The following is a 57,671-nucleotide window of genomic DNA, read 5'->3' on the forward strand; positions in this document are numbered from 1 at the left end:
AGCTGCGCGGCCGGGTGTGACGTGCGCCTGCGCAGCCTGCGCGGCTTGGGTGGGAGCGTCCGCGTCGGGTAGCATCTTCCCTTGCGTGTCCGCCCAGGTCGGCGGGCACTCGCCCAGCTCCTCTCCGCGGGTGTCCCCACGCCCCAGTCCCGGAGCTGCGCGCGCCCTCTACGACCTGTCAGATCGCTTCGGCGAACGCACAAGAGAGTCCACCAGTGGCGAACATCAAGTCCCAGATCAAGCGCATCCGCACCAACGAGAAGGCGCGCCTGCGCAACAAGTCGGTGAAGTCCGAGCTCAAGACGCACATCCGTCGCGTCCGCGAGGCCGTCGCCGGCGGTGACAAGGACGCGGCCACCTCCGCGCTGCAGACCGCGTCGAAGAAGCTCGACAAGGCGGTCAGCAAGGGCGTCATCCACGCCAACCAGGCGGCCAACAAGAAGTCGGCGCTCGCGAAGTCGGTCAACTCGCTCTGAGTTCCCGCCCGCGGGCAGCACACGCCGCACGTCGTGCGTGAGCCACGAGGCGTCATCCCCTCCGGGATGGCGCCTCGTTCCGTCTTCGCCTCCTGACCAGCGGCGTCACCCGCGGGGTGGACCAGGGCCTGGATGAAACGTTTGGGGCGAGCGATTTCCACCCGTGCGTTCGCGCAACCGCGCGTCTCAGGTGTGATGTCATGGTGAGCGTGAAGGACGACCTCGACGACGCGGCACTCCGGCGCCTCGCGGCGGCTGTGGACGACGCGATCCCGGGGGCCCTCCGCACGCAGTGGGAGGCACATGTCTCCTGCTCGCCCGTGCTCGTCGGACGCCAGGGGATCTTCACCGCGTCGGGTCAGCCCGTCGCCTACGAGCTCTCCTACCGCGGGGACGGTGCCCTGTCCGGCGCGCGCGCCGGCTCGTGGAGCGCGCAGCAGCACGAGCGCGCGACCGCCCACGTGCTGTCCGCGACGTTCGGCCGTGCCGACCTCGAGAGCGTCGCGAACGGTCGCCTGCTGTTCGTGCGCTGCACGCGTGCGTACCTCGTCGGTGACCTCGCCGTCCCGCGCCGGCCGGACCGCCTCGTGCTCGTCGTCCCGGACACCGTGCCGATCGACGCGGACGTCCTCGCCGGCGTGCGGCGCCTGCGCGCCGAGGGCTACCGGTTCGCGCTCCCGGCGTTCGTGAGCAGCGCGGCGCAGCGCCGGCTCCTACCGCACGCGGACTACGTGAAGGTCGACGTCCGCGACCTCGACGTCGAGGGACGCCCCGTCGTCGCGCTCGCCCGCTCCTACGGTGCGAGCCTCGTCGCCGAGTACGTCGAGACGCCGGAGGCGATGGCGCACGCCCGTGACCTGGGGTTCACGCTGTTCCAGGGCAACCTTCTCGAGCGCGCGGGCGTCCTCGACCGCGCGAGCGCGCAGATCGTCGACTGACGCGGTAGACGGACGCCAGCGACGTGTCTCACGAAACGGCGTCATGGATCGCGCGTCAGCGCCTCTCATCCAGCGTGAGTCCCCACACGCACGCACCGCGGCCGTCCACGCCGCCGCAGGTCGCGCGCCAGCCGATCTGGTCGCCCGGCGGTGAGCTGCACGGTTACGAGCTGCTCTACCGCATGCCGGACGGCACCCCGGCGGGCGTGGACCACTGGGACGAAGGCCGACAGGAGGACGCCACCGAAGCCGTCCTCGGCCGGATCCCCACCATGGACCTGCGCGACACGCTCGCGTTCGTGAACGTCACGCGCGGCTACCTCGTCGACACCCGGACGCTGCCGCCGCACCGCGATCGGCTCGTCCTGGAGGTCGTCGAGACGGTCCCCGCCGACGACGCGGCGCTCGCCGGGCTGACGCGGCTGCGCGCCGCCGGCTACCGGCTCGCGATCGACGACTTCACCGCGACCGCCGCGCAGCTCGCGATGCTGCCGTGGGCGGACTACGTCAAGATCGACTGCCGCGACCTGGTCCAGCACGGCAGCGCGCTCGTCGAGCTCGCACGCAGCACGGGAGCGCAGGTCGTCGCCGAACGCGTCAGCGACACCGCGCTCGTCGACCACTGCGTCGCGTGGGGGTTCGACCTCCTGCAGGGCGACGTGCTCGGCCCGGCGGCGACGCTCGCGCTCTGACCTCTCGCTCGCCGTCCCGCCGCCGCGAGGACGTCAGGACCCGGCGGCGGCCGCGACGCGGAGCACGGCCCGCTCGACCGCGAACCGCGGGTCCCGGCTCTCGCCCTTGACCTCCGCGTCCGCCTGCGCGACCGCGCTGATCGCCTCCGCGAGGGCCTCCGGCGTCCACGAGCGCAGCTCACGCAGCGCACGGTCGACCTGCCACGGCGCGAGCCCCAGGTCCCGCAGCGCACCCTGACCGCGGCTGCGCACGGCACCCACCTTCGCGATGGTGCGGAGCTTGGCGGCCAGCGCGGCGACCACGGGCACGGGGTCGAGACCCGTCGCGAGCGCGTGCCGCAGCAGCGCGACGGCCTGGCCCGCGTCGCCCGCGACGGCGGCGTCGGCGACCCGGAACCCGGTCGCCTCGATGCGGCCCCCGTAGTACCTCTCGACGACGTCGACGCCGATCATCCCGGTGGTGTCGGCGACGAGCTGCGAGCACGACGCGGCCAGCTCGCGCAGGTCGCTGCCCACGGCGTCGACGAGCGCACGCACCGCGGCGCCGTCCGCGCGCCGACCGGCCCGCCGCAGCTCGGCGGTCACGAACGACGTCTTGTCGGCGTCCGACGTCACGGCGTCGCACGCGATCTCCGGCACCTTCGCCGCGCGGAGCGCGTCGAGCGTCTTCTTGCCCCGCACTCCTCCGCTGTGCCGCAGGACCAGCACGACGCCGGGAGCCGGGGCGGCCAGGTACGCCTGGACGTCGGCGAACACGTCGTCCGGGCCGGTCTCGAGCGCCTCGACCACGACGACCTTGTCCTCGGCGAACAGCGACGGGCTGGTGGTCACGCCGAGCATCCCGGCGGTGTACTGGGCGGCGTCGATGCGCGTGACCTCGACGTCCGGGTCGGCCTCGCGTGCCAGGGCGACGATCCGGTCGGTCGCCCGGTCGACGAGCAGGCCCTCCGAGCCGCGCACCAGCACGACGGGCGCCGGTGCGGCCTCCTCCCACGTCAGCCCGGGGGGTGCCGACGAGCGGCGCTGGCCGCCGGAGCGACCACCGGAGGAGCGGCTGGATCGGGTGGGCGCGGGCACGGGTCCAGCCTGCCAGACGTCACCGACACCTCACGCCGCCGCGTCACACCGGGGGCTCACGCCGCCGCCTCACGCCGACACCCCACCCCGACGGCTCTCCCCGGTCCCGGCCGGTCCCGCCGGCGCGTCGCGTCTCGGCCCGAGCAGGAGCCGCGCGAGCGTCGCACCGACCACGGCTAGCAGCACCACGCCGGCGGGTCCCGGCAGCCACGCGAGGCGCGCACCGGGCAGGTGCGCGGCGTGGCGGGCGACCGCGCCGATCCACCAGCACGCCGCGCCGGCCACCGCCGCGACCGCCTCGGCCGCGCCCGGCCACCACGGAGCCAGCACGGCGGCGAGCAGGCCCAGCAGCGTGGCCGGCGCGACCGCGGGTGCCGCCACGACGTTGGCCAGGACGCCCCACGGCGTGAGCACGCCGCTCACGACGAGCACGAGCGGGCCGCACACGAGCTGCGCCGCGACCGGCACCGCGATCCCGGACGCCGGACCGTGCCCGAGCCGAGCCGCCCAGCGCCGCGTGAGCGCGGTCCCGAGCAGGACGATCCCGGCGGTCGCCGCGACCGACAGCGCGAAGCCGAGCTCGCCCGCGAGCCACGGGTCCGCCACGAGCAGCACGACGACGGCCGCCCCGAGCGCGGCGGGCGAGCGCGCCGGCCGTCCTGCGGCGAGACCGAGCACGCCGACCGCGCCCATCGCGGCGGCCCGCACGACACTCGGCTCAGGGTGCACCAGCACGAGCATCCCGGCCGCGACGGCGACGGTCGCACCGGCCTGCACGCGCGGCGGCGCGCCGACCGCCGCGGTACCGGCGAGCACGAGCGACGCGACGAGCGCGAAGTGCGCACCCGAGACCGCCACGAGGTGCGTCAGCCCGGACGCGCGCATGGCGTCGGCCAGGTCGTCGGGCACGCGCGAGGTGTCCCCGACCGTCACACCGGGCAGCAGGGCGGCGGCGTCGCCCGGGATCCCGTCCGCGAGCGCTCGCACGTGCGCGCGGGCGCGGCCGGCGGCGGCGTCCCACGCGCGCGGGGGCTCGAGCGTCACCGGGTCGGCGCCCGCGACGAGCACCGCGACCTCGCGGGCGCCGGGATCGGCCGCGCGCAGCCTGCCCGTGACCTGCACCCGCGCACCGTAGGCGGGCCCGCCGCCCCCGAGCGCGCCGCACAGCACGACGACCCGCCCGACGGCGGCCGACGTCCGACGACCCGCCTCCACGCGCGTCACGTCGAGCACCCACCGCGTGCGCGGCGGCGCACCGGGCCACGTCGCGCGCACGGGCACCGGGTCGGCGCCCACGCGGCCGACGAGCGTGGCGACCGCCGCCCGCGCCGAGAGCTCGGGCAGCAGACCCCGTTCCCGGGCCGCGACCTGCGTGGCCCCCGCGGCACCGACGGCCGCGGCTGCGACCAGCGCGAGCACGACCGACGCCTGCCAGGAGGGCTGCACGAACCCGTCCCACCGGCGCCGGACCGGCCCGAGCGCACAACCGGACGCGAGCAGCACGGCGCCGACCGCCACGACGAGCGCCCGGCCGGGCGGCGCCCGCACGACGAGCAGCGCCGCGACCCAGGACGCGAGCGCGGCCGGCACGAGGCGCAGGTCGAGCGTCACACGCGCACCCGGTCCCGCAGCCGCTCGAGCAGCGCCGTGCCGATCCCGGGCACGTCCACGAGCTCGTCGACGCTCGAGAACGGGCGGTCCGCGCGGTGCTCCACGATGCGCTCGGCGAGCACCGGTCCGATGCCGGGCAGCGTCTCGAGCGCAGCGGCGTCGGCGGCGTTGAGGTCCACGAGGTCGTCGCCCGCTCCCGCCCCGGTCGCGGCCCCGGAGCCCGGGGAAGGGCCGACCGGGAGCGGGTCGCCCGGCCGTGGGACGAGCACCTGCTCCGCGTCGACGAGCACGCGCGCGAGGTTGAGCCGTGCGAGGTCCGCGTCGGCCGTCGCTCCCCCGGCGGCGTCGATCGCGTCGACGACGCGTGCCCCCACCGGCAGCCGCACGACGCCCGGGTGGGTGACCGCGCCGGCGACGTCCACGACGACCTCCTGCGGCGCCTGGGACGCCGAGCCGTCCGCCTCGACACCCGCCGAGCCCGCCGCACCGGACGGCGTCGCCGGCGCGGCGGTGAGCGGCGCGGGCACCGGCAGGTCGACCGGCTCCCCCGGCTGCGTCACGACGGTGCGCAGCGCGACCGCCCCGGCGACGAGCACGATCGCCACCGAGCCCGCGAGCGCGGTCCGCACGCTCGGACGCCACCGCACGCGGGTCGGGGCCCGCTCGGGTCCCGGGAGCACCCCGTGCGCGTCGGCGTAGCGCTGCGCCGCGATCGCGAGCGCGTCCCCGAAAGGAGGCCCCGCTCGTGACGGGTCCGGCCCCGAGCCGTCCACCCGCGAGCCGTCCGACCACGAGCCGTCCGACCACGAGCAGTCCGGCCACGAGAGAACCGACCGCGAGGGACCTGGCGCCGGGAGGCTCGACCGCGCCTGGTCGGCGACCGCGTCGTCGTGCACCAGGGAGCGCAGCCGCGCGCGCACCTCGCGGCCGCGGGACCGGGTCGGGTCGAGCGGGATCACCGCACGGACGCTAGGGAGCCCACCCGCGGCGACGAGGCCGACGGTGGCCCGCCTGTGGATGCGGGAGGCATCCGCCGGGGCTGGGGTCGGGTGGTCCGTCAGGCGTCGACGACGACGACCGCGAGCAGCCCCGGGCCGACGTGCGCCGCGATCACCGCGCTCGTCTCGCACGCGACCGCCTCGACCACGTGCGGCCACCGCCGCGCCTGCGTGACGAGCTCCGCGGCGACGTCGGGCTGCCCGAGGTGGTGCACGGCGACCCGCACGGGGCCGCGCGTCTCGGCGTGGGCACGCGCGACGGCCTCGAGCCGCTCACGCGCGGCGCGCCGGGTGCGCACCTTCTCGGCGACGACGACGCGCCCGTCGTCGAGCGTGAGCAGCGGCCGCAGACCCAGCACGGTGCCGAGCGCCGCCGCCGGGGCGGACAGGCGGCCACCACGCCGCAGGTGGTCGAGCGAGTCGACCAGGAACCACGCGCGGGCGTCCGCGCTGCGCTCCCGCGCGACCCGTGCGACGTCCGCACCGTCGGGCAGGGCGGCGGCGTCCGGCCGCGCGACCCACTGCGCGACCCGGTCGGCGAGGCGCGTGGGCGCCGCGTCGGGCGCCGGCGGCCCGTCGAGCAGCCCGCCCGAGACCTCGTCGAGACCCCGCGCGTGCCGGGCCGCGGCGAGCACCGCGAAGCCGAGCGCCATCACGGTGACCGCGGAGTCCACCACGTGCACCGGCACGGGGGCGTCGGCCGCGGCGACCTGTGCCGCGCCCACCGTCCCGGACAGCTCGCCCGACAGGTGCACCGAGACGACCTCGCGCGCCCCGGCCTCGGCGGCCGCGCGGTACGCCGCGGCGAACGCGGCGGGCGGCGGCTGGGAGGTGCTGACGCGCTCGCCGCGCTGCAGCGCGGTGAGCAGGTCCGCCGGGCTGAGGTCGTGGCCCTCGACGTGCCGCTGCGTCCCGACGAGCACGTCGAGCGGTACGACACGCACGCCCCACCGCTCCGCGAGCCCGTCGGGCAGCGACGCGGTGGAGTCCGTGACGACGGCGACCGGCCCGGCGGCCGGCCGCCCGCGACGCCCGATCAGGCCGGCACCACGTTGACGAGCTTGGGGGCGCGCACGATCACGGTGCGCACGTCACGGCCGGCGAGCGCCCGCTGCACGCCCGCGTCCTGCAGCGCGAGCGCGCGCAGGTCGTCGTCGGACGCCTGCGGCGACACCTCGGCGCGCCCGCGGACCTTGCCCTGCACCTGGAACACGCACGTGACGGTGTCCTCGACCAGGTACGCGGGGTCGGCCACAGGGTACGGCGCCAGCGCGAGCGAGCGCTCGTGACCCAGGCGGGCCCACAGCTCCTCGGCGATGTGCGGCGCGATCGGCGCGGTCATCAGCACGAGCGGCTCGACGGCCGCGCGCGGCGCCGCGTCCAGCGTCGTGAGGTGGTTGTTCAGGACGATGAGCTTGGCGATCGCGGTGTTGATCCGCATGTGCGCCATGTCCTCGGTGACGTCCGCGATCGTGCGGTGCAGCACGCGCAGCGTCTCGTCGGACGGCGCGTCGTCGGTCACGACGAGCGAGCCGTCCGTCTCGGAGACGACGTTGCGCCACAGCCGCTGCAGGAACCGCTGCGAGCCGACGACCGCGCGGGTCTCCCACGGGCGCGACAGGTCGAGCGGACCCATCGACATCTCGTACACGCGCAGCGTGTCCGCGCCGTACTCGGCGTACATCTCGTCGGGCGTCACCATGTTCTTCAGCGACTTGCCCATCTTCCCGTACTCACGGTTGACGGGCTCGCCGTTCCAGGTGAAGCCGGTGGGCGACGACGCGTCCTCGACGACCTCCGCGGCGGGGACGTGCACGCCGCGCTCGTCGGTGTAGGCGTACGCCTGGATGTAGCCCTGGTTGAAGAGCTTGTGGAACGGCTCGGCGCCGCTGACGTGGCCCAGGTCGAACAGCACCTTGTGCCAGAACCGCGCGTACAGCAGGTGCAGCACGGCGTGCTCGACGCCGCCGACGTACAGGTCGACGCCGCCGACGGAGTCCGCCGCGTCGCCGCTGTGTCCCGGCGCCAGCCAGAACTTCTCCAGCACCGGGTCGACGAGCACGTCGTCGGACGCCGGGTCGAGGTAGCGCAGGTAGTACCAGCACGACCCTGCCCAGTTCGGCATCGTGTTCGTGTCGCGGCGGTACGTGCGCGGGCCGTCGCCCAGGTCGAGCGTGACGTTCACCCAGTCCTCGTTGCGGCCCAGGGGCGGCTCGGGCGAGGAGTCCGCGTCGTCCGGGTCGAACGTGCGCGGCGAGTAGTCCGGCACGTCGGGCAGCGCGACGGGCAGCGCGTCGGACGGCAGCGCGATCGGCAGGTCGTTCTCGTCGTAGACGATCGGGAACGGCTCGCCCCAGTAGCGCTGGCGGGAGAACAGCCAGTCGCGCAGGCGGTACGTCACGGTGCCCGCGCCCACGCCCTTGGCCTCGAGCCACGCGGTGATCCGCTCCTTGGCGGTCGCGACGTCCAGGCCGTCGAGCGAGATCTCGTCGTTCGCGGAGTTGATGACGGCGCCGTCGCCCGTGCGCGCGGCGTCGGTCTCCTCGCCGTCGATCGTGTAGACGATCGGCAGGTCGAACGCCTGCGCGAACGCGTGGTCGCGCGAGTCGCCGCCGGGGACGGCCATGATCGCGCCCGTCCCGTAGCCCATGAGCACGTAGTCGGCGGTGAACACGGGCAGCAGCTCGCCGTTGACCGGGTTCGCGGCCAGGTGCCCGGTGAACACGCCGGTCTTGCGACCCGCGTCCGCCTGCCGCTCCACGGCCGTCTTCGCGGCGGCCTCGGCGCGGTACGCCGCGACGGCCGCGGCCGGCGTCGGGTGCCCGCCCGTCCACGCGTCCCTGGTCCCGTCCGGCCACGCCGCCGGGACCTCGTCCAGCAGCGGGTGCTCGGGCGCGACGACCATGAACGTCGCACCGAACAGCGTGTCGGGCCTCGTCGTGAAGACCGTGACCTCCTGGCCGCCCTCGACCGCGAACGTCACGTGCGCGCCCGACGAGCGACCGATCCAGTTGCGCTGCATCGACTTGACCTTGTCGGGCCAGTCGATGTGCTCCAGGTCGTCGGTCAGGCGGTCCGCGTACGCCGTGATCCGCATGTTCCACTGGCGCAGGCTGCGCTGGAACACCGGGAAGTTGCCGCGCTCCGAGCGGCCCTCGGACGTGACCTCCTCGTTCGCCAGCACGGTGCCCAGGCCGGGGCACCAGTTCACGGGCGTCTCCGAGACGTACGCCAGGCGGCGGGAGTCCAGCACGCGACGGCGCTCGACGACGTCGAGGTCCGCCCACGCGACGCCCTCGCGCACGCCATCGACGACCGGGACAGGGCGCGTGCCGTCCGCGAGCTCGGCCTCCAGCTCCTCGATCGGGCGGGCCTTGCCGCGGCCGCCGTCGGGCCGCACCGCGTCCTCGTCGTACCAGGCGCCGAAGATCTGCAGGAAGATCCACTGCGTCCAGCGCACGTACTCCGGGTCGATCGTCGCGAACGACCGGCGCGGGTCGTGCGCCAGGCCCAGGCGGCGCAGCTGGCGCTGCATGATCGCGATGTTCGCCTCGGTCGTGACGCGCGGGTGCTGGCCCGTCTGCACGGCGTACTGCTCGGCCGGCAGGCCGAACGCGTCGAAGCCGAGCGCGTGCAGCACGTTGTCGCCCTGCATGCGGCGGAACCGCGCGACGACGTCCGTCGCGATGTAGCCCAGCGGGTGGCCGATGTGCAGGCCCGCCCCCGACGGGTACGGGAACATGTCCATGACGAAGAACGTGCGCTTGGACGGGTCGGCGTGGCGACCGTCGCCGTCCGTCAGGTGACCCGTGGGGTTCGCGGCGAAGAACGTGCCGCGCTCCTGCCACTCGTCCTGCCAGCGGAGCTCGATCTGCTGCGCGAGGTCCGCCGTGTAGCGGAACGGCACGTCGTCGCGGGACTCGACGCTCGGATCGGGGCTCTGTGCAGGGGTCGTGGTCACCCCGCGAGTTTACCGAGCCCGCGCGGGACCCCTCACCGCTCTAGGATCGGCGCCATGTCGGACAGCGAGGTCCCTGCCGCCGGCACCGCCGGCACCCCCAGCACCCCCACCGGCGAGGTCGAGCTCGCCGCGCTGCGCGCCGCCGCGGCGGCCGCAGCCGCCGAGGCGGCCGAGGCGAAGGCCGCAGCAGCAGCGGCCGCGCTCGCCGCGGCCGAGGCCGCCGCGCGCTCGTCGGCACCCGCGGCGTCGGCCGCTCCCCCGCAGCCGGCCGAGGCGGCACCCGCCGAGGCGCCCGGCACCGCGGCACCGAGCGCGGCACCCGCTGCGGCACAGCCCGCCGACCCGTCGCCCGACGCTGCGCAGCTGTCCGAGCACGCCGAGAAGGTCCGCGCCGGCTACACGTTCTCCGGTGCCGTGCTCCCGCTCGGCGCGTTCCTCGAGGACGGGTCGCCCGTCCCCGCCGTCCAGGTGGGCCTCCCGCTCGGCATGCTCAACCGGCACGGCCTCGTCGCGGGGGCCACCGGCACCGGCAAGACCAAGACCCTGCAGGTCATGACGGAGGGGCTCTCCGCGGCGGGCGTCCCGGTGTTCGTCGCGGACGTCAAGGGCGACCTGTCGGGCCTCATGCGGCCCGGCGCGTCGTCGGACAAGCTGCTCGAGCGCACGCGCAGCATCGGCCAGGAGTGGGTGCCCACCGCGTCGCCCGTGGAGCTGCTCACGCTCGGCGGCATGGGCACCGGCGTGCCGGTGCGCACCACGGTCACCGACTTCGGGCCGCTGCTGCTGGCCAAGGTGCTCGGCCTGAACGCGACGCAGGAGTCCAGCCTCGGGCTGATCATGCACTGGGCGGACGCGCAGGGACTCGCGCTGCTGGACCTCAAGGACCTGCAGTCGACGATCGCGTACCTCGTGTCCGACGAGGGCAAGGCCGAGCTCAAGGGCATCGGCGGGCTGTCCGCCGCGACCGCGGGCGTGATCCTGCGTGAGATCGTCGCGCTGCAGGCGCAGGGCGCCGACGCGTTCTTCGGCGAGCCCGCGTTCGAGGTGACCGAGCTGCTGCGCACCGCGCCCGACGGCCGCGGCGTCGTCACCGCGCTCGAGCTGCCGGGCGTGCAGGACCGGCCCGCGCTGTTCTCCACGTTCCTCATGTGGCTGCTCGCCGAGCTGTTCCAGGTGCTGCCCGAGGTCGGCGACCCGGAGAAGCCGCGCCTGGTGTTCTTCTTCGACGAGGCGCACCTGCTGTTCCACGACGCGTCCGACGACTTCCTCACGCAGGTCACGCAGACCGTGCGGCTCATCCGGTCCAAGGGCGTGGGCGTGTTCTTCGTGACCCAGAGCCCCAAGGACGTGCCCGCGGACGTGCTCGCACAGCTCGGCAGCCGCGTGCAGCACGCGCTGCGCGCGTACACCCCGGAGGACGCCAAGGCGCTGCGCGCGGCCGCGCGCACGTTCCCGACGTCGCCGTACGACCTCGAGCAGGTGCTCACGTCGCTCGGCACGGGCGAGGCGGTCGTGACGGTGCTGGGCGAGAAGGGCGTCCCGACGCCCGTCGCGTGGACCCGGCTGCGCGCGCCGCAGTCGTCCATGGACCCGGCGCCGGCCGACGAGCAGACCGCCGCGGTCACCGCGAGCCCGCTGGCGGCGCGGTACGCGCAGGCCGTGGACCGCGAGTCGGCCTACGAGCTGCTCACGGCACGCGCCGAGCAGACGGCGGCCGAGCGGCTCGCGGCGCAGAAGGCGGCCGAGGAGGCGGAGCACGCGAAGGAGCAGGCAAAGGAGGCCGAGCGCGTCGCGAAGCAGCGCGAGAAGGAGGCCGCCGCGGCACGCAAGAAGACGACGCAGCGCACGAGCGGCGCGTTCGACTCGCTGCTGCGCTCGGTCGGCACGCAGCTCGGCCGGGAGATCACGCGCACGGTGTTCGGCACGCGCCGCCGCTGACCTCGGCCGCGGGCGCCCCGCCCGTCCGCGCGGTCAGCGCGTCGCGGCCGGTGCGATCCAGATCGCGTGCGCCGCGACCTGACCGAGGTCCAGCTCGCGGCCGGCGACCGTCACACCCACGGTGCCCACGGCGTCGCGTCGCGCGCCCACGGTCAGCGCGGTGTCGAGCCCGATGCCGACCTCGTCGAGGTAGCGCAGCAGGTCCGGGTCGGCGTCGCTGATCCGCGCGACCGTCCACTCGCCCGGGCCCGCGTCCCACATCGGCGTCGCGTCGGGCGCGACGATCGCGCCGTCCGGTCCCGGGATGGGGTCGCCGTGCGGGTCACGCACCGGGTGCCCGAGCCGTTCGGCGACCCGCTCGACGAACACGTCGCTGACCGCGTGCTCCAGCACCTCGGCCTCGTCGTGCACCTCGTCCCAGCCGTACCCGAGCACCTCGACGAGGAACGTCTCGACGAGGCGGTGGCGGCGCACCATCGCGAGCGCGTGCCGTCGGCCCTCGTCCGTCAGCCCGACCGCGCCGTACGGCTCGTGCGTGAGCAGGCCCTGGTCCGCGAGGCGGCGCACGGTCTCCGAGACGGTCGACGCACCGACGCCGAGCCGCGTGGCGAGCAGCTTGGTGGTCACGGGGCGCTCGGCCCACTCCGTGGCCGACCAGACGACCTTGAGGTAGTCCTGCGCGACGGGCGACAGCACGGGGGTCGGCTCGGGTACGGGGTCGCTCACGAGGACCAGGCTAGGCCAGGTGCCCGGCCGGTCAGGAGCCGTCCACGCTCCAGTGCCACGGCTCGCCCGGCAGGTTCGCCAGCCCGTACCGTCCGGCGTTCTCGACGAGCCAGTCCCACGCGGGTGTGCCGGTGCGGACGAGCCGCCCGTGGTCGGTGAGGTCGAGCGCGAGACCCCGCTCGTGCCGCGACTTCCCCGGTGTCGCGGTGGGCGGACGGCACACGACGCCCGACGAGGTCGCGTGGCAGTTGCGGGCCCGCGCGGCCTGCTGCTGCTCGCGGCTGCGCCATCCCGACGCCCCGAGGTCGATGCCCGCCGCGCGCGCCTGCGTGAGCAGCTCGTCGACCGCGTCCGCGAGGCACGCGTGCACGCGCACGCCGTGGCTCGTCAGGACGGTCGCGTCCAGGCCCACGGGGCCGTCGACGAGCGAGCAGTCGGCGGGCGGCGCGACGGGCGCGACGAGCACCTCGGCGGGGACGTCGACGCGCCACAGCTCCTGGCCGTTCCCGGCGGTGAGCAGCGCGCCGGCGGCGTCGAGCCGCAGCGCGGCGCCGGTCGCGCCACCCTCGGGCGCCTCCGTCCCCCACACGGCCTGCCCGTCGCCGTCGACCAGGACGAGCCGCCCGTCGCCGCGCACGTGCAGCGAGCCACCCGGACCGGGCGTGGCGGGTGCGGTCCACACCGTCGTGTCGTCGTAGCGCAGCGTGAGCGCGTCCGCAGCGAGGTCGAGGTGCAGGTGGCCGTCGGGGCCGTCGAGCCGTTGCCCCTCGGCGAGCACGGCGTCGACCGCGAGGCTCGTCGGGCCGAGCCCGGTCCCGCTGCTCCACACGACGCTCCCGTCGGGCGCCGCGAGCACCAGGTCGCCGTCGTCGCGCAGGACGAGCGTCGCACCGGGCACCGCCGCGCGGTGCGTGGTCCAGACCGCGTCGCCCTGCGCGTCGCGCACCGCGAGCACGCCGTCCGCGTCGAGCGTCAGCGCGGTCCCCTCGCCCTCGGTCGCGCTCGACCACCGCGGTCGCGAGTCCGGGCCGAGCAGCACGACGTTGCCGGTGCGCCGCACGACGAGCACGTGCCGCCCGTCCGGAGAGGTCAGCGGCTGGCCCGGGACCACCATGCCGCCCGGTGCCAGCGTCGACGAGCGCTGCGCGGTGCCCGTCGCCCACACGGTCGCGCCGGTCTCGTCGAGCAGCACGAGGTCGCCGTCGTCCCGCAGCTCGAGCCGTGCCCCGACGACCGGCCCCTCCCCGAGGTCGGGAGTCCACAGCGTGCGCCCGCCGCGACCGACGAGCGCGAGCCGGCCCTCGTCGTCCAGCCCGAGCGCCGCGCCGCGTGAGCGGCCGGCCACGGTCCACACCACGTCGCCGGCCGGGCCGTACAGCGACACCTGCCCGGACGCGCCGACGACGAGCACGGCGGTGCCCCCGGGCGACACCAGCGACTGCCGCGGGCGCAAGGACTCCCCCGCGGCCAGGTGGTCGGTGTCCGCGCCGGCGTTGCCCGGCGCCACGGGTCCGAGCATCGCGAGGATCGTCAGGCCGAGCGCGAGCAGGATCGTCAGCACCACCCGCACCAGCGAGTGCCGCAGGGACGCGTGCGACGGCGCGGCGGTCACCCTCGACCGTCGCGGCTCCATCCCCCCGGGCCGCTTCGCCACCGGTCCACGGTAAGCCCGTGCGCGCGAGGTGGCACGGGTGAACCGTCAGGAGGGGACGGGACCGTTGATCGGCACCGGGCCGCCCCGCTCCGGCCGCACGATCGTCGGCCACGGCACGCGCTCGAGCACGTCGACGGTCGCCGACGGCGACACCCGCACCACCTGGTGGTCGACGAACAGCCGCGTCGCGGGGTCCCACCGCAGCACCGTGAGCTCCGCCGTGCCGTTGAGCGGCCCGACCGTCGCCTGGCCCAGCGTGGCCCCCGCCGTGCTCGAGCTGATGAACCGCACGCCCAGGCCGACCTGCTGCGGGTCGGTGCGCCGGTGCAGGTGCCCGGACACCTGGGCGGGCACGCAGCCGGTCGACAGCACGCGCTCCCCGACCGCCGGGGTGTGGATGAGCAGCAGGTCGACGCCGTCGTCGTCGCACGCCGTGGCCGCGAGGCGGTCGCCCGCGTCCTGCGCGCTCTCGCCGAGGGACGCCGTCGCGGCACCCGCGCGCGTCTCGTTCGGGTCGGCGTCGCCGAGGACCCGGATCCCCTTCACCTCGACGACCTTGCCGGACAGCAGGGTCGCTCCGGCCTTGGCGTAGCTGCGCGCCGAGTCGGCCGAGTCGTGGTTGCCGCCGACCGCGACGAGATCGACGCCGTCCGGGACCGCGGACGCGAACGTCGACGTGCAGTACTGCTCGACGGCCGTGCCGTTCATCGTGGTGTCGCCCGCGTCCAGCACGACCGACGCGCCGGAGCGCTCGACGAGCGTCGTGATGAGCGGCGCCATCCCGACGTTGCAGTGCAGGTCGGAGACGACGACGAGCGTGACGAGGTCCTCCTCGGGCGTCGTCGGGGTCGGCGACGGGGTGCCGGACGGCGTCGCGCCCGCACCCCCGTCCGCGCCCGCGTCCGTGCCCGCGTCCCCGCCTTCCTCCGTGCCGTCGACACCCTCGCGGCCGCCGTCGGGAACGCCGGTGGCGCCCGTCGTCGGGACGGGACCCGTCGGGCTCGTCGGGTCCGCCGTCGGGTCGGGCGGCACGACGAGCTCGGGCGGCACCGCGGCCGCGCTCTCGCGCGCGAGCAGCTCCTGCGCGAGCCGCTCGGCCTCCGCCGCGCGCGCGGCCTCGAGCGCCTGGGCCTCCTGCCGCTCGTCCCACGCGACCGCGAGCGCCTCGTCGGCGCGCGCGTAGAACTCCTCGTTCGTGCGATACGCGGCGAGGACCTTCGCACCGTAGGTGTCGATCACACCGCCGAGCCGGCCGGTCACGCGCGCCCCCTCGAGCGCGGTGCCGTCGAACACGTGCGACACGGGCCGCGAATCGTCGGCCTGGTCACCGGGTCCGAGGCTCGAGGTGGACAGGCTCGCGACGACGACCGCGAGCGCCGTGCCCACGGCGATCTGCGTGCGGTGCGCGCTCCACCTCGCGCCCAGCTCGGCGCGTCTCGGCCCGCCGAGCGCGACCCGACCGAACCACCACGCGCCCACGATCACGACGAGCGCACCGAACGCGCGGCGCAGCGCGTCCGCGACGATCGCGCGCGTCACGTCGTCGACGGTCGCGCGGGGCGCGGAGAAGAACTGCACGTACCGCTGCAGGTCCCCGGACAGCGCCTGGAGCGTCGTCGCGTCGTCGACCTCGGTGAGCGACGCGGGGATCTCCTGCACCGTGACGCGCGCGCCGAGCGTCAGCGGGAGCGGCGAGTCGACCTCGAGCGTGCCGAGCGGGCCGAGGTCCACCACGACGAGGTCGTCCGTCGTGACGGCGTACTGCGCGAGGTGCGGGCCGAACCCCGCCTCCGCGCGGGCCGTCGTCAGGCCGTAGACGAGCGAGACGAGCACCGCGACGAGCGCGAGCGCGACGCGCACGAGCCACCGCGCGCGCCGGTCGTCGCGCGTCGCGTCGGTCTGCTCGTTCATCCCGACGAAGCCTAGACGCGCGTGCTGAGGGTTCTCGCGCGCGGTCCCCCGACCGCGGCGCGGCCGCTGGCGGGCGGGTCAGGCCACGCCACGGCGCCCGCCGGCCGTCAGGGCGGCGTCACTGGTACGTGACGAGGTCCGGGACCGGGTCGACCTGGTACGTCTCCTTCGGGGTCAGCATGGGCGAGTCCTCGTCGTGGAAGTTCTTCCACCCCCAGTGCACCGGCGGCGCGCCCCGGCGCAGCGTGCGCCACGTGTCCCGCTTGGCGGGCTGCGTGCCCTGCCCGTCGACGTGGATCACCGTCGCGAGCTCGTCGTGGCTCGTGTCGAGCCGCGCGCGGTCCGAGATCATCCGCAGCGAGAACTGGTGGAGCACGAACATCTTCTGCGGCAGGTGGTTCGACGCGGTGAGCTCCGCGAGCCAGTCGGCGACCTCGTTGACCTCGTCGATGCCGACCGACCCGATCTGCTCCAGGTGCACCTGGTCGGGCTCCAGCCGCCACTCGGGGTCGAGCGCGAGGCCCACGTACGGCAGCTCGAGGAGCTCGCGGTAGCGCTTCGCCTGCGTGAGGAAGTCGGTGCGGCCGGGCTGCAGGTCGAGGACGACCGCGACGCCCGCCTCCCCCGCCGCCTCGACGAGCGGACGCAGCTCGGCGACCGACCGCTCGCGCGAGTAGTCGCCATCGTCGCCCGCTCCGGAGGACGCGATGGTCGCGATGACCTCGACCGCGGGGACCACCGTCGCGTCCGTGAGCGGGCGGTAGTGCCGCGCGACCTTCTGGGCGCGGGCGATCGTCTCGGGCACGTCCTGCTCGCCGAGCACCCCGAGCGCACCCGACCCGGGCGACCCGTACAGCGCGACGTACCGCTTGGTCGGCACGCCCTCGACCTGCGGGAACACGAGCTGGCCGCCGCCTGGCGCGAGCGTCCCGGTCGCGGCGGTCGCGACGCGCGTCGCGAGGCGGTCCGCGGGACCGAACGCGGACCCGAGCGCGACGACGTGCGTCGTCTCGGCCTTCGCGAGCTCCCGCACGGTGCGCGTCGCGGCGCGGGGGTCTCCACCGGGGACGGACACCAGCGGGACGCGCGCTGCCCGGAGCGTCGCGACGGCGGCCGTCGTGTCGCCGCCCGCACCCGTGAGCCCGACGAGCCCCTCGACCCGCTGCGGCCGTCGGGTCGCGGGCAGGCGGGACGGCTCGGGCGCCGGGGTGCGCGCGGCGCTCGGCGACGCGGTCGGCGTCGCGCTCGTCGTCGGGCTCGGCGGCGCGCTCGGGCCGGCCGTCGAGGACCGCGTCGACGAGGCCGTGGGCGTCGAGGCCGTGGGCGTCGAGGTCGGCGCGCGGGTCGCGGCGGCGGTCGCCCTCGGCGTCGCCTTCGGCGAGGACCCCGGGACGACGAGCGCCGGGAACGGCTCCGAGCCGAGCCGCGCGACCGCGGAGACCGGCGACCTCGCGGCGACACGCTCGGCGAACGGCTCACCGGTCACCGCCGCGAGCTCGTCGGGACCCGCACCGGCGGTCACGGGGACCAGCGTGAGGGCCTCGGGCAGGCTGCGCGTGCTCGCCGACCCGACCACGAGCACCGTCCGGGCCCCGAGCCGGACGACCTCGGCCTGCACGGGACGGTCGGCACCCGTGCCCGTCACGAGCAGGAGCGGGCCGCCCACGGCGACGGCCGCGGACGCGCCCGTGAGCTGCGCCGCGGGATCGTCGTGGGATGCGACGACGACGACGGGCGCGGACTCGAACACCGCGGACGACGCCTGGACGGCCGCGGCGACGGGGTCGGTCGCGGGCAGCACGGTCGCCGCCTCACGGGGCGCACGCACGCGCGAGGACAGCGTGCCCGGCTCGGACGTCCGGCCCGGCCGCGGCGCCGCGCTCGTCGTCCCGGCGGACGCCGAGACGAGCGGCGTCGGCCCCGGCGATCCCTGCGGCGACCAGGCGCGCGGCCAGCCCTGCGTCCCTGCCACGACGGCGAGCGCCGCGACCAGCACGGCCAGCGCCGTCACCGTGACGACCACGCGACGTCGACGCACGCCAACCTCCTTCGGCCCGTGGCAAGGCCCGTCACTCTAGTGCTGCCGGCCGTGCGCGCAGCGGGCATGATCGGACGATGGGCACCACCGCGCAGGACGCGCACGACCGTCCCGGCGTGTACTCGCAGGACGGCACCGAGTACCGGCGGGACACGCGCTACATCACGACCCGCATCACCGCGGACGGCCGCGACGGCTACCCCGTCGAAGCCGGCCGGTACCGCCTCGTCGTCGCGCGTGCCTGCCCGTGGGCGAACCGCGCGATCATCGTGCGACGCCTGCTCGGGCTCGAGCCCGTGCTGTCGATGGGCGTGTGCGGGCCGACGCACGACGAGCGCTCGTGGACGTTCGACCTCGACCCGGGCGGTGTCGACCCCGTGCTCGGCATCCCGCGCGTCCGCGACGCCTACCTCGCGCGGTTCCCGGACTACCCGCGCGGCATCACGGTCCCCGCGATCGTCGACGTCCCCACCGGGCAGGTCGTCACCAACGACTTCGCGCAGATCACGCTCGACCTGTCGACGCAGTGGACCGCGTACCACCGCGAGGGCGCGCCCGACCTGTACCCGGACCATCTGCGCGACGAGATCGACGAGGTCGCGGACCTCGTGTACCGCGACGTCAACAACGGCGTGTACCGGTGCGGGTTCGCGGGCGAGCAGGCCTCGTACGAGAAGGCCTTCGCGCGCCTGTTCGACCGCCTCGACCGGCTGAGCGAGCGGCTCGCGACGCAGCGCTACCTCGTGGGCGACACGATCACCGAGGCCGACGTGCGGCTGTTCACCACGCTCGTGCGGTTCGACGCGGTCTACCACGGGCACTTCAAGTGCAACCGGAGCACGCTGGCCGCGATGCCGGTGCTGTGGGCGTACGCGCGCGACCTGTTCCAGACGCCCGGGTTCGGCGACACGGTCGACTTCGTGCACATCAAGCGGCACTACTACGAGGTGCACCGCGACCTGAACCCGCGCGGCATCGTCCCGCTCGGTCCGGACCTGTCGGGCTGGTGGGCACCGCACGCGCGCGAGCAGCTCGGCGGGCGCCCGTTCGGCGACGGCACACCGCCCGGGCCGGTCGCCCCGGGTGAGCACGTCCCCGCGGAGCACTCCGCCCCACGCCCGGCGTGACCGCCGAGGCCTACACGCGCAGGAACGCGATCGCACCCGAGGCGGGCGTCACGAAGAACTGCCGGGAGATGAGCAGCCGCACGCCGGCGTTCCGACGCGTCCAGGTGACGCACGGGACGTCGAGCAGCTCGATCCTCGGTGCCTCCAGGGCGGGAAGCACGACGGCCTCGATCACCCGACCACGGGCCACGCCGAGCGGCAGACCTTTCGGGTTCACGACCTCGGCGCGACGCGTCGACGCGAGGTGGTCCGCGGCCCTGCCGCGACCGACGACCCGTCCCCCGACCGGCCAGCGGTGCTGCGGGTCGACGGACCTGGGGTCGTCGTCGCGTCGGTCCGTCACCCGCGCGAGCACGCGCTCGACGACGGTCGACACGTAGAGGTCGGCCACGGTCACGACGGCCGCGGAGAACGTCGGCCGCACAGGGACCTGGAGGTCGTCCACGCTCAGGTCGACCTCGGCGGCCACCCGCACGGCCCCTTCCGTGCTCGCCACCGCTGACTCGACCGTCGCCCCTCCGCGTCCGTCCTGCAGCGACCAGGCGACCGAGGTGGGGCGCCACGGCACCGCGTCGGACGCCGTCTCGACCGCGACGAGCGGCGCGACGAGCGCCTCGGCGCGGGCGAGCCGTGCCGTGACGAACGCCGTCCACACCGGCAGGTGCTCGGCCACGCGGGTCCCGATCACGTCGTCCACGGCTCACGCCTCCTCGTCGTCGTCCACCTGCGCGCACACCCACGCGAACCGTGGGTGGTCCCGCACGCTCGCCAGATCGGGGTCCGCTCGCAGCCAGTCCAGGGCCATCTGGGTGGAGCCGGGTCGCTCGAGCACCGTCTCGAGCCACTCGAGCGCCCGGTCGCGGTTGACGAGCTCGTCGTAGCTGAGCGGCCTGCCGCCGTTCCTCGCCCGCGCGGACTGCTCCGCGAGCTCCAGCGCGTACGAGCACGCGACGTTGTAGGACAGCTGCCAGAAGCTGCCCCGCCGCCGGGCGACGGTGATCGCGGCGTCGCGCTCGCGCTCGAGGTCGCTGCTCCCGGCGCGCGCCATGTGGGTGAGCGCACCGGACCGGGCGACCCACCGCGCCCGGGACCAGGCCCCGCGCTCGCCGAGCTTCTCCCACCCCGGCGGCCAGAACACGTCCCGCTCGCTCCGGCGGAGCCCGGACCAGGGGATGCGCCACCACCGCGTGCTGGTGCGCAGGTGGTCGAAGAGCGCGCCGGCGACCGCGCCCGACGCCGTGCTCGCCTCCGTCGCCTCCGCGGCCGTCAGCGTCACGAGGTGGTCGTCCACCTGCGGCCCGAGCCCCATCCCCCGGCACGCGCGGCGCAGCTGCGCCACGGTCCGGGCGCGCTCGTCCGCCGACCCGGCGCACCAGCCGCCCCCGGCGCGCGTCGCGCTCGCGAGCATCGTGAGCGACACGGCCAGGCGGTATCGGGCCGCGGGGAACCGCGGGTGCGCGGCGACCGCCCGCGCGTACAGCCCGAGCGCCTCGAGGTGCCGTCCGTGCAGGTCGCACCAGTCCGCCCACTGGTGCAGGAGCACCCCGCTGTCGGGCGCCGCGGCGACCGCACGCGCGAGCTCCTCCCAGGTCGAGTCGGCCGCGTCCACGTCGTTCGCGCTGTCGTACGCCGCGAGCGACCGCGCGCTCTCCGGCGTCCACCGGGCCCACCGCGGGACCCGGCTGCTGCGCGCGAGCACGGCCGCGGCCGCCCAGTACCCGGCGGTCCGGCACGCGCCGACCGCGGTCGTCCCGACGACCGACGCGACCGTGTCCGACCGGCTCCCGGCACGGTCGGAGATCCGCACCAGGACCCGGAACCGGCCCGTGGTGGACCCGCCCGCGGGCGGGGCGACCTCCGCGGTGACGTCGTAGCCGACCGGCGCCTGCAGGACGTGGGACACGGCCGTCGCGACGCGCGTGATCCAGGACGTCGGCCCCGTGGGCGCGAGCTCCGCCAGGTCGGTCAGCGACTGCAGCGCCGTGGCTCCCGGCACCGCCGCGGGCTCCGAGATGTTGCGCAGCAGCGCCGCCCGGAACACCGCCTTCTGGTCGTCGGCCGTGTCCGGGCCGCCGTCCTTCGGCGTGTACGGCGTGAGCGTCGGCCGGACCGGGCCGGGCAGCTGCCGGGCGCTGCGCTTCTCGACCCAGCGCCAGAACAGCAGCGCGGCGAGCCCGAGCAGCACCCACGTCGCCGGCTCGGGGACGAGCCGCACGTCGGACGGGTCCGACGAGCCACCCACGAGCACGTCCCGCGCTCCGGCGCTGAACGCGGTGCCGACGGTGACCTCCTGCGGCGCCCAGCGCGGCGTCGCGGCGAGCGCCGCGGTCAGCGCGTCCGTCGCCTCCGCGACAGCCGTGTCGTCCTCCGGCCGGCCGAACAGTTCCGCCCGGAGCTCGGCGAGCCGCAGCCGCACGACGGCCACGGCGACGGCGGCCCCGTCCACCTCCCCCGCCGCGCCCGCCTGGTTCCCGGTGGCGGCGTCCGCGCGCGTGAGCGCGGCCTCGACCTGCGCGTTCGCCGTCGACGCGTCGGACCGGCTCCCGAACGCGCCGACCGCGCCCTCGATCGCCTCCTGGAGCTCGACGACCACGGGAGCGGCCGACGCGGGCACGGCCCGCGCGAACCTCGCGCTCGCCGACGCGACCCGCTCGTCGTCGTCCGCCTCGATCGCGTCCGCGACCTCGTCCGCCCGGTCCGCGAGCGCACCCACGCCGACGTCCGACCCGCGGGCTTCCTGCGCGAGCGTCCGGAGCGCCGAGACCCTCTTCGCGAGCGCGGCGGCGCGTGACTCCTCGGTCTCGCGGACCGTCGACTCGAGGCTGTCGGCAGCCGACCGCAGAGCGCCGAGCTCGGACCGCGCCTCGTCGAGCGACTGGGCGGCGCGCACGTCACGGCCGACGTCGACGAGCATGAGGGCCAGGATCGCGACGCCGAGCGCGGCGACCAGACGCAGCGACGCCCGGCGCCAGTTCGTGGACGCGAGCGTGACCGCACCGACCAGCGCGACGAGGGTCAGCAGGACCGCGGCGGGGGGCGTGACGTCCGTCCACCACCACAGCACCGGTCCGACGACGAGGGCGAGGACGACGCCGACGAGCGACAGCAGCCCGTGGACCTGCTCGCCGTCCGGACCGCGCCCGTCGTCGGGCTCACGGTTCGCGTCATGCCCCATCGCCCGGCCCCCTCCGCCCGCGACGCGCTCTCTCGAACGATAGGGGTGGGCGCGGCGCGTGTCTTCACCCGCCCGCGGGGCCGACGTGGGCGCCGAGGCCCCCGGTGGAGCGGGCGGTCAGTCCTGGCCGGCGCGACGCGTGCGGCCGAGGCCGGGAAGGAACCGGGGCCCCGTCGCGGCGAGCTCGCGCTCGTACCGAGCGGCCCACGGTCCGTACGGCGTGCGGGCGAGCGCGTCGTTCCCGAACCGCGGGTCGTCGGTCACCTCGGTGACGCAGAACTCGGGCACGACGAGGTCCGTGACCGGCCCGCCGCGCTCGACCTCGGCCACGACGAGCGGCGCGTTCGCGCCCGCGAACACGTCGACCACCCAGCCGTCGTCACCCAGCCACACCGAGTGCCGTGTCTTGGCGACGCGCTGCCCGCCGCGCCGCACGAGCTCCATCCCGACCGCGACGTCGAGCTCGCGCTCGGCCTCGTAGCGCGTGCCGGAGTTCATGGGGCCCTTGACCGTGACGGCGCAGAAGTCGAACCGGTCGGCGTGCTCGTCGAGCACCTCCAGCGGCGAGCGGGCCGGGTCGACCGCGGGTGCGCCGCCCGAGGTCTGCACGCGCACCCGCAGCGCGAAGCCCTCGTCGGCCAGGAAGTACGACTGCACGATGATCGTCGGGGACTCGTCGAGCAGGTCCACGGGCAGGTCCCGGACCCAGAACCGCCGCTCGAACTCGAAGTCGCCGTAGCCGGTGTCGCTCACGGCACCACGCTAGGGTCACGAACGACGCGCGTGGGGGGTGCCGCGCCGCGAGCGATCGGAGAGTCGCATGACGAGCGTCGGTCGGTTCCGTCGGTGGCTGCGGCGCTTCTCCGGGCCGGGGCTGGCCGTCGCGCTGGTGTTCTTCGCGGTCGCGCTCGGTCCCGCGCTCGTGCCCCGGGCCGCGTTCTACCAGGGCGCGGTCGCCGGCATCTGCGCGGCGATCGGGTACGGCGTGGGCGTGCTGCTCGCGTGGGTGGTGCGCCGCGCCGGCGTGCCGTGGTCCCGGCGCGGGAGCCGGTGGTTCCGGCGCGTGCTGCTGGTCGCCGCGGTGCTCGTCGTGCCGTGGGCGCTGTGGTGGAACCGCACGTGGCAGGACGACCTGCGCGCGCTGTTCGGGATGCCGCCCGCCGAGTCGTCGCACCCGTTCGTGGTGCTCGTCCTCGCGCTCGTCGTCGCCCTGCTCCTGCTGCTCGTCGGGCGCGGGCTGCGCCGCGTGACGCGGTGGGTCACGCGGCTGGTGCGCCGCGTGGTGGGGCGCTGGGTGCCGCTGCCGGTCGCGCGGCTCGTCGCGGTCGCGCTCGTCGCGTGGCTCACGGTCGTCGTGCTCGACGGGACGGTGGTGCGGGGCGGGCTCGCCGCGCTCAACGACGTCTACTCGACGGTGGACGAGGGCACCGCCGAGGGCGTCGTGCAGCCCACCGACCCGCTCCGCTCGGGCTCGCCCGACTCGCTCGTCGCCTGGGACGACCTGGGCCTGCAGGGCCGCACGTTCGTCGCGGGCGGGCGTCCGGCCGCGCACTTCGAGGAGATCGCGCAGCGCACCGGCCGGACCGCCCCGCTGCAGGAGCCGATCCGCGCCTACGCGGGGCTCTCGACCGGTGACACGCTCGACGAGGTCGCGCAGCTCGTCGTCGCCGAGCTCGACCGGACGGACGCCTGGGACCGGTCGGTGCTCGCCGTCGTCACCGCGACGGGCACCGGGTGGGTGGACCCGTCGATGGCCGACGCGCTCGAGCTCCTGTGGGGCGGCGACACCGCGATCGCGTCGATGCAGTACTCGTACCTGCCGTCGTGGGTGAGCTTCGTCGGGGACCGTTCGACGCCGCCCGCCGCGGGCCGCGCGCTGTTCGAGGCGGTCTACGAGCGCTGGTCGCAGCTGCCCGCCGACGCGCGACCCGCGCTGTACGTCGCGGGCATCTCGCTCGGGTCCTACGGCAGCCAGGGCGCGTTCTCCTCGCTGCAGGACGTCGAGGCCCGTACCGACGGCGCGCTGTGGGTCGGGACCCCGGGCTTCACGCAGCTGTGGGGCGAGCTCACCGCCGAGCGCGACCCCGGCTCGCCGCAGATCACGCCCGTGCTCGACGACGGCCGCACGGTGCGGTGGGCGAACCGCCCCGCCGACGGCGACGACCGTCAGCTCTGGGCGCTGGGCACCGACTGGTCGCAGCCGCGCGTCGTGTACGACCAGCACGCGTCCGACGGGGTCGTGTGGTGGTCGCCGCGGCTCGTGCTCAACAAGCCGGACTGGCTCTCCGAACCGCGCGGCAGCGACGTGCTGCCGTCGACGCGCTGGTACCCGCTCATCACGTTCTGGCAGACGACGATCGACCTGTTCGTCGCCGGGTCGGCGCCTGCCGGGCACGGGCACAACTACCACACCGAGTACGCCGACGGGTGGTCCGCGATCGCCCCGCCGGACGGGTGGTCCGACGACGACACGGCCGTGCTGCGCGAGGTGGTCGCGCTCGTGGAGTCGGTGGCCTGACCCGCCGCTCGTCAGCTCATGCGCCGCGCAGCTCCTGCCACCGGGCGCGTCGCTCGGCCTGCTCGACCGGGTCCGGCACGGGCAGCGACGCCAGGAGGCGCTGCGTGTACGGGTGCTGCGGGTCCCCGAGCACCTGCGCGCCCGTGCCCTCCTCGACGAGCGACCCGCGGTGCAGCACCGCGATCCGGTCGGCCAGCAGGTCGACCACCGCGAGGTCGTGGCTGATGAACAGGCACGCGAACCCGAGCTCCGCCTGCAGCCGCGCGAACAGGTCGAGCACACGCGCCTGCACGGACACGTCGAGCGCGGACGTCGGCTCGTCCGCGATCAGCAGCTCGGGGTCGAGCGCGAGCGCGCGGGCCAACGACGCGCGCTGGCGCTGCCCGCCCGACAGCTCGTGCGGGAACCGGTCGCCGAACGCGCGCGGCAGCTGGACCGCCTCGAGCAGCTCGTCGACCCGGCCGCGCGCCGCTTGCGGCGAGGAGGCGACGCCGTGCACGACGAGCGGCTCCGCGACGCACTGCGCGATCGTGAGCAGCGGGTTGAAGCTCGTCGCCGGGTCCTGGAACACGAACCCGATGCGCTTGCGCACGGGACGGAACCGGCGCTCCCGCACGCCGTTCATCTCGACCCCGAGCACCTCGAGCGACCCGCCCGTGACGTGCGTGAGGCCCGCGATCGCGCGTCCGATCGTGGTCTTCCCGGAGCCGGACTCGCCCACCAGGCCGAGCACCTCACCGGGCCCGATGTGCAGGTCGACGCCGTCGACCGCGCGGAAGCCCGGCTTGCGCAGGCGTCCCGGGTAGGTCACCTCGAGCGCGCGTGCCCGCACGACCGCGCCCGCGGCCTCGTCGGACGGGCGCGACGTGAGGGTCGGCTCGACCCGCTCGCGCAGCGACGGACCGCCGATGCGCGGCACCGAGTCCAGGAGCCGGCGCGTGTAGGGGTGCTGGGGTGCCGCGAAGAGCGCGCGCACGTCGGCCTGCTCGACGATCTCGCCGTCGTACATGACGGCCACGCGGTCCGCGAGGTCGGCGACCACGCCCATGTTGTGCGTGATGAGCACGATCGCCGCACCGAACTCGCGCGGCAGGATGCGCAGCAGGTCGAGGATCTCCGCCTGGACGGTGACGTCGAGGGCCGTGGTCGGCTCGTCGGCGATCACCAGGCCCGGGTTGAGCACGAGCGCCTGCGCGATGACGATGCGCTGCTTCTGCCCGCCCGAGAACTGGTGGGGGTAGTGGTCGACGCGGTGCTCGGGGTCGGGGATCCCGACGCGGCGCAGGACGTCGATGGCCTTCTCGCGGGCCTCGGCGCGTGACATGCGCGTGTGCGCGCGCAGCCCCTCGGCGATCTGCCAACCCACCGGGTAGACCGGGTTGAGCACCGACGACGGCTCCTGGAACACCATCGCGGCGTCCTGACCGCGCAGCCTGCGCAGCTCGGAGGACGACGCGCTCGTGACGTCACGCGCGTCGCCCCCGCCGCGGCCCGACAGCAGGACCGCGCCCTGCGTGCGCGCGGTGCGCGGCAGCAGGCCGAGGATCGTGCGGGCCGTGACGGTCTTGCCGGACCCGGACTCCCCCACCACGGCGAGGACCTCGCCGGGCTCGACGTGCAGGCTCACGCCCTTGACGGCCTCGACGGGTCCGGCGTCGGTGTCGAACGTGATCCGCAGGTCGCGGATGTCGACGACGGGTGTGCTCATCGGTCCTTCTCCTCGTCCGGGCCGTCCTCGGGCTCGGGCACGACGTCCGGCGGCGGGCCCTCGAGCGCGTCGACGCCGCCGACCCCCTCCGGCCCGGCCGCGAGCACGCCGCCCGGCACGACGACCGTCTGGCCGACCTCGCCCGCGACGAGCGCCTTGCGGCGGCGCGTGCGCAGGCGCGGGTCGGCGAGGTCGTTGAGCGACTCGCCGACGAGCGTCACGCCGAGCGCCGTGAGGACGATCGCGACGCCCGGCGGGATGGCGGTCCACCAGATGCCGCTCGTGACGTCCGCGAGCGCCTTGTGCAGGTCGTAGCCCCAGTCGCCCGCGGCGGTCGGCTCGATGCCGAAGCCCAGGAAGCCGAGGCCGGCGAGCGTGAGGACCGCCTCGCACGCGTTGAGCGTGACGATCAGCGGGAGCGTGCGGATCGCGTTGCGCAGCACGTGGCGCGTCATGATCCGCACGTGGCCCGAGCCGACGACGCGCGCCGACTCGACGAACGCCTCGCCCTTGACGCGCACCACCTCGGCGCGCACGACCCGGAAGTACTGCGGGATGAACACCACCGTGATGGACACGGCCGTGGCGATCACGCCGCCCCACATCGACGACTGGCCGCCGCTGATGACGATGGCCGCGAGGATCGCGAGCAGCAGCGACGGGAACGCGTAGATCGCGTCGGACACCACGACGAGCACGCGGTCGAGCCACCCGCCGAAGTACCCGGACACGAGTCCCAGCACGACGCCGATGACGATGGACGCCACGACGCCGATGACGATCGTGTACAACGCGGTGCGCGCGCCCCAGATGACGCGGGACAGCACGTCGTAGCCCGCGACCGTGGTACCGAGCAGGTGGTCGGCGTTCGGTTCGACGTGCGCGCCGAACAGCTCGCCGTCCGCGCGCAGCTGCGCCCAGCCGTACGGCGCGAGCACGGGCGCGAGGACCGCCGTGACCAGGAAGACCGCGCACAGCACGAGGCCCGCGACGAGCATGCCGCGCTGGAGGCCGACGCTCGTGCGCAGCTGGTGCACGACGGGCAGCCGCTTCCAGCGCGACGTGTGCTCGGGGGTCGCCGGCGTCGCCGCGGGCGTGGGGACAGGGGTCTGCGTCGCCATGTCAGTACCTCACCCGGGGGTCGACGAGCGCCGCGATCACGTCGACGACGAAGTTGGTCACCGCGACGATCACCGCGAGGAGCGCGACCATGCCCTGCACCGCGACGAAGTCGCGCGCGAGCAGGTACTGCACGAGCTGGAAGCCCAGCCCCTTCCACTCGAACGTCGTCTCGGTGAGCACCGCGCCCGCGAGCAGCAGCGCGATCTGCAGGCCGATGACGGTGATGATCGGCACGAGCGCGGGACGCCACGCGTGCTTGCGCAGCAGCCGCCGCTCGGCGACGCCGCGCGAGCGCGCGGCCTCGACGTAGCCCGTGGTGAGCGTGCCGATGACGTTGGTGCGCACCAGGCGCAGGAACACCCCCGCCGTGAGGAGGCCGAGCGCGACCGCGGGCAGCACCGCGTGCTCGAGCACGTCGAGGACGACGGCCCCGTCGCCCGTGCTGATCGCGTCGATGAGGTAGATCCCGGTGTCCGCCCCCTTGCGCTGCATCTGGATCTCGGCGCCGGTCGACGCGCGGCCCGCGACGGGCAGCCAGCCGAGCCACACCGAGAACACGAGCTTGAGCAGCATCCCCGCGAAGAACACGGGTGTCGCGTACACGAGGACGGCGGAGACGCGCAGCGTCGCGTCCGTGCCGGTGTCGCGCCGTGCGGCGGCCAGCCGACCGAACGGGATGCCGACCGCGAACGCGACGACGAGCGCGTACACCGCGAGCTCGAGCGTCGCCGCGCCGTACGTGACCAGCACCTCGGTCACGGGCCGGTTGTCGGAGATCGTCGTGCCGAAGTCGCCGCGCAGGATCCCCCCGAGGTACTCGAGGTACTGCACGACGATCGGCCGGTCGTAGCCCGCCTCGTGGATGCGCTCGGCGAGCTGGTCGGCCGTCAGGCGGCCGCCGAGGGCCGCGGTGATGGGGTCACCCGTCGCCCGCATCATGACGAACACGGTCGTCACGAGGATGAGGATCGTCGGGAAGATCAGCAGGAAGCGGACCAGCAGGTAGCGGCCGAGGCCGCCACCGGGGCGCCTTCTCCGGGGCGTCGCGGCCGCCGGCGCGGCGTTCGCCGCGTCGTCCGTGGTCAGGGTGGTCATGGGTGGTCCCGGTTCGACGTCGGAGGTGCGTGACGGGCGACGGCCCGCCCCGCACGGTGCGGGACGGGCCGTCGACGGGTCACTTGGCGAGTGCGCCGTAGCGGAACTTGAAGGACGCGTCGAGCGTGTCCTCCGTGCCCTGCACGTCCTTGCCGACGACCGCGACCTGCGCACCCTGCAGGTACGGGACGGTCGACAGGTCGGCGGCGACCTTGTCCTGGATCTCCTCGATCAGCGCGGTGCGCGCGTCGGCGTCCGTGGTGACCGCCTGCTCGAGGATCAGGTCGTTGACCTCGGAGTTGTCGTAGTGGTTCGCCAGGAAGTTCTCCGTGAGGAAGAACGGCGTGAGGTAGTTGTCCGCGTCCGAGTAGTCCGGGAACCAGCCGAGCTGGTACGCCGGGTAGACGTCAGCGGTGCGGTCCTTGGAGTACTGCACCCACTCCGTGGTCTGCAGGTCGACCGTGAACAGGCCGTCCGCCTCGAGCTGGTCCTTGATCATGGCGTACTCGTCGGCCGACGACGGGCCGTAGTGGTCGTTCGAGTACTGCAGGCCGAGCGCGACCGGCGTCGTGACGCCCGCGGCCGCGAGGCGCTCCTTGGCCTTCGCCGCGTCGGCTCCGCCGGAGCCGTCGCCGTACAGGCCCTTGAGCGACTCGGTCGCACCCGTCAGACCGGCGGGGACGTAGGAGTACAGCGGCGTGTAGGTGCCCTTGTAGACCTGCTCCGAGATCGCCTCACGGTCCAGGAGGTCCGCGACCGCCTGACGGACCGCGAGCGCCTTGGCCGGGTCCGCCTCGGGCGTCTTGGCGCCGAACGGCTGCGTGTCGAAGTTGAAGGTGATGTAGCGGATCTCGCCGCCGGGGCCGTCGACGACCTTGACGGCGTCGTTCCCGCGCAGGTCCTCGATGTCCGTGGCCGTGAGGCTGCGGAACGCGACGTCGATGTTGCCCTGCTGGATGTCGAGCTTGAGGTTGGAGGCGTCCGCGTAGTACTTGACGTTGACCTCCTTCGTCTTCGCCGCGCCCAGGACGCCCTGGTAGTCCGCGTACGCCTCGTACGACACCAGGTTGTTGAAGTCGTAGCCGGTGATGACGTACTGACCGGCGAACGCGTTGCCCTTGACGATGTCGGCGTCCGGGGTCAGCGCGTCGGCCGCGAAGACGTCCTCGTCGACGATCGGGCCCGCGGGGCTCGACAGGATCTGCGGGAAGACCTGGTCGTTCTCGCTCTTGAGGTGGAACACGACCGTCGTCTCGTCGACGGCCTCGACGCTGTCCAGGTTGTAGAGCAGCGACGACGGGCCGTTCTCGTCGGCGATCGCGACCTGGCGGTCGAACGAGAACTTCACGTCCGAGGAGGTGAGGTCGTTGCCGTTCGCCCACTTCAGGCCGGCCTTGAGCTTGACCGTGTACTCGGTGGGTGCGGTGAACTCGGCCGACTCCGCGATGTCGGGCTGGACGTCCGGGCTGCCGTACGGGGTGTTCAGCAGGAACGGGAACACCTGGTTCATGACCGCGAACGAGCCGTTGTCGTACGAGCCGGCCGGGTCCAGGGTGGTGACCTTGTCGGTGGTCCCGATCGTCAGCGTGCCCCCGCCGCCGCTCGTCGAGTCGCCGTCGGCGGAGTCGTCGTTGCCCGAGCAGGCCGTGAGCACGAGCGCTCCGACCGTGAGACCTGCGGCCGTCGCGATCATGCGACGACGGTTGCGTGCGGAGGTCATCCGTCACCTCTTCCGTGGGGGCCGGCTGGAGACCGGCGCAGTACGTGGTGGGGGCCTGTGTAGCACACGGGTGTGACCTGGGTAACCGGTGTCTTACCGGTGAGTAACATCGCGATCTCGATTCGGTCACGGCCCGGGAACGCCCACGGTGTGAGAGCGCGTCCACACCGCGGGACGGACATCCCGGACATTCCGCCCTACTCGCTAAGGTCGTCCAGCGGGGCGTGCCGCGACGGCACGAGCCGTCGCCGCTCGCCTCGTCCGTCACGACTAGGGGGCACACCGATGACGCACGACACGCGCACGCTCGCGACAGCACCGACCGACCGCAGGAGCCGACCGACACCCAGCGACCTGGGGATCGGCGCACGCTTCTCCCTCCACCCGCACCGCGACGACTTCGTCGACGTCATCGTCGACGCGCTCGACGCCGCGCAGGCCGACGACGTCGAGGTCACCACCGACGACGTCACGACGTTCGTGCGCGGCACCGAGGACGCCGTCGTGCGGTACCTGTTCGACGCGCTGCGCGCCGCCGCCGAGGCGGGCGGGCACCTCGTCGCCCACGTCCACCTGTCGCGCGGCTGCCCGGGCGAGGTCGCGTGCGAGCTGCCCGACGACGTCGTCCTCGCGACGCCCGCCGTCCCCTACCTGCCCCGCTGCGGCATGCCGACCGCCGCGCACTGGTCGCTGTACCCGCTGGACGACGGCACGACCGGACGCCCCGGGAACCACATGGCAACCATCGCGGCCGCCGTCGAGGCCGCGCACCGGCGCGTCGAGGTCACCCCCGAGCACTTCGTCACGCGGCTCGACGGCGACCTCGCCGACGTGCTCACGACGGTCGTGGAGGGCTGGCTCGCCGCGGGGCGGACCGTGCGCCACGTCGCGACCCACGCCACGTTCGTCGTCGCGTCGCCGTCCTGGTGAGCACCGGCGCACCGCCGACCCGTCCGTCGGGGATGATCGCCAGGTGACCGACACCCCCGAGCGCTACCGTCCCGACGACCACCTCGGGCACCGCAGCCTGCTGGTCGCCGCCGCGTACGTCGTGCTGCGGCGCGACGACGAGGTGCTGCTGCAGCTGCGGCAGAACACCGGCTACATGGACGGCCGGTGGGGCGTGCTCGCGGGCCACGTCGACCCGGGCGAGTCGGTGCACGAGGCCGCGGTGCGCGAGGCGTTCGAGGAGGGCGGCGTCCGCGTCGACGTCGCCGACCTCGTCCCCCTCACCGCGCTGCACCGGTTCGAGCGCGGCGGACCCGCCGTCGAGCAGCGGCTCGACGCGTTCTTCCTCGCGCGCTCGTGGGACGGCGACCCGACGCTCCAGGAGCCGGACAAGAGCGCCGCGATGGGCTGGTTCCCGCTCGCGGCGCTGCCGGACGTCGTCCCGCACGAGCGCCTCGTGCTCGACGCGCTCGCCACGGGCACGTCGCTGCCCGCGGTCGTCTCGCTGCCGCGCTGACCACGGCCCTGACCAAGGCCCGGACCAGGGCTCTGACCAGGGCCCGGACACGGCGAGGGCTCCACCGGCACGGCCGGGGAGCCCTCGTCGCGGGTCGGGTGCGCGTCAGCCCGTGTTCTGGACGCCCGCGGCCACGCCGTTGACGCTCAGGAGCAGCAGACGCTGCAGGTCCTCCGCGCGCTCGGGCGCGTCGCCCGTGCGCAGACCGCGCAGCGCGCGCAGCTGCAGGAGCGACAGCGCGTCGACGTACGGGCTGCGCAGCTGGACCGCGCGGCCGAGGATCCGGCGGCGAGACAGCATCGCGTCGGAGTCCGTGATCGCGAGGACCCAGCGGCGCGTGCGCGCCATCTCGTCGAGCACGAGCTGCGCGAGGTCCTCGCGGTCGCCCAGCGCCAGGTAGCGCGCCGCGATCCGCTCGTCGGTCTTCGCGAGCGACATCTCGACGTTGTCGATGATCGTCGCGAACAACGGCCACCGCTCGTACGCCGACCGCAGCTCGTCGAGGTCGTCGACCGCCTCGAGCGCCGTGCCCAGGCCGTACCAGCCGGCCAGGTTGATGCGCGCCTGCGACCAGGAGAACACCCACGGGATCGCCCGCAGGTCGTCGAGCGACGACACGGACAGACCGCGGCGCGCCGGACGCGAGCCGATCGGCAGCAGGCCGATCTCCTCGAGCGGCGTCACCTGCGCGAACCACTGGGGGAAGCCCTCGGCACGCACGAGCTCGTGGAAGTGCGCGCGCGACGACGCGTCGAGCCGGTCCGCGAGCGACCGGAACCGCTCCGCCGCCTCGGCGTTGCGCTCCTCCACGCTCGGCGCCCCCTGCAGCAGCGTCGCGGCGACGACCTGCTCGATGTGCCGGGCGGCGATGTGCGGGTCGCCGTAGCGGGCGAAGATGACCTCGCCCTGCTCCGTGAGCTTGAACCGGCCGTCCACCGAGCCCGGCGGCTGCGCGAGCACCGCGCGGTTCGCGGGGCCACCACCGCGGCCGAGCGCGCCGCCGCGGCCGTGGAACAGCGTCAGCTGGATGTCGTTGTCGCGCGCCCACTGCGCGATGCGCCGCTGCGCGTCGTCGAGCGCGAGCGTCGCCGACAGCGGCCCCACGTCCTTCGACGAGTCCGAGTAGCCGAGCATGACCTCGACGCGACGGCCGTTCTCCGCGAGGCGCTTGCGCACCTGCGGCAGCTCGAGCGCCTGCTCGAGGATCCCGACGCTGGCCTGCAGGTCCGCGAACGTCTCGAACAGCGGCACCGCGTCGATGACCGGCACGTTCTCCGCGCCGCCGTACGCGAGCTCCGCGAGCTCGTACACCGCGGCCAGGTGCTCGGCCTTCTGCGTGAACGACACGATGTAGCGGCGTGCCGCGTCGGGGCCGAACCGCTTCTGCACGGTGCCGATCGTGCGGAACGTGTCCAGCACCTCGACCGTGCGGGGCTCGAGGTCCCCGTCGATGCCCTTCGCCGCGATGTCCGCGAGCGCGGACTCGTGCACCTGCGAGTGCTGGCGCAGCTCGAGCTCGGCGAGGTGGAAGCCGAACGTCTGCACCTGCCACAGCAGTCGCTGCAGGTCGCCGAACGCCTGACGCGTCGCGCCCGCGTCGACGAGCGAGCGCTGCACCACGAGCAGGTCCGCCTCGAGCTCGCCCGACGAGCCGTACGCCAGGTCGGCGTTGCGGCTGCGCGTCGCGGCGAGCCGCTCGACGACGAACAGCAGCGCGCGGCGGTGCGGCTCGTTGGGCGACTCCGCCGCGACCCGCGACGCGATCGACTCCGACAGCGACCGCTCGCGCTGCCACAGCGCGTTGAGCTCCGAGGAGGCGGGCGTGCCGACCCCGTCGAGCGTGAGCCCCGCGGCGGTCCGGACCGCGGACCGCTCGAGCTCGAGGAGCACCTGCTCCGAGGCGAGCTGGGCCGCGGCGCGCGTGATCTCCGCAGTGACGTTCGGGTTGCCGTCGCGGTCGCCGCCGATCCACGAGCCGAGGCGCGCGAACGGCCGCACCACCGGCGGGGTCGTGCCCGCGTCGCCGTCGAGGAGCCAGTCGTCGAGACGGCGGTACACGGCGGGCAGCACGTCGGCGAGCGTCGACTCGAACACGCTCAGGACCGTGCGGACCTCGTCGAGCACGGTCGGCTTGGACTGGCGCAGCGGCGCGGTGCGCCACAGGGTGTCGATCTCGGCGAGCAGTCGACGGTCGTTCTCCGCGAGCGACACCCCGCCGGTCGACAGGATGTCGCGCTCGGCGACGAGCTCGGCGATCCGGCGGATCGAACGGGACACCGCGCGACGCCGCGCCTCGGTGGGGTGCGCCGTGAGCACGGGCCGGAACTCGACCTCGCGCAGGCGCCGGCGCGCCTCCTCCTCGCCGACCTCGCTCGCGAGCTGCGCGACCGCGGCCGGCAGCGAGTCGTCCGCCGTCAGCGTGTGCGGGTCGACGTGCGCCTCGCGCTCCCGCAGGACGCGGACGCGGTGGTACTCCTCGGCCGTGTTGGCCAGGTGGAAGTAGCACGTGAACGCGCGGGCGACCTGCTCGGCGCGCTCGAGCGTGAAGCCCGCGACGAGCTCCTCGGCACGTACCAGGGCGTCGCTCTCCGGGTCGTCGTGCGCGGCGATCGCGAGCTCGCGCAGGCGCTCGACGTCCTCGAGGAGGCCGTCCCCGCCGGACTCGCGCAGGACCCGGCCCAGGAACTCACCGAGCACGCGGACGTCGTTCCGCAGCGGCTCGGGGACCTCGTGACGGGCGATGCCCCGCTGGTTCTCACGGGGAGGAAGTGGTGCTGTCACCCGGACAAGATAGGCCACGGGTGTTTCGTCCGTGCTGCCGGTCCACGGCGTGAGCATCGCCGGAGAACGGCCTCGGGCCCGGCCCCCGAGGGGACCGGGCCCGAGCGACGAGCGGGTCAGCCGAGCGACAGGCTGTTCGCCGACGACGTGCCGGCGGGCACGATCTGGCCCGAGTCCGACTTCGCCTTGAGCACGTACGTCGAGCCCGCGTAGCCGACGTACACGTGGCCGTAGGTGAGCTTCGTGGACGTGAAGCCCCACTTCCCGCTCGAGTTCACCTTCGTCTTGCCGACCACCTTGTACGTGGTGGTGCCGCGCTTCTTGAAGTAGATCTTGACTTCCTTGCCCTTCATGTCGATCGCCGGGTCCGGGTAGCCGTACACGTAGAAGCCCTTGCTGGTGTCGTAGCCGTTGATGTCGAGCGCCGGCGTCACCTTGAGGGTGCCGCGCGCCTCGGCCGCGCCCTGCACCTTGCCGCTCACGCGCACGGCGGCGTTGATCTTGTACGGCCCGGCCTTCCTCGTGCTCCCGCACACGTAACCGGCGACCTTGTTCTTGCCGTTCTTCAGCGGGTAGCTCACGAGCGAGCCGGTGATCGGGCTCGCGGTGCCCTGCTTCGCGGAGGTCGTGAACGAGTAGGACGTGTCCGACTTCAGGCCGGAGACCGTCACCCACCAGTAGATGTCCTTGCAGCCCGTCGCGGTCTTCTTCGCGTTGAACGGCGAGATCGTCATCGTGACCGGGTAGGCCTGGGCCGTGTCGGCGCTCGCCGGAGCAGCCGAGAGCGCCGCCGTGAGCACGAGCGCGCCACCCGCGACCACCGCCGCCCACCGCTTGCGCCCGTTCGTCGCGACCGTGGTCCACCTGCTCATGCGCTGCTCCTTCGTTCGTCGGGTCGTACGGCCGTCCGCGCACGTACGGCCGCGCCGGACACTACCCGGGATGTCCGTTTTTCGTGCCCGATGTCCGGTCGGACGACCCGGACGTGTCGCGACGCCGCCCCGACGGGCGAGGCGTACGGGTCAACGTTCACCCGATCGGCTGACGCGCCTCAGTCCGCCCGTTCGCGCACCCACCACCGGTTCGCGAGCGCCCACGAGCCCGCACCCAGCCCCGTCAGCACCCCCAGCGAGATCGCGACCATCGTCGTGGCCGCGGTGACGACCGCGGTGATCCCCTGGTCCGCCGACTCCCCCAGCACCGACGTCACGCCGACGAGCCCGAGCGCACCGGGGACCAGGAGCCAGAACGCCGGCAGGAAGCTCACCATCGCGGGCGGACCGTCCGGGTGCCGGGCGACGACGAGCGCCACCGGTGTCATCGCGAGCGCGCCGACGAACCCCGATACCTGCGAGCCGAGCAGCGCGCCGCCGACGACCTGCCCCGCGTACGCGACGACGAGCACGAGCAGGATCCACGGCACCGCACGCCGCCGCGCGCTGTGCCGGATCGTCACGCCCGCGCCGTACACGACCACGCCCAGCCACGCACCCACCCAGCCGAGCGCCTGCTCCCCGCCCGGCGCGACCGCGGACGCCGGGATACCGACGAGGTTCGCGCCCCCGACGATGCCCAGCGCCAGGAGGACGAGCGTCATGGCGCCCGCCGCGAGCCGCGCCGCCCCGGCGATCATCTGGCGCGTCGCGAGGTCGATCACCGACGTCGTGAGCAGCGCACCCGGCAGGAACGTGATGAGCGGCGCGACCAGCGCGGGCAGCAGCGACACGTCGAGCCCCGTCCGCGACGCCGCGAACACCGCGGTCGAGACGCCGAACGCCGACAGCAGCACCACGATCGACCGGTACGGCCCCGCCCACGCGCTCGTGAGCTTCTCGAACCCCACGACCGCCGCACCGAGCACCGCCGCGAGCGCGACGTCCGTGAGCGAGCCGCCCAGCACGAGCGCGAGCCCCACCGCCGAGATCACGTACCCGAGCGCCTGCTGCCATGCCGCGTACGGCGAGCTGCTCGCGAACGCCGCCGCGATCCGCCGCGAGCCCTCCGCCGGCCCCACGGCACCCTCGCGCGCGAGGTCCGCGACCTCGAGCACCTCGTGCACCTGGTCGAGCCGCAGCGAGCGGTACCCCGCGGACACCGCGACCGTCCGCGTCTGCTCCGCGCGCGGCGTGGACAGCACGAGCGCCGTCGGCAGGGCCACGACCTCGACGTCCGGCAGCCCGTTGGCGTGCGCGACGTGCTCGAGCGCGTCCTGCACCTGCACCACGGGCGCGGTCGCGTCGATCATCGCCTCACCGAGCTGCAGGCAGAAGCGCACCGTCTCGTCGACGGACGCGGGCTCCTCCCGCGGACCCTCGGGCGCCTCGTCGTGGACGGTTGCCGCGAGCAGGTCGACGACGTCGTCCTCGGCGTCCGAGGCCGCCGACGCGCCCGCCAGCAGCGTCGAGGTCGGCACCCGCAACGGCACGGTCCGAGCGTCCGCCCGCGGGTCCGTGGCGGTTGCGGTGGCGCGCCCGACGACCCCCTCGGCCGGACCGCCCGCGGGCACCGGCCGCCGGGCAGCCCCGCGCCGTGTCGCGAGCGCGATCGCCGCGGTGGCCGCCACGAGGACGAGCAGGGCGAGCGCGATCACCCCGACCGGCAGCTCGCTCGTCGTGACCGTGGGCGGCGTCGTCCAGACTGTGCCGCCGGTGCTCGTCGGCGTCGGGACGAGCGTGGTCGCCGCGGGGGCGGGCGTGCTCGTCGGCGTGGGCTCCGGCGGCGGCGACGTGGCCACGCTCGGTTCGGGGGTCGCCTCGGGAGGCGGGGTGGGCGCGCTCGTCGTCGCCGGGACCGTCGGAATGGGCCCCTGCGTCGCCGGGGCGGTCGGCGCATCCGTCGTCGCGACCGGCGTCGGCACCGCGTCGGACGACGCCGCCGGAAGCGGGTCGACGTCGGCGACCCACCACGCGCCGGGCATGTCCGCTCAGCGCGTCCGCTCGTCGAGCAGGCGCGCCAGCACCGTGAGGTGGCTCAGCTCGACCTCGCGCGTCGCGGTCACCAGCGTCGTCGGCTCGTGGTCCACCAGCGCGGCCAGCCGCGCGAACGCGTCCGCCTGCTCCCCCTCGGCGAGCTCGGCCTCGTACCGGCGGGCGAACTCGTCGAACGCCTCCTCGCGGTGGCCGTACCAGTGCCGCAGCTCCGTGCTCGGCGCCGCGAGCGGCAGCCACTCGTCGATCCGCGGGTCGTCCTTGCGGATCCCGCGCGGCCACAGCCGGTCGACGAGGACGCGACGGCTCCCGTCGCCCTCGTCGTACACCCGCCCGACCTGCACCATGCCCACATCATGCACGTTCCTCCCGACCCTGACCCGCCGAGCAGCGGCACCCGGTCGTCGTGCGCGCCGTCGCTAGCATCGCGAGCGTGACCGCAGCCGACGTCGTCATCCTCACGGGGCCGCCCGGGGCCGGGAAGTCCACGACCGCACGCGCGCTCGCCGCGTCGTCCGACCGCGGCGTGCACCTGCACACCGACGACTTCTGGCACTGGATCGTCTCCGGCGCGATCCCGCCGTACCTGCCGGACGCCGACACCCAGAACCAGACCGTGCTGCGCGCCGTGCGGGGCACCGCGTTCGCGTACGCGCAGGGCGGGTACACGACCGTCGTCGACGGCATCGTCGGACCGTGGATGCTCCCCCACTTCACGTCGGTCCCCGCGAGCCCGCCGCTGCACTACGTCGTCCTGCGGCCCTCGCGCGACGAGACGTTGCGGCGTGCGCAGGCGCGGGTCGCGCCCGGCGCGCTCGTCGACGCCGGTCCCGTGCTGGCGATGTGGGACCAGCTGGCCGACCTCGGCGAGCTGGAACGCCACGTCATCGACACGACCGGCCAGGACGCCGCACAGACGCTGGCCGCGGTACGCGCGGCCGTCGCCTCCGGCCGGTACGTCCTGCACCCGACCGACACGTCGCCCGAGGAGTGACCGCGTCCCCACCGAGCGCGCACGTCCTGCACCGAGTGCGCACGCCGGACGTGCGCACTCGCACCGGTACGTGCGCACTCGCGGGGAACGACCGTCCCGGCGGGGTTCCGGGTGGGGTGACGCCGGGCGGCGACGGGGCAAGACGAGGAGGAAGACGACGAGAGCGGGTCGCCTTCCGGCGACCCGCTCTCGATCGGTGGAGCTGAGGGGACTCGAACCCCTGACCCCCTGCATGCCATGCAGGTGCGCTACCAGCTGCGCCACAGCCCCTTGTGCAGTTGTCGTCCCCGTGGGGACGCTCGGAGAGTCTAGGCCGATGACAGGCCCTGACGCCAATCGCCCCCGTGCGACGCGCGTCACGCGTCAGTCGGGGTCGCGGGTCGAGCCGCCCTCGTGCTCGTCGGTGCGGTCCGGGCCGGCGTTCCAGTCCGCGGAGGCGTCCGTCGGCCCGAGGTTGTAGCCGACCAGCCGCCAGGCGGGCAGGATGCCCGACGACGAGGGCACGAGCTCCGCCCAGTGCGCGTTGTGCATGCCCGCGAGCGCGCGCCAGTCGGCCGGCAGGCCCATGAGCTCGGCGACCGCGGAGCTGATCGCCGCGCCGTGCGACACGACGACGAGGGTCTCCTCACGCGCCATGCGCTGGGCGTGCTCGTCGATCGCTGCCGCCGTGCGCTTCGCGACCTGCAGGCGCGTCTCGGCACCGACGCGCTCCGGCTCCCCGCCGGAGCGCCAGAGCGCGAAGTCCTCGGGCCACCGCTCGGCGATCTCGGGGCCGCTCAGCCCCTCCCACTCGCCGAACGACCTCTCACGCACGCGCTCGTCGGTCTCGACGTCGACGCCCGCCATGCGCGCGAGCGGGTCAGCGGTCTCCACGGCACGGCCGAGGTCGGACGAGACGATGCGCGTCGGGGTGTGCCGCACGAGCATCGCGGCCGCCGCGGTGCGAGCCTGCCAGCGGCCCACGTCGTCGAGCGGGATGTCCACCTGGCCCTGGAGCCGGGCGGTGGCGTTGAACGCGGTGCGGCCGTGCCGCCAGAGCAGCAGGCGGCCGACCGTCACGCGTCGGCCTCGCTCCCGTCGCCACCCCGCGCGTCGGCGGGCAGCTCGATGAGCGGGCAGTCCTTCCACAGGCGCTCGAGCGCGTAGTACACGCGGTCCTCGGCGTGCTGCACGTGCACGACGACGTCACCGAAGTCGATGAGCACCCAGCGGCCCTGCGCCTTGCCCTCGCGGCGCACGGGCTTGGCGCCGAGCTTGAACAGCGACTCCTCGACGGCGTCGACGATCGCGCCGACCTGGCGCTCGTTCGTGCCGGACGCGATGAGGAACACGTCCGTGAGGACGAGCTGCTCGCTCACGTCGAGCGCGATGATCTCCTGCGCCTTGAGGTCGGACGCCGCGCGGGCGGCGGCGACGGCGAGCTCGACGGCACGTTCGGTGGCGGCCACTGGTCTCCTAGGTTCGGGGTGGGTCAGGCGCTGGGGCCGGCCCGGACGGCGGGCACCGTGACCACGGTGCTGCTCGAGGCGGTCGCCTCGTCGCTCGTCTTCGTGTACAGCAGGACGATGAGGAAGCCGAGGACGAACGCCACGACGGCGAGCACGATGAGGTGCAGCCAGGTGTAGGGGTGGCGCGGACGCTCCTCGTCCTCGTCCTCGTCGAGGTCGACGGCCTCGTGCTCGGTACCCGGGACGGGCGCGAACGGGCGACCGGACTCGGCGGGCGCGTCCTGGCCCCACGGCGTCGCGGCCGGCTCGGCATGCGGTGCGGGGTCGGAGGCGGCCGACGGCGTGGGGGTCCAGCCCGACGACGCCCCGGCGGGCGCCCAGCTCGACCCGGGAGCCGCCGCGGGGGCGGCTGCGGGCGCCGCGGCGGACGCGGCTGCCCCCGCGCCGAGACCGGTGACGCCGAAGCCCGTGACGCCGAAGCCGCTCGCGGGCGCCGACGGCGCGGGCTGTGCGGGCGCCGGGGCGGGCGAGGGCTGCGCGGGCGCGGGCTGGGCGGGCGCGGAGCGAGCGGTCCGCGGGGCCGGGGTGCCCGAGGCGTCCGGACGGGTCACGGGCGCCTGCGCGCCGGCGGTCGTCGGCGCCCACCCCGTGCCCTGCGCGGACGACGGTGACCACGAGGGTGCGGACGCCGGGGCGGGCGCGGCGGGCTGCTGCGGGACGGCCGGGGCGGGGTACGCGGACGGCTGCGCGGGTGCCGCGGACGAGGGCTGCGCGTACGACGGCGACGCGGGCGCCTCCGGACGGCCGCCGGTCCACGCGGACGAACGGGCGGCCGGGACGACGGGCTGCGCCGGTCGCGGCTGGGCGGAGCCCGAGTGCGGGCCCGTCTGTGTGCCCGGCTGTGTGCCCGGCTGCGGGCCGCGCGGTGCGGCACCCGGCTGGGCGGTCGGAGCCGCGGCGGCGGGCTGCGGTGACGCGCCCCACGCGGGGCCGGGTGCCGGCGCGGGGGCCGACGTGGGCCGCGGCGCGCTCGGCGGCACGGCGACCGAGCGCGAGCTCGTCGGGTCGAGCATGGTGTCGCGCACCGACGAGCGGCGGGGACGCTCGACGGGAGCGGGGGCCGGCGCGGGCGACGGCCCGGCACCGGGGCCGGCGGTCGGCGCACCCGGCGCGGGCATCGGGCTGCCGACCGGGCGCGCGGAGGACTGCGGACCGGCCGAGGAGGTCGGGCGGGGCGCTGCGGGACCGGCGGGCTGCTGCGGGGCCCACGCGGGAGCGGCTGCGGGCCGCGCGGACGAGCGCTGCGGCGCGACGGGGGCGGGCGCAGGCGCGGCGGGCGCCGCGGCCGTCGGGTACCCGCCCTGCGCGCCGGGCCAGCCGGGCGCGGTCGGGTTCTGCTGGGCCGGGGCGTCGAACGACTCGCTCTGCACGCGTCGGGCACGACGCGACCCCGGGGCGGGCGTGCCGCCCGGTGCCGCGGCCGACGCCTGACCGGCGTCCGGCGTCTCGGGCGTCCCGGCGACGTCGTCGCTCCGGTGCAGGTCACGGCGCCGCGGCCGTGCTCCTGGTTCCGTCATGACAAACCTCGATACAGCTGGTGCTTCGCGATGTACTGGACCACCCCGTCGGGGACGAGGTACCAGACCGGCTGGCCGGCCCGTTCCCGGGCGCGCACGTCGGTGGAGGAGATCGCCAGCGCCGGGATCTCCATGACGTGCACCCGGTCCACCGGCAGTCCCTCGACCGAGAGCGTGTGCCCCGGACGTGTGACGGCCACGAACTGCGCCATCGAGAACAGCTCCTGCGCATCCTTCCACGTCAGGATCTGCGCGACGGCGTCGGCACCGGTGATGAAGAACAACTCGGCATCGGGCCGAGCCGCCTTGAGGTCGCGCAGGGTGTCCACGGTGAACGTCACACCGCCGCGGTCGATGTCGACGCGGCTGACCGTGAACCTCGGGTTGGAGGCCGTGGCGATCACGGTCATCAGGTAGCGGTGCTCGGCGGGCGTGACGTCCTGGTCCTGCTTGAACGAGGGCGTGCCGGTGGGCACGAACACGACCTCGTCGAGGCCGAACCTCGCGGCGACCTCGCTCGCCGCGACCAGGTGTCCGTGGTGGACGGGGTCGAACGTCCCGCCCATCACCCCCAGTCGCGTCACCGGGCGTACGTGCACGCGATCAGTGGCGCGTGCCGACGAGACGGAAGGCGTAGGTGAACAGCAGCGCGGCGACGAGCCCCACGAACGCACCGACGCCGAAGACGACCGGCGGGAACGGCAGCTCGTTCGTCTTCTCGGCGGCTTCCCCAGCGGCGGCGATCAAGGCGGCGTGCACGGCAGTCCTCCGGTGCTCGAGTGGTGGTGCTCTGACCATCGCCTCCCCCCGGGAGACGAGCGGTGACGATTGTCGCACGTCCCCGGCCGCGAGCGGGGGTCCGCACACGGCGTGGGACCCCGCCCGCGGGAGGTCAGGCGGTCCCGGTCGCGCGCTCGACGGGCAGGCCCGCCTCGGCCCACGCGGGCGCGCCGCCCTCGACGTGCACGACGTCGGTGTACCCCTTGGCGCGCAGGGCGGCGGCGACGGGTCCCGAGCCGCGGACCGAGCCGCACACGACGACGATCGGCGTGTCGAGCGACACGACGGGCTCGAGCCGGGCCGCGGCGGCGAGGTCGAACGTCTCGTCCACGCGGTACCGGTCGACCACGTGCGCGCCCGGGATGCTGCCGGTCGTGGCGCGCCCCGCGTCCGAGCGGACGTCGACGAGCACGGCGCCCTCGGCGAGGCGCTGCGCGGCGGTCTGTGGCGCGACGAGCGGCGCGAGCGCGCCCGCGTCCTCGAGCGAGAGGTCGACGGCGGGTGCGGTCGAGGGCGTGGTGGCCTGGTCGGTCATGGTGCCTCCTTCAGTGCGGCACCGGGACCTGGCGGCCCCGGCTGTTCTCGGTCGTGGGTCCTGTGGTGGGTTCCGTGGTGGGTTCTGTGGTGAGGTCGGTGGCGGGTTCTGTGGCGGGTCCTGCGGGCTCGAGCACGACGAGGCGGCCGGCACGACGACGTGCGCGCGAGTCGACCGCGGAGGCGAGCGCGGACAGCGCGGTCATGGCGGCGCACACGACGAGTCCCGTCGCGGCGGCGCGCCCGTCCGCCCCGGGCCCGGCGGTGGGATCCGACCCGGAGACGACGACACCGCCCAGCAGCGCGAGCGCGAGCACCGCGCTGACGCGCTGCAGGACCTGCAAGAAGCCCGCGGCAAGCCCGGCGGCGTCGGGTGGGACGGCCTCGAGCGTGAACGCCTGGTTGGGGGCGTGCACCAGCCCGGTCCCCACTCCCCCGACCACCTGCACGGCGACGAGCCCGGGCACGACGAGGTGCGCGGGAGCGCCCGCGACGAGCGCGGCGGACGCGGCCGTCGACCCGGCGACGAGCAGGAGCGCGACGGTCACGGCGCGTCGCCCGAACCGTCCCGCGACGCGCCACGCGACGGTCGAGACCACGGCCCCGACGACCGCGCCGGGTGTCCCGACGAGCCCCGCCCGCCACGCGGGCATGCCGAGCCCTTCCTGCAGGTGCAGGACGAGCACGAGCGTCGAGCCGAGCGACGCACCGAACACGAGCGTGGCGACCGCGGTGCCGAGCACGAACGACCGGGACGCGAGCAGCGCCGGCAGCAGGAGGGGCAGCCCGCCGCGGCGGGCGTGGTGCCGCTCCCAGACGACGAGCGCGGCGCCCGCGAGCACGGGGGCTCCCCACGTCCAGCCCGGGGTGCTGGTGCCGCCGGTCACGGCGACCGCCGGCACGAGCAGCGCGAGCACGGTCAGACCGAGCAGCGCGACGCCCACCGGGTCGACGTCGGGGCGCCGCCCGGGACGCGCGACGCGCGGCAGCCAGCGGCGGCCGAGCAGCGCGGCCGCGAGGCCGAACGGCACGTTGAGCAGGACGACCCAGCGCCACGGGGCCGCTCCCCCGGCGGCCTCGAGCACGAGCCCGCCGACGAGCGGCGCGAGGATCCCCGCGAGGGCCGCGACGCTCACGTAAGCGCCGAGCGCGCGCGTGCGGCGCGCGCCCGTGAAGTGGTCCTGCAGGAGCCCGAGCACCTGGGGGTTGGCGACCCCGGCGGCGACGCCCTGCAGGAACCGGCACGCGACCGCCACGTCGGCGGTCGTCGCGGTCGCGGCCGCGACGCTCAGCAGCGAGAACACCGCGACGCCGCCGACGAGCAGCCCGCGTCGCCCGCGCACGTCGCCGAGCCGGCCGGCGGGGACGAGCGCGAGCGCGAACCCCAGGGAGTACGCGGCGACGAGCCACTGGACCTGCCCGGTCGAGGCCTCGAGGGACGCGCGCAGCGACGGCACCGCGACGGTGACGACGGCCTGGTCGGTGAGCGTCGCGAAGCCGACCGCGAGGCACACGAGCGTCACGCGCGTCTCGGTCGCGCGCCACGCGGGCGCCGACCGCGGGGGTCCCGCGGCGGTCGTCGGGGAGGTCGTCGGGGCGGTCGTCAGGGAGGTCGCCGGGGAGGTCGCAGCCGAGGTCACCGCAGCCCGAGGCCCGCCTGCCGCAGCGCCTGCGCGAGCCGCTCCCGCCCGTTGAGCGCGCGCGGGCTCGCGAACCGCGCGAGGAGCCGCTCGGTCCACGAGTGCCGCAGCCCCTGCGCGCGGTAGTACTCGCCGATCCGGTCCTCGTAGGCGGCCACGGCGTCGAGCTGGTGCGCCAGGTCGTACGTCTCGTGGTGCAGCACGGCCTCCTGCGGGAGCCGCGGCTTGACGCCCGCCTGCTCGCTCGGGTCGGGGTGCCCGACGACGAGCCCGAACGCCGGGAACACGTGCGCGGGCAGCCCGAGCACCTCGGCCACGTCCTCGGGCCGGTTGCGCAGCGCGCCGATGTACACGGTGCCGAGGCCGAGCGACTCCGCGGCGAGGGTCGCGTTCTGGGCCGCGAGCGCGGCGTCGACGAACCCGACGACGGTCGACTCGAGGAACTCGGCCGCCTCGGTGGGCGCGCCGTGCCGGTCGGCGACGACGTGCGCGCGCCCCAGGTCGACGAGCCACACGAGCAGCACGGGCGCCTGGACGACGTGCTCCTGGTCGCCCGCGAGGTGCGCGAGCCGGGCCCGGCGCTGCGGGTCACGGACCGCGACGACGCTCCACAGCTGCAGGTTCGAGCTGGTCGCGGCGGACTGCGCCGCGGCGACGAGCGTCGCGACGACCTCGTCGGGCACGTCGTCGGGCAGGTACCGGCGCACGGAGCGGTGCGCGAGCTGTCGGCGCACGACCGCGGAGTCGACGAGCGGGCCGTGCGGCGCCGCGGCGCCGCCGTACCGCGCGTGCCGCAGCTCGTCGAGGGGTGCGGCGTCGTCGGGTGCGGGCTGGGCGGTGGGCTGTTCCACGACGACGTCGACGGACACGGTGCGCTCCTTCTCCCGCCGCCCGCGGGTGCGGGCGCTGCTGCGGATCGACCCGGGCGCGAGCCGCTCTCGTCGCGGCCGCCCGCCCCGCCTGCCGGGACAGACGGCGGGGCTCGTGGGGCGCGAGGTTCGTCCGTCCCGGGAGGTGGGTCAACGACCGGGCCGTCGCGTCTCACATGACGGGAAGTCCGGTGGGAGCCGTGCCGGCGTGCCGGCCGCGCCGCACACTTCCGGGCACCGACGACGAAGGGGGCCGCGGTGGAGCGCTGGATGCGACTGGGCACGTACCACACCGTGACGGGCCAGCACGCGGGTGCGTGGCGCGTGAGCACGCAGGCGACCGACAGCGAGTCGCTCGCGCAGCACGTCGCCGCGGCGCGCGCGGCGCAGGACGCGGGGCTCGACTTCCTGCTCGTCACCGACGTGCTCGGTGAGCAGGCCGACCCGCAGCGCCCGCACGAGGTGCGCGCCGACCTCGTCCCGCGCCTCGAGCCGACGGCGCTGCTGGCCGCGCTCGCCGCGACGACGCGGGACATCGGGCTCGTCGGGAGCTTCTCGACGACGTTCGAGGACCCGTACCACCTGGCCCGACGGCTCGCGAGCCTCGACCACCTGTCCGAGGGCCGGGCCGGCTGGAACGTCGTGACGTCGTTCCAGGCGCTCGCGTCCGCCGCGGCGGGCGGCGAGCCGCTGCCGCCGCACGCGGACCGGTACGCCCGCGCCCGTGAGGCGCTCGAGGTCGCGTGCGCGCTGTGGGACGCGTGGGAGCGAGACGCCGTCGTCCGCGACCGGCGCGCCGGCCGGTACGTCGACCCCGCGCGCGTGCGCCGCGTCGAGCACGCCGGCCCGTCGTTCGACGTCCGCACGGTGCTGCCGTCGTCGCGTTCGCCGCAGGGCCGCCCCGTGCTGTTCCAGGCGGGCGCGTCCGAGGCGGGGCGCGCGCTGGCGGCCGACCACGCGGACGTCGTGTTCACGAGCCAGGACCACCTGCCCGACGCGCGGAAGTTCTACCGCGAGGTCAAACACCGCGTCGCGGACGCGGGACGCGACCCGGACGGCGTGCTCGTCATGCCGGGCGTCGTCGCGATCGTCGCATCGACGCGCGCGCAGGCCCGCGAGGTGCGCGCGCGGCTCGACGAGGCGATCGACGACGAGCGTGCGCGCCGCCGGCTGTCCGCGCTGCTGGGGTGGGACACCTCCGCGCTGCCCGCGGACGCGCTGCTCGACGCCGCACCGGCGCAGACCGAGGGGCACCGCAGCCGGGCGCGCCAGCTGCACGAGCGCGCGGTCCGCGAGCGCCTGACGGTCAGGGAGCTCGCGCGCGTCGCGGAGGCCACGCGCGGCCACCTGCTCGTCGTCGGGAGCCCGCAGGACGTCGCCGACGAGCTGCTCGCCTGGTTCGAGGCGGACGCCGCCGACGGGTTCGTCGTCGGACCGGCCGTGATGCCCGCGGGCCTGCGACGGTTCACGCGCGACGTCGTGCCGCTGCTGCGCGCCGCGGGCGTGCGGCCGGACCGCCCGCACGGCGGGACGCTGCGCGACCGGCTCGGGGTCGGCGCACCGACGGGGGCAGCCCGTGAGACGACCGCCCTCAACCGTTGACCCGGGCCTGCCCGCCACCTAACTTCTGCGGCCGGTCCCGAGTTCCGCCGTCTGGCTCGGCAGGCGGAACAGCAACCCCCAGACACCGGTGGGGTGCTCCCGAGCACGACCTGGCGCACCCGCACCAGCGGGCGCGCAACCGATGTCCCCCAGGAAGGCGCCACGACGCCATGACGACAGTCCTCGACCCGGCCGCGACCTCGGTCGGCGCGTCCCTCACCACGTTCACCGCCGCGTTGAGCCGTCCCCGCGGGTTCGGCGACGCGAGCCTGCGCCGTCGTCGCCCCGGCGACATCGAGCTGCTGGGCGGCATCCCCGACGACTCCGCGCTGCCCGTGAGCGAGCTCCTCGCGTCCGCGCAGCGCGTGCTGTCCGACGAGCGCGCGGGCGCGGGCGCGTTCCAGTACTCGCAGTCCGCGGGTCTCGACGAGCTCCGCGCCTGGATCGCCGCGCGCGAGGGTGTCGCACCCGAGCGCGTGATCGTCACGAACGGCGGGTTCCACGGCCTGTCGCTGTCGGTCCTCGCGCTCATCGAGCGCGGCGCGCCCGTCGCCGTCGACAACCCCGTGTTCCCGCTGTTCCTGCGCGCGCTCGAGCTGTCCGCCGGCCGCGCCGTGCCGATCTCGGTCGGCCCGCACGGGCTCGACGTCGACGAGCTCGAGCACCACCTGCGCGGCGGCGGTCGTCCGGCGGCGGTCTACACCGTGCCGGACTTCCACAACCCGAGCCAGGGCACGCTGCCGAGCGAGCAGCGCGTGCGGCTCGTCGAGCTCGCCGAGCGGTACGGGTTCGTCGTGCTCGCGGACAACCCGTACCGCGAGCTGCGGTTCCGCGGCACGGACGCCGACCAGCGCGTGCTGTCCGAGTCCGACCGCGTGGTGCACGTCAACACGTTCTCCAAGACGCTCGGGCCCGGCCTGCGGCTCGGCTGGGTGGTCGCGGCGCCCGAGCTGGTCGAGGCGTTCGTGCGCGTGCGCAACCGGCAGGACTCGCACACGTCGACGCTCGAGCAGCGCCTCGTGATCGACCTGCTGACGCACGACGACACGTGGTTCGACCGCACGCTCGAGCGCGCCCGTGCGCTGTACCGCGAGCGCGCCGACGTCCTCGCCGGTGCGCTGCGCGAGCGGCTCGGCGAGCTCGTGGAGGTCGAGGACCCCGAGGGCGGGTTCTTCCTGTGGCCGCGGATCACGCTGCCGGGCCTGGACCCGGCGCGGCTCGCGGAGGCGTCCGCCGAGCGCGGTGCCACGTACCAGCGGGGCGACTTCTTCTCCTCGAGCGGTCGCCCTGAGTTCACCGACCGCGTGCGCCTGGCGTACGGCGACCGCGACGTCGCGACGCTGCGCGAGTTCGTCGCGCGGTTCGGCGACGCGGTCGACGCCGTCGCCGCGGGGACCGACCGATGAGCGCGCTGCACCTCGCGGTCGAGCTGGACGGCCGCGGCGCCCACCCGGGCGCGCACCTCGTCGACACGCCGCCCCTGACGCGCACCGCCTGGAGCGACACGGCGGGGTCCGACGACGTCGGGCCGGAGCGCCTGCGCCGTGCCGTGGCCGCCGCGCAGGACGCCGGCGTCACGTTCGTGACGTTCGACGACAGCCTGACGCCCGCCCCGGCGGGTCCCGCGCTGCGCGTCGACGCCGTGACGCGCGCCGCGTTCGTCGCGCCCGTGACGTCACGCATCGGCCTCGTGCCGCTCGTGCACCCGGGCGTGACCGAGCCGTTCCACGTCGCGAGCCAGCTCGCGTCGCTCGACCACGCGAGCCGTGGCCGGGCGGGCTGGCTCGTCGGCTCGGGCGACGTGCCCGGGGCGCGGGCGGCGCTCGACCGTCCCGTCGCCGCCGGCGACGACCTGCGCGACGAGACCGCCGACGTCGCGCGCACGCTCGCGGCGTTGTGGGACTCGTGGGAGGACGACGCGGTCGTCCGGGACACCGCGACGGGGCGCTTCGTCGACCGTGAGCGCCTGCACAAGGTCGACGTGACGTCGGGCGGCTCGGGCGCGACCGCGAGCCCCGCGACGCGCGACGTGCCGGACGGCGTGCGCGCGCCGTTCAGCGTCGTGGGGCCGCTCATCGTCCCGCGTGGCCCGCAGGGGCGTCCGGTCGTGGTCGCTCGCGCCGGCGTGCTGCCGGGTACGGCGGTCGACGTCGCGCTCGTCGGGCCGGGTGCCGACGACGACGCGCGGCTGACGGCCGCGTCGCTCGCGGGCGACTCGTGGGTCGCGCGCGTCGCGGCGCAGGCCCGCGCGGACGGTGCGCCGCTCGTCGTGCTCGACCTCGCGGTCGTGCTCGACACCGCCGACGCGGGCGCACCCGCTCGTGCGGCCGAGCTCGACGCCGCGACGGCGCCGCTGCCCGGTTCGGCGTGGGCCTCGGCGGCTCGCTGGAGCGGTTCCGCGTCCGGGCTCGTCGAGCTGCTGCTCACGCTGCGCGGCGTGGTCGACGGCGTGCGCGTGCTGCCCGCCGTGCAGGACGTCGACCTCGCCGTGCTCGTGCGCGACGTCCTGCCCGCGCTGCGCGTCGCCCGCGCCGTCCCGACGCCGCGCCCCGGCGCGACGCTGCGCGACACGCTCGGCCTGGCACGCCCCGCCAACCAGTTCGCCCGCGGCGCGTGACGCGCCCGTCCGTCAGGAGACTCCCGTGAGCACCGCCACCGGCCCCTCGTCGGCCGACTACCCCCGCCCCCACGCGCACGTCCACCTGGGCGTGTTCTTCCAGGGCGTCAACCACACCACCATCTGGTCCGACCCGGCGAGCGGGTCGCAGATCGACTTCGAGACGTTCCGCGAGGTCGCGCAGACCGCCGAGCGCGGGCTGTTCGACGCGTTCTTCCTCGGTGAGGGCCTGCGCCTGCGCGAGCAGAACGGCCTGCTGCACGACCTCGACGTCGTGGGTCGGCCCGACGCGATCACGCAGCTGTCCGCGCTCGCCGCCGTGACCCGACGCATCGGGCTCGTCGCGACGCAGAACGTCACGTACAACGACCCGGCCGACCTCGCGCGCCGCCTGGCGAGCCTCGACGTCCTGTCGGGCGGCCGCGGCGCGTGGAACATCGTCACGACCGACAACTCGTGGACGGGCGCGAACTTCCGCCGCGGCGGGTGGCTCGACCACGAGCTGCGGTACGTGCGCGCGGCCGAGTTCGTCGAGGCGGCCCAGGCGCTGTGGGACGCGTTCGACGACGAGGGCGCGCCCGTCGAGGTGCGCTACGCGGGCCGGACCGTCGAGCTCGTCGCGACGCCCACCGTGCCGCGCAGCGCGCAGGGACACCCGGTGCTGTTCCAGGCCGGCGACTCCCCCGCCGGCCGGGACTTCGCGGCGTCGCACGCCGAGGTGATCTTCTCGGCGCACGGCACGGACCACGCCGACGCGCTCGCGTTCGCGCACGACGTCCGCCGCCGCACGGTGGCCGCGGGACGCCCCGAGGACGACGTCAAGATCCTGCCCGGGACGCAGATCATCCTGGGCGCGACGCCCGACGAGGCCCGCGAGAAGGCGCGCTGGGTCAAGGAGCAGCAGGTCACGCCCGCGACCGCGCTGTCCCTGATCGGCCAGGTGTGGGGCGAGGACCTGTCCCACCTCGACCCCGACGGCCCGCTGCCGGAGCACGACCCGGTGGTCAAGGCGATCGGCGAGACGCGCGGCACGCCGCGACCCGGCCGGGACGCCGTGGCCGTCGCCCGCGCGTGGCGCGAGCGCGCGACCGAGCAGGGGTTCTCGATCCGTGAGCTCGTGCTCGACCAGGAGCGGCAGCGCGGGTTCGTCGGGACCCCGTCGTCGGTGGCCGACGAGCTCGCGCACTGGGTGCGCTCGGGCGCGAGCGACGGGTTCAACCTCACGCCGTGGGTCGTGCCCGGCGGGCTCGACGACGTCGTGGACCGGCTCGTGCCCGAGCTCCAGGAGCGCGGCGCGTACCGCACGGAGTACACCGGGACGACGCTGCGCGAGCACCTGGGCCTGCGCGCACCCGTCCCGCACCGCCGCACGCTCGTGACCGCCGACGCCTGAGTGCCGGGAGTCGCCTGAGCACCGGCACGCAGCACGCACACGGGGGCCCGTCCTGCATCCCACAGGACGGGCCCCCGCCTCGTGCCCGACGTGCCTCGCCCCGCCGTCCCCCCGGAACGGGGCGGTGCGTCGAGCTGGTCCTACCCGGGCGGTGCCGGTGCCGCCGGCACCGGCAGCCACCGCTGCGCCCACTCCCGGGCGAGCGCCGCGACCTGGCCGAGGTGGGCCGCGAACGAGTGGTCCGCGCCCGCGATCACCTCGACGTGCGAGTGCGCCGGGAGCCAGCGCTCGCCCTGGGCGGTCGTCGCGGCGAGCCGCTGCTCGCTGTCCTGGTCGCCGTGCACGACGAGCACCGGCACGCGCACCGCGCGCAACAGCGCCTCCTGCGTCCCGCACGCGCCGACCTTCGGGCGTGCGCGGTTGACCGTGGCGTGCGTCCGCACGTGCGTCGGCACCGTCAGCGGCAGGTGAACGTCGCGGTCGAGGTACCAGTCCTGGACCTGCTCCGGCGTGAGGAACGGGTAGGGAGCGTCGCCCGAGCCCGCACCCGTGAGCGCACCTGTCAGGACGAGCGTGCGCACGGACGTCCGGCCCGGCGCGACGCGCAGCGCGACCGCCGAACCCAGCGAGTGGCCGTGCACCAGCACGTCCGACAGGCCGAGCGCCTCGACGTGGTCGAGCACCGCGTGCAGGTCCGAGATCAGGTGGTCGCCGTCGACGACGTCGCCGTCGGACTCCCCGAACGCCGAGAAGTCGAAGCGCAGCACTGCGTGCCCGAGCGCCGCGTACTCCTCCGCCAGCACGTCGTACCGGCCGTTCGCGCGGCGATCGGAGAGGAACCCGTGCGCGAGCACCACCGCCGAGCGCACGCCGTCCGCCGCGGGCGTGAACGTCGCCGCGAGCGTGCCGTGGTCCGTGCCGATCCGGTGTTCGACGCTGCGGCGGGCCGGCACGCTCGTCGTCCCCGCGCGCACGCCCGTGCCGGACGCCGCGCTCGTCGTCGCGGTCACTTCAGCCCCAGGTGCGAGCGCAGCGTCGTGCCCTCGTACTCGGTGCGGAACACGCCCAGGCGCTGCAGGTGCGGCACGACGGCGCGGCCGAACTCGTCGAACGTCCCCGGGAAGTGCGTCGGCGTGACGAGGAAGCCGTCCGCGGCACCCGAGGTGAAGATGTCCGCGAGCTGCTCGGCGACCTCCCGGCCCGTGCCGACGACCTGCGGCGTGAGCTCGCTCGTCGAGAACGTCACCGCGGCCTCCGCGAGCGTCACCGCGCGCTTGCGCGCGCCCAGCAGCTCGTCGAGCTGCACGATCGTGCGCGACTCGAGGTGCTCGGGCGTCGCCCGCTCCTCGAGGACCTGCGCGTACGGCGTTCCCGGGTCCAGGTCGCCCAGGTCGAGCCGGGAGAACATGCCGAAGAACTCGATCCCCGCCTCGGGCGCGATGTACGAGGCGAGCGCGTCGCGGCGGGCGCGGGCGATCTCCGTCGTCTCGCCGATGATCGGCTGGACCGCGGCGAACAGCCGCAGCGCGTCGGGGTCGCGGCCCTGCCGCGCCGCCCGGGCGCGCAGGTCGTCCTTCTTGGCGCGCAGGTCGGCGGGCGTGCGCTCGATCGCGAAGATCACGTCGCCCCAGCGCGCGCCGTGGTCGCGCCCGCGCGGCGAGTCGCCCGCCTGGATGATCACCGGGTGCCGCTGCGGCGACGGCGGCAGGTTGAGCGGCCCGCGCACCTCGACGTACTTCCCCTTGTACTCGGGCGCGGTGATCCTCGTCGTGTCCGCGTACACGCCGGTCTCGGGGTCCGCGACGAGCGCGTCCGGCGCCCACGAGCGCCACAGCGCGAGCACGGCCTCGACGAACTCGTCGCCGCGGTCGTACAGCTCGGTACGCCCGAGCTGCTCCGCGCGCGGGAAGTTCGCGTAGTTGGCAGGGCCGCTGGACTGGATGACGTTCCACGCGACGCGCCCGCCCGACAGGTGGTCCAGGCTGAGCAGCGTGCGCGCGAGGTTGTACGGCTCGTTGAAGCTCGTCGAGAGCGTCACGCCGACGCCGAGGTGGTCGGTCACCGCGACGACCTGCGCGGCGAGCTGCGCCGGGTCGTGCTTGAGGCCGTTGCTCAGGCCGTGCCGCGCGAAGCCCTCGCGGTAGCTCACGGTCTCCGGGATGAACGCCAGGTCGAACCGCGCGCGCTCCAGGGTGCGGGCGATGTCCTGGTAGAGCGTGCGGTCGTTGAAGTCGCGCTCGGAGTACGGGTGGCGCCAGGCGCCGGCGTAGTGCCCGCTCGGGAACAGCAGGTACGCGCCGAGGAACAGCTGTCGCTCGGTCATGGGGTCCCCCTCGTGGTCGGTGGGTGGTGGTCAGGCGGAGACGAGCTCGGGGCGGTGCTGTCCGCGGACCGCTGCCGGTCGCGGCAGGCCGAGGTTGTCGCGCAGGGTCGTGCCCTCGTACTCGTCGCGGAAGATCCCGCGACGGCGCAGCTCGGGCACGAGCCGTCGGGTCACGTCGTGCAGTCCCTGCGGGATCGACGACGGCAGCAGGACGAACCCGTCCGCCGCGTCCCCGTGGAACCACGACTCGAGCTCGTCGGCCACCTCGCCCACCGTCCCGACGACCTGCCGGTGGCCGCTCGAGCCGACCTCGAGCTCGATGAGGCGGCGCAGCGTCCAGCCCTCGTGCACCGCGAGGTCGCGGAACACCTGCGCGCGGGACTGGCGGATGTTGACCGTCGCCGGGTCGGGCAGCAGGTGCTCGGGCGGCACCTCGTCGAGCCCGACGCCCGACAGGTCCGCGCCGCCGAGCTGGCGCTGCAGCCGCAGGAGCCCCGCCGCCAGGTCGACGCGCCCGTCGAGCGCGCGCTTGGTCGCGACCGCCTCGTCGTGCGTGTCGCCGACGACGACGCTCGTGCCGGGCAGGACGAGCACGTGCTCCGGCTCCCGGCCGAGCGCCGCGACGCGCGACTTCACGTCCCGGTAGAACTCGCGGGCGCCGCGCAGCGACTGCTGCGCCGTGAAGATGACGTCGGCGTACCGGGTGCCGAGCTCCTTGCCGTCCTGCGACGACCCCGCCTGCACCAGCACGGGACGGCCCTGCGGCGTGCGCGGCAGGTTCAGCGGCCCGGCGACCGTGAAGTGCTCCCCCACGTGGTCGATCGGGTGCACGCGGTCCTGCTCCGCCCACACGCGCCGCTCGCGGTCGACGACGATCGCGTCGTCGTCCCAGCTGTCCCACAGCGCGGTGGCGACCTCGACGAACTCCGCGGCCCGCCCGTAGCGCCACGTGTGGTCCGGCAGCGGGCCGCCGCCGAAGTTCTCCTGGCCCGCCGACGAGGTGACGACGTTCCACGCCGCACGGCCGTCGGAGATGAGGTCGAGCGACGCGACCTGCCGGGCGAGGTTGTACGGGTGCGAGTACGTGGTCGACGCGGTCGCGATGAACCCGATGCGCTCGGTGAGCGCCGCGAGCGCCGAGAACAGCGTGAGCGGCTCGAGGTGCGCGTACGGGCGGTCGCCGATCTGCTTGCGGTCGAGCGTGACGCCGTCGGCGACGAACAGCGCGTGGAGCTTCGCCCGCTCCGCCTCGAGCGCGATGTCGCGTGCGAGGCCGAGCGAGAACGCCTCCTCGGCGCGCGAGTCCGGCCGGGTCCACGCGCCGCCGACGCCTCCGAGGATGAGGCTCAGGACGAGCTGGCCGCGGCTCATGCGCGCCCCACCTCCTGCGCGTAGAGGTAGCGCGACGGCCGCTGCTCCCACGTCACCGCGCGGGAGATCACCGCGGTGAACGGCGACGGGTACAGGAAGATCGTGTGCGCCTGCTCGCGGTACAGCGCGGTCGCCTGCCGCACGAGGTCGCCCTGCTCGTCGACGTCGGTCGACGCCTGGATCTGCTTGACGAGCGCGTCGAACTCCGGCGAGACCACGTCGCTCTGGATGTGGTCGGTCGTGAACGGGTCGAACAGCTGGTAGCCGCCCCGGTACTGCCCGCCCCACATGATGTAGACGAGGTCCGCGCCGGCCTGCGCGTCGCCGTACTGCCGCTCGATCCACGCGGGGAACGGCGTCTGCGTGATCGTGAGCTTCACGCCGACCTGCTCCCACTGCGACGCGATCGCCTGCGACGCGAGGTCCGCCGACACGTACGTGCCCGACGGGACGTCGACCTCGAGCTCGAAGCCGTCGGCGTAGCCCGCCTCGGCGAGCAGCGCGCGCGCCTTGTCGAGGTCGAACGGGTACGCCTCGAGGTCCGGGTTCTCCTCCTGGTAGGGCTCGAACAGCACCGACCCGGGCAGCGGCTCGACGGCCCCCTTGAAGAGTCCCTCGATGATCGTCTCCTTGTCGGTGGCGTAGTTGAGCGCCTGCCGCACGCGCTCGTCCGCGAGCGGCGTGCCCTTCTTCTCCTCGTTGACGGCGAGGACGAGCGGCTGCGGTCCGACGCCCAGCACCGTCTCGTAGACCGGCGAGTCGGCGAACTGGTCGAGGCTCAGCGGCTCGACGTTCAGCACGATGTCCGCCTCGTTCGCGGCGATCGCGGCCACGCGCTGGGCCTCGGACGCGAGGACCGTGTAGCGCACCTTCTCGAACGCCGGCTTCTCGCCCGCGTAGTGCGGGTTGAGCGAGAGCGTCACGCCGTTCTCGAGGTCGAGGTCGTCGACCTGGTACGGCCCGGTGCCGAGCGACTCGGTGTCGAGGTTGTGCGACTCGGCGAACGCCTTGTCGACGATGTACACGTTCCACAGCCGGCCGGGCAGGTCGAGCGCGGGCGCCAGCAGGTCGAACCGGACCGTGTCCTCGTCGACCGCCGTGACGGACTTCGTGTAGACGCGCAGCGGCGCGCCGAGCGTGCCCTCGTACTCCGGGTCGAGCAGTCGCTCGAAGTTCCACGCGATCGTCTGCGCGGTCAGCGGGGTGCCGTCGGAGAACACCGCGTCGGTGCGCACGGTGAACTCCCACTGCAGGTCGCTGACCTGCGTCCACTCGGTCGCGAGCGAGGGCGCGACCTCGTTGTCCGGCGTGATGCGCGTGAGCGCCTCGTACACCGAGCCCGCGACGGCGCCCTGGCTGTCGGGCGAGCCGCCCTTGTGCGGGTGGAGGTTCGTGAGCTGGCGGCTGAGCACGAGGCGCAGCGTGTCGCCGGCGGCGGGCGCCGCGGTGACGCCCGACGACGAGCCGGGGTCGGCGCTCGTCGACGACGCGCACGCCCCGAGGACGAGCAGCGCGGCGGTGGCCGCGGCGATGCCGGCGAGCCGTCGACGGGACGAGGACGTGGATCGGGACACGGAGGGGCTCCTGCGTTCGAGGGTGTCCGCCGGCACGGTCGGCCGGCGGCGGGTGGAGGTCGGCCTGGTCATGCGGTGCCCTGGCCGGGGACCGCGGCGACCAAGGCGCGGGTGTACGGGTGCTGCGGGTCGTCCAGCACGTCCCGGGTGCGGCCCTGCTCGACGATCCGCCCGGCGCGCAGCACCACGACGTCGTCGCACAGGAACCGCCCGACACCCAGGTCATGCGAGATGAACAGGTAGGTCAGGCCGCGCTCGGCGCGCAGCCGCTCGAGCAGGCGCAGGATGCGCGCCTGCACGGACAGGTCGAGGGCGGAGACGGGCTCGTCGGCGACGACGAGGCGCGGCCGGGTCGCGAGCGCCCGCGCGATGCCCACGCGCTGGCGCTGCCCGCCCGACAGCTCGCCGGGCAGCCGCTGCGCGAACGCGCGCGGCAGCTCGACCTCGTCGAGCAGGTCGGCGACCTGCCGCTCGGCCTCGCGGCGGCTCAGGCCGAGCGTGAGCTCGAGCGGCTCGCGCAGCGTCTGCGCGACCGTGAGACGTGGGTCGAGGGAGCCGTACGGGTCCTGGAACACGTACTGCACGTCGCGGCGCCACGCGCGCCGCTGCGCGCGGTCGAGCCGCGTCGCGTCGAGGCCGTCGTGCTCGACCGTGCCCGAGTCGGCGCGCTCGAGGCCGACGACGATGCGTGCGAGCGTCGTCTTGCCCGAGCCGGACTCCCCGACGAGGCCGAGCGCGGCGCCCTGCCGGATCGTGAGGTCGACGCCGTCGAGCGCGACGTGCCGTGTGCGGCCGTGGGCACCGCGCAGCGCGAACGCCCGGCGCAGGTCCCGCACGACGAGCTGCGGCGCGACCTCGTCGGCGGCGGGCGACGACGCGCGCGGCGTCACCCGGGCGCGCTCGAGACGACTGGGCACCGCGGCGAGCAGGCGCTGCGTGTACTCGTGCTGCGGCCGCTCGAGCACGTCGCGCGTCGGGCCGGACTCGACGACGACGCCCTGCGACATGACGTGCACGTGGTGCGTGCGGTCGGCGATCACGCCGATGTCGTGGCTGACGAGCAGCACGCCGAGCCCGTGCCGCTCGCGCAGGTCGTCCAGCAGGTCGAGCACCTGCGCCTGCACCGACACGTCGAGCGCGGTCGTCGGCTCGTCGGCGATGAGCAGGCGCGGCGAGCGCGCGAGCGCCATCGCGATGACGACGCGCTGGTTGAGCCCGCCGGACAGCTCGTGCGGGAAGGCGTGCGCGGTCTTGGCCACGTCGTCGATGCCGACGTCGCGCAGCAGCTGCG

47 protein-coding genes, 1 tRNA gene and 1 riboswitch (2 of these 49 cut by a window edge) are annotated in these 57,671 nt (G+C 75.1%); of the genes, 14 read left to right on the top strand and 34 right to left on the bottom strand.

Going from position 1 to position 57,671, the window contains the following annotated elements; translation table 11 throughout:
• The 4 genes from F1D97_RS14040 to F1D97_RS14055 form a co-directional block, all read left to right on the top strand.
• On the top strand, positions 1–20 hold the end of the coding sequence (locus F1D97_RS14040) for a type II toxin-antitoxin system PemK/MazF family toxin (RefSeq protein ID WP_236121136.1). 619 nt of this gene lie to the left of the window's left edge; only the last 20 of its 639 coding nucleotides appear in the window; the start codon falls outside the window, past its left edge; it ends in the stop codon at positions 18–20.
• Between the two features lie 195 nt (positions 21–215).
• Positions 216–476, top strand: a complete 261-nt coding sequence (gene rpsT / locus F1D97_RS14045; RefSeq protein WP_236121137.1) for a 30S ribosomal protein S20 — start codon at positions 216–218, stop codon at positions 474–476.
• A 200-nt stretch (positions 477–676) separates the two neighbouring features.
• Positions 677–1,414 (top strand): EAL and HDOD domain-containing protein, encoded by a 738-nt coding sequence (locus F1D97_RS14050; RefSeq protein ID WP_236121138.1) that lies wholly within the window; start codon positions 677–679, stop codon positions 1,412–1,414.
• A gap of 74 nt (positions 1,415–1,488) precedes the next feature.
• Positions 1,489–2,106 (top strand): EAL domain-containing protein, encoded by a 618-nt coding sequence (locus F1D97_RS14055; protein WP_236121139.1) that lies wholly within the window; start codon positions 1,489–1,491, stop codon positions 2,104–2,106.
• Positions 2,107–2,139: 33 nt separating this feature from the next.
• On the opposite strand, the gene holA is transcribed toward F1D97_RS14055, so the two are convergent.
• From holA to leuS, 5 genes are all read right to left on the bottom strand, one after another.
• Complete coding sequence (gene holA / locus F1D97_RS14060; RefSeq protein ID WP_396022523.1) at positions 2,140–3,183, bottom strand: DNA polymerase III subunit delta; 1,044 nt, start codon at positions 3,181–3,183, stop codon at positions 2,140–2,142.
• A 69-nt stretch (positions 3,184–3,252) separates the two neighbouring features.
• Positions 3,253–4,794 (bottom strand): ComEC/Rec2 family competence protein, encoded by a 1,542-nt coding sequence (locus F1D97_RS14065; RefSeq protein ID WP_236121140.1) that lies wholly within the window; start codon positions 4,792–4,794, stop codon positions 3,253–3,255.
• Positions 4,791–5,753 (bottom strand): ComEA family DNA-binding protein, encoded by a 963-nt coding sequence (locus F1D97_RS14070; RefSeq protein WP_236121141.1) that lies wholly within the window; start codon positions 5,751–5,753, stop codon positions 4,791–4,793. Before F1D97_RS14070 ends, F1D97_RS14065 begins: the two co-directional genes overlap by 4 nt.
• A gap of 98 nt (positions 5,754–5,851) precedes the next feature.
• Positions 5,852–6,736: a DegV family protein gene (locus F1D97_RS14075; protein WP_236121142.1), complete on the bottom strand. Its 885-nt coding sequence runs from the start codon at positions 6,734–6,736 to the stop codon at positions 5,852–5,854.
• Between the two features lie 92 nt (positions 6,737–6,828).
• The gene (gene leuS, locus F1D97_RS14080; protein WP_236121143.1) at positions 6,829–9,753 is read right to left on the bottom strand and encodes a leucine--tRNA ligase; all 2,925 of its coding nucleotides are present in this window, start codon (positions 9,751–9,753) and stop codon (positions 6,829–6,831) included.
• Positions 9,754–9,807: 54 nt separating this feature from the next.
• Here leuS and F1D97_RS14085 point away from each other — a divergent pair, with 54 nt between their 5' ends.
• Positions 9,808–11,691, top strand: coding sequence for a helicase HerA-like domain-containing protein (locus F1D97_RS14085; RefSeq protein ID WP_236121144.1), 1,884 nt, complete (start codon positions 9,808–9,810; stop codon positions 11,689–11,691).
• A 33-nt stretch (positions 11,692–11,724) separates the two neighbouring features.
• Here F1D97_RS14085 and F1D97_RS14090 read toward each other — a convergent pair whose 3' ends face one another.
• The 4 genes from F1D97_RS14090 to F1D97_RS14105 all read right to left on the bottom strand — a co-directional run bounded on the left by F1D97_RS14090 (position 11,725) and on the right by F1D97_RS14105 (position 18,020).
• Positions 11,725–12,417: a metal-dependent transcriptional regulator gene (locus tag F1D97_RS14090; protein ID WP_236121145.1), complete on the bottom strand. Its 693-nt coding sequence runs from the start codon at positions 12,415–12,417 to the stop codon at positions 11,725–11,727.
• Between the two features lie 31 nt (positions 12,418–12,448).
• Complete coding sequence (locus F1D97_RS14095) at positions 12,449–14,029, bottom strand: D-alanyl-D-alanine carboxypeptidase family protein (protein ID WP_236121146.1); 1,581 nt, start codon at positions 14,027–14,029, stop codon at positions 12,449–12,451.
• Between the two features lie 87 nt (positions 14,030–14,116).
• Positions 14,117–15,982 (bottom strand): metallophosphoesterase family protein, encoded by a 1,866-nt coding sequence (locus tag F1D97_RS14100; RefSeq protein ID WP_236121147.1) that lies wholly within the window; start codon positions 15,980–15,982, stop codon positions 14,117–14,119.
• 118 nt (positions 15,983–16,100) lie between these two features.
• Positions 16,101–18,020 (bottom strand): hypothetical protein, encoded by a 1,920-nt coding sequence (locus F1D97_RS14105; RefSeq protein ID WP_236121148.1) that lies wholly within the window; start codon positions 18,018–18,020, stop codon positions 16,101–16,103.
• 77 nt (positions 18,021–18,097) lie between these two features.
• Between F1D97_RS14105 and F1D97_RS14110 the strand changes: the two genes are divergently transcribed.
• A complete protein-coding gene (locus F1D97_RS14110; RefSeq protein ID WP_236121149.1) occupies positions 18,098–19,147 on the top strand; it encodes a glutathione S-transferase family protein in 1,050 nt (349 codons plus the stop codon).
• Positions 19,148–19,157: 10 nt separating this feature from the next.
• On the opposite strand, the gene F1D97_RS14115 is transcribed toward F1D97_RS14110, so the two are convergent.
• The 3 genes from F1D97_RS14115 to F1D97_RS14125 all read right to left on the bottom strand — a co-directional run bounded on the left by F1D97_RS14115 (position 19,158) and on the right by F1D97_RS14125 (position 23,075).
• Positions 19,158–19,844 carry a hypothetical protein gene (locus F1D97_RS14115; protein ID WP_236121150.1) on the bottom strand — a complete coding sequence of 229 codons (687 nt, stop codon included), beginning with the start codon at positions 19,842–19,844 and terminating at the stop codon, positions 19,158–19,160.
• A 3-nt stretch (positions 19,845–19,847) separates the two neighbouring features.
• Complete coding sequence (locus F1D97_RS14120; RefSeq protein ID WP_236121151.1) at positions 19,848–22,322, bottom strand: hypothetical protein; 2,475 nt, start codon at positions 22,320–22,322, stop codon at positions 19,848–19,850.
• Positions 22,323–22,439: 117 nt separating this feature from the next.
• A complete protein-coding gene (locus tag F1D97_RS14125; RefSeq protein ID WP_236121152.1) occupies positions 22,440–23,075 on the bottom strand; it encodes a CYTH domain-containing protein in 636 nt (211 codons plus the stop codon).
• A gap of 67 nt (positions 23,076–23,142) precedes the next feature.
• Between F1D97_RS14125 and F1D97_RS14130 the strand changes: the two genes are divergently transcribed.
• Positions 23,143–24,840 (top strand): alpha/beta hydrolase, encoded by a 1,698-nt coding sequence (locus F1D97_RS14130; RefSeq protein ID WP_236121153.1) that lies wholly within the window; start codon positions 23,143–23,145, stop codon positions 24,838–24,840.
• Positions 24,841–24,856: 16 nt separating this feature from the next.
• On the opposite strand, the gene F1D97_RS14135 is transcribed toward F1D97_RS14130, so the two are convergent.
• From F1D97_RS14135 to F1D97_RS14150, 4 genes are all read right to left on the bottom strand, one after another.
• Positions 24,857–26,548 (bottom strand): ABC transporter ATP-binding protein, encoded by a 1,692-nt coding sequence (locus F1D97_RS14135; RefSeq protein WP_236121154.1) that lies wholly within the window; start codon positions 26,546–26,548, stop codon positions 24,857–24,859.
• The gene (locus F1D97_RS14140) at positions 26,545–27,669 is read right to left on the bottom strand and encodes an ABC transporter permease (RefSeq protein ID WP_236121155.1); all 1,125 of its coding nucleotides are present in this window, start codon (positions 27,667–27,669) and stop codon (positions 26,545–26,547) included. Before F1D97_RS14140 ends, F1D97_RS14135 begins: the two co-directional genes overlap by 4 nt.
• Position 27,670: 1 nt before the next feature.
• Positions 27,671–28,765 (bottom strand): ABC transporter permease, encoded by a 1,095-nt coding sequence (locus F1D97_RS14145; RefSeq protein WP_236121156.1) that lies wholly within the window; start codon positions 28,763–28,765, stop codon positions 27,671–27,673.
• A 79-nt stretch (positions 28,766–28,844) separates the two neighbouring features.
• The gene (locus tag F1D97_RS14150; RefSeq protein ID WP_236121157.1) at positions 28,845–30,485 is read right to left on the bottom strand and encodes an ABC transporter substrate-binding protein; all 1,641 of its coding nucleotides are present in this window, start codon (positions 30,483–30,485) and stop codon (positions 28,845–28,847) included.
• A gap of 285 nt (positions 30,486–30,770) precedes the next feature.
• Between F1D97_RS14150 and F1D97_RS14155 the strand changes: the two genes are divergently transcribed.
• The gene (locus F1D97_RS14155; protein ID WP_236121158.1) at positions 30,771–31,415 is read left to right on the top strand and encodes a Ykof family thiamine-binding protein; all 645 of its coding nucleotides are present in this window, start codon (positions 30,771–30,773) and stop codon (positions 31,413–31,415) included.
• Positions 31,416–31,458: 43 nt separating this feature from the next.
• A complete protein-coding gene (locus tag F1D97_RS14160) occupies positions 31,459–31,950 on the top strand; it encodes an NUDIX hydrolase (protein ID WP_236121159.1) in 492 nt (163 codons plus the stop codon).
• 105 nt (positions 31,951–32,055) lie between these two features.
• Here F1D97_RS14160 and F1D97_RS14165 read toward each other — a convergent pair whose 3' ends face one another.
• The 4 genes from F1D97_RS14165 to F1D97_RS14185 all read right to left on the bottom strand — a co-directional run bounded on the left by F1D97_RS14165 (position 32,056) and on the right by F1D97_RS14185 (position 38,005).
• A complete protein-coding gene (locus tag F1D97_RS14165) occupies positions 32,056–34,788 on the bottom strand; it encodes a phosphoenolpyruvate carboxylase (RefSeq protein ID WP_236121160.1) in 2,733 nt (910 codons plus the stop codon).
• Positions 34,789–34,847: 59 nt separating this feature from the next.
• A complete protein-coding gene (locus F1D97_RS14170; protein ID WP_236121161.1) occupies positions 34,848–35,603 on the bottom strand; it encodes a hypothetical protein in 756 nt (251 codons plus the stop codon).
• Between the two features lie 179 nt (positions 35,604–35,782).
• On the bottom strand, positions 35,783–37,648 hold the full coding sequence (locus tag F1D97_RS17420) for a threonine/serine exporter family protein (RefSeq protein WP_263008796.1): 1,866 nt from the start codon (positions 37,646–37,648) through the stop codon (positions 35,783–35,785).
• A gap of 6 nt (positions 37,649–37,654) precedes the next feature.
• Positions 37,655–38,005, bottom strand: coding sequence for a DUF488 domain-containing protein (locus tag F1D97_RS14185; protein WP_236121162.1), 351 nt, complete (start codon positions 38,003–38,005; stop codon positions 37,655–37,657).
• Positions 38,006–38,091: 86 nt separating this feature from the next.
• Here F1D97_RS14185 and F1D97_RS14190 point away from each other — a divergent pair, with 86 nt between their 5' ends.
• Positions 38,092–38,652, top strand: coding sequence for an AAA family ATPase (locus tag F1D97_RS14190; RefSeq protein ID WP_236121163.1), 561 nt, complete (start codon positions 38,092–38,094; stop codon positions 38,650–38,652).
• A 197-nt stretch (positions 38,653–38,849) separates the two neighbouring features.
• Here the strand turns inward: F1D97_RS14190 and F1D97_RS14195 are convergent.
• The 9 genes from F1D97_RS14195 to F1D97_RS14235 all read right to left on the bottom strand — a co-directional run bounded on the left by F1D97_RS14195 (position 38,850) and on the right by F1D97_RS14235 (position 45,500).
• Positions 38,850–38,922, bottom strand: a tRNA-Ala gene (locus tag F1D97_RS14195).
• Positions 38,923–39,015: 93 nt separating this feature from the next.
• A complete protein-coding gene (locus F1D97_RS14200) occupies positions 39,016–39,711 on the bottom strand; it encodes a histidine phosphatase family protein (RefSeq protein WP_236121164.1) in 696 nt (231 codons plus the stop codon).
• Positions 39,708–40,100 carry a ribosome silencing factor gene (gene rsfS / locus F1D97_RS14205; RefSeq protein WP_236121165.1) on the bottom strand — a complete coding sequence of 131 codons (393 nt, stop codon included), beginning with the start codon at positions 40,098–40,100 and terminating at the stop codon, positions 39,708–39,710. The genes F1D97_RS14200 and rsfS overlap by 4 nt, the downstream gene beginning before the upstream one ends.
• A gap of 23 nt (positions 40,101–40,123) precedes the next feature.
• The gene (locus F1D97_RS14210) at positions 40,124–41,677 is read right to left on the bottom strand and encodes a hypothetical protein (RefSeq protein WP_236121166.1); all 1,554 of its coding nucleotides are present in this window, start codon (positions 41,675–41,677) and stop codon (positions 40,124–40,126) included.
• Entirely contained in the window at positions 41,674–42,243 is a 570-nt protein-coding gene (gene nadD, locus F1D97_RS14215; RefSeq protein WP_208405130.1) for a nicotinate-nucleotide adenylyltransferase, read from the bottom strand. Before nadD ends, F1D97_RS14210 begins: the two co-directional genes overlap by 4 nt.
• Positions 42,244–42,280: 37 nt before the next feature.
• The gene (locus F1D97_RS14220; protein WP_236121167.1) at positions 42,281–42,436 is read right to left on the bottom strand and encodes a hypothetical protein; all 156 of its coding nucleotides are present in this window, start codon (positions 42,434–42,436) and stop codon (positions 42,281–42,283) included.
• A 133-nt stretch (positions 42,437–42,569) separates the two neighbouring features.
• The gene (locus tag F1D97_RS14225; protein ID WP_236121168.1) at positions 42,570–42,992 is read right to left on the bottom strand and encodes a rhodanese-like domain-containing protein; all 423 of its coding nucleotides are present in this window, start codon (positions 42,990–42,992) and stop codon (positions 42,570–42,572) included.
• A 10-nt stretch (positions 42,993–43,002) separates the two neighbouring features.
• Entirely contained in the window at positions 43,003–44,631 is a 1,629-nt protein-coding gene (locus F1D97_RS14230; RefSeq protein WP_236121169.1) for an MFS transporter, read from the bottom strand.
• Positions 44,628–45,500 (bottom strand): NADPH-dependent oxidoreductase, encoded by an 873-nt coding sequence (locus tag F1D97_RS14235; protein ID WP_236121170.1) that lies wholly within the window; start codon positions 45,498–45,500, stop codon positions 44,628–44,630. Before F1D97_RS14235 ends, F1D97_RS14230 begins: the two co-directional genes overlap by 4 nt.
• Before the next feature lie 258 nt (positions 45,501–45,758).
• On the opposite strand from F1D97_RS14235, the gene F1D97_RS14240 reads away from it, so the two are divergent.
• The 4 genes from F1D97_RS14240 (at position 45,759) to F1D97_RS14255 (ending at position 51,112) form a co-directional block, all read left to right on the top strand.
• The gene (locus F1D97_RS14240; RefSeq protein ID WP_236121171.1) at positions 45,759–47,102 is read left to right on the top strand and encodes an NtaA/DmoA family FMN-dependent monooxygenase; all 1,344 of its coding nucleotides are present in this window, start codon (positions 45,759–45,761) and stop codon (positions 47,100–47,102) included.
• 33 nt (positions 47,103–47,135) lie between these two features.
• Positions 47,136–47,250, top strand: a riboswitch (SAM riboswitch).
• 22 nt (positions 47,251–47,272) lie between these two features.
• On the top strand, positions 47,273–48,508 hold the full coding sequence (locus tag F1D97_RS14245) for an aminotransferase-like domain-containing protein (protein WP_236121172.1): 1,236 nt from the start codon (positions 47,273–47,275) through the stop codon (positions 48,506–48,508).
• Positions 48,505–49,719 carry an LLM class flavin-dependent oxidoreductase gene (locus F1D97_RS14250; RefSeq protein WP_236121173.1) on the top strand — a complete coding sequence of 405 codons (1,215 nt, stop codon included), beginning with the start codon at positions 48,505–48,507 and terminating at the stop codon, positions 49,717–49,719. The genes F1D97_RS14245 and F1D97_RS14250 overlap by 4 nt, the downstream gene beginning before the upstream one ends.
• A gap of 25 nt (positions 49,720–49,744) precedes the next feature.
• Entirely contained in the window at positions 49,745–51,112 is a 1,368-nt protein-coding gene (locus F1D97_RS14255) for an NtaA/DmoA family FMN-dependent monooxygenase (RefSeq protein WP_236121174.1), read from the top strand.
• Between the two features lie 140 nt (positions 51,113–51,252).
• Here the strand turns inward: F1D97_RS14255 and F1D97_RS14260 are convergent, their stop codons facing one another.
• The 5 genes from F1D97_RS14260 to F1D97_RS14280 all read right to left on the bottom strand — a co-directional run.
• Entirely contained in the window at positions 51,253–52,122 is an 870-nt protein-coding gene (locus tag F1D97_RS14260; RefSeq protein ID WP_236121175.1) for an alpha/beta hydrolase, read from the bottom strand.
• Complete coding sequence (locus F1D97_RS14265; protein WP_236121176.1) at positions 52,119–53,435, bottom strand: NtaA/DmoA family FMN-dependent monooxygenase; 1,317 nt, start codon at positions 53,433–53,435, stop codon at positions 52,119–52,121. The genes F1D97_RS14260 and F1D97_RS14265 overlap by 4 nt, the downstream gene beginning before the upstream one ends.
• A gap of 30 nt (positions 53,436–53,465) precedes the next feature.
• On the bottom strand, positions 53,466–54,806 hold the full coding sequence (locus tag F1D97_RS14270; protein ID WP_236121177.1) for an LLM class flavin-dependent oxidoreductase: 1,341 nt from the start codon (positions 54,804–54,806) through the stop codon (positions 53,466–53,468).
• On the bottom strand, positions 54,803–56,380 hold the full coding sequence (locus F1D97_RS14275; RefSeq protein ID WP_236121178.1) for an ABC transporter substrate-binding protein: 1,578 nt from the start codon (positions 56,378–56,380) through the stop codon (positions 54,803–54,805). The genes F1D97_RS14270 and F1D97_RS14275 overlap by 4 nt, the downstream gene beginning before the upstream one ends.
• Before the next feature lie 68 nt (positions 56,381–56,448).
• Positions 56,449–57,671, bottom strand: partial view of a dipeptide ABC transporter ATP-binding protein gene (locus tag F1D97_RS14280; protein ID WP_236121179.1) — the 3' portion only. It continues 478 nt past the right edge of the window; the window shows 1,223 of its 1,701 coding nt (coding positions 479–1,701); the start codon falls outside the window, past its right edge; the stop codon is at positions 56,449–56,451.

This window comes from Cellulomonas palmilytica, from assembly GCF_021590045.1.
In the GTDB taxonomy this organism is placed as follows: Bacteria; Actinomycetota; Actinomycetes; order Actinomycetales; family Cellulomonadaceae; genus Cellulomonas; species Cellulomonas palmilytica.

Coding starts and splice junctions, on each gene's coding strand:
- F1D97_RS14050 (WP_236121138.1), top strand. CDS start 677: ATGGTGAGCGTGAAGGACGACCTCGACGACGCGGCACTCCGGCGCCTC.
- F1D97_RS14085 (WP_236121144.1), top strand. CDS start 9,808: ATGTCGGACAGCGAGGTCCCTGCCGCCGGCACCGCCGGCACCCCCAGC.
- F1D97_RS14100 (WP_236121147.1), bottom strand. CDS start 15,982: ATGAACGAGCAGACCGACGCGACGCGCGACGACCGGCGCGCGCGGTGG.
- F1D97_RS14110 (WP_236121149.1), top strand. CDS start 18,098: ATGGGCACCACCGCGCAGGACGCGCACGACCGTCCCGGCGTGTACTCG.
- F1D97_RS14120 (WP_236121151.1), bottom strand. CDS start 22,322: ATGGGGCATGACGCGAACCGTGAGCCCGACGACGGGCGCGGTCCGGAC.
- F1D97_RS14130 (WP_236121153.1), top strand. CDS start 23,143: ATGACGAGCGTCGGTCGGTTCCGTCGGTGGCTGCGGCGCTTCTCCGGG.
- F1D97_RS14135 (WP_236121154.1), bottom strand. CDS start 26,548: ATGAGCACACCCGTCGTCGACATCCGCGACCTGCGGATCACGTTCGAC.
- F1D97_RS14140 (WP_236121155.1), bottom strand. CDS start 27,669: ATGGCGACGCAGACCCCTGTCCCCACGCCCGCGGCGACGCCGGCGACC.
- F1D97_RS14145 (WP_236121156.1), bottom strand. CDS start 28,765: ATGACCACCCTGACCACGGACGACGCGGCGAACGCCGCGCCGGCGGCC.
- F1D97_RS14150 (WP_236121157.1), bottom strand. CDS start 30,485: ATGACCTCCGCACGCAACCGTCGTCGCATGATCGCGACGGCCGCAGGT.
- F1D97_RS14155 (WP_236121158.1), top strand. CDS start 30,771: ATGACGCACGACACGCGCACGCTCGCGACAGCACCGACCGACCGCAGG.
- F1D97_RS14165 (WP_236121160.1), bottom strand. CDS start 34,788: ATGCTCACGCCGTGGACCGGCAGCACGGACGAAACACCCGTGGCCTAT.
- F1D97_RS14170 (WP_236121161.1), bottom strand. CDS start 35,603: ATGAGCAGGTGGACCACGGTCGCGACGAACGGGCGCAAGCGGTGGGCG.
- F1D97_RS17420 (WP_263008796.1), bottom strand. CDS start 37,648: ATGCCCGGCGCGTGGTGGGTCGCCGACGTCGACCCGCTTCCGGCGGCG.
- F1D97_RS14185 (WP_236121162.1), bottom strand. CDS start 38,005: ATGGTGCAGGTCGGGCGGGTGTACGACGAGGGCGACGGGAGCCGTCGC.
- F1D97_RS14210 (WP_236121166.1), bottom strand. CDS start 41,677: ATGACGGAACCAGGAGCACGGCCGCGGCGCCGTGACCTGCACCGGAGC.
- nadD (WP_208405130.1), bottom strand. CDS start 42,243: ATGGGCGGGACGTTCGACCCCGTCCACCACGGACACCTGGTCGCGGCG.
- F1D97_RS14225 (WP_236121168.1), bottom strand. CDS start 42,992: ATGACCGACCAGGCCACCACGCCCTCGACCGCACCCGCCGTCGACCTC.
- F1D97_RS14245 (WP_236121172.1), top strand. CDS start 47,273: ATGACGACAGTCCTCGACCCGGCCGCGACCTCGGTCGGCGCGTCCCTC.
- F1D97_RS14250 (WP_236121173.1), top strand. CDS start 48,505: ATGAGCGCGCTGCACCTCGCGGTCGAGCTGGACGGCCGCGGCGCCCAC.
- F1D97_RS14265 (WP_236121176.1), bottom strand. CDS start 53,435: ATGACCGAGCGACAGCTGTTCCTCGGCGCGTACCTGCTGTTCCCGAGC.
- F1D97_RS14270 (WP_236121177.1), bottom strand. CDS start 54,806: ATGAGCCGCGGCCAGCTCGTCCTGAGCCTCATCCTCGGAGGCGTCGGC.